Annotated in this window: 53 protein-coding genes (1 of these 53 cut by a window edge); 38 read left to right on the top strand and 15 right to left on the bottom strand. The window is 53.7% G+C overall.

Going from position 1 to position 56857, the window contains the following annotated elements:
* Nucleotides 1-143: 143 nt before the first annotated feature.
* From guaD to xdhA, 4 genes are read right to left on the bottom strand one after another with little or no spacing between them, the layout of a single operon-like run.
* Entirely contained in the window at nt 144-1460 is a 1317-nt protein-coding gene (gene guaD, locus HALA3H3_RS19790) for a guanine deaminase (protein ID WP_022523281.1), read from the bottom strand.
* Nucleotide 1461: 1 nt separating this feature from the next.
* Nucleotides 1462-2346: a xanthine dehydrogenase accessory protein XdhC gene (xdhC, locus tag HALA3H3_RS19795; protein WP_022523282.1), complete on the bottom strand. Its 885-nt coding sequence runs from the start codon at nt 2344-2346 to the stop codon at nt 1462-1464.
* A complete protein-coding gene (gene xdhB / locus HALA3H3_RS19800; protein ID WP_022523283.1) occupies nt 2343-4766 on the bottom strand; it encodes a xanthine dehydrogenase molybdopterin binding subunit in 2424 nt (807 codons plus the stop codon). The genes xdhC and xdhB overlap by 4 nt, the downstream gene beginning before the upstream one ends.
* On the bottom strand, nt 4750-6219 hold the full coding sequence (gene xdhA, locus HALA3H3_RS19805) for a xanthine dehydrogenase small subunit (protein WP_022523284.1): 1470 nt from the start codon (nt 6217-6219) through the stop codon (nt 4750-4752). The genes xdhB and xdhA overlap by 17 nt, the downstream gene beginning before the upstream one ends.
* A 239-nt stretch (nt 6220-6458) precedes the next feature.
* On the opposite strand from xdhA, the gene HALA3H3_RS19810 reads away from it, so the two are divergent.
* On the top strand, nt 6459-7148 hold the full coding sequence (locus HALA3H3_RS19810) for a TetR family transcriptional regulator C-terminal domain-containing protein (protein ID WP_022523285.1): 690 nt from the start codon (nt 6459-6461) through the stop codon (nt 7146-7148).
* A gap of 7 nt (nt 7149-7155) precedes the next feature.
* Nucleotides 7156-9594 carry an ATP-dependent helicase HrpB gene (gene hrpB, locus HALA3H3_RS19815; RefSeq protein ID WP_053857050.1) on the top strand — a complete coding sequence of 813 codons (2439 nt, stop codon included), beginning with the start codon at nt 7156-7158 and terminating at the stop codon, nt 9592-9594.
* Nucleotides 9595-9621: 27 nt separating this feature from the next.
* Here hrpB and HALA3H3_RS19820 read toward each other — a convergent pair whose 3' ends face one another.
* Nucleotides 9622-9834 (bottom strand): hypothetical protein, encoded by a 213-nt coding sequence (locus HALA3H3_RS19820; RefSeq protein WP_022523287.1) that lies wholly within the window; start codon nt 9832-9834, stop codon nt 9622-9624.
* A 169-nt stretch (nt 9835-10003) separates the two neighbouring features.
* On the opposite strand from HALA3H3_RS19820, the gene HALA3H3_RS26335 reads away from it, so the two are divergent.
* From HALA3H3_RS26335 to HALA3H3_RS19840, 5 genes are all read left to right on the top strand, one after another.
* Nucleotides 10004-10177 carry a DUF2970 domain-containing protein gene (locus HALA3H3_RS26335; protein WP_022523288.1) on the top strand — a complete coding sequence of 58 codons (174 nt, stop codon included), beginning with the start codon at nt 10004-10006 and terminating at the stop codon, nt 10175-10177.
* Between the two features lie 127 nt (nt 10178-10304).
* A complete protein-coding gene (coxB, locus tag HALA3H3_RS19825) occupies nt 10305-11417 on the top strand; it encodes a cytochrome c oxidase subunit II (protein ID WP_022523289.1) in 1113 nt (370 codons plus the stop codon).
* A gap of 45 nt (nt 11418-11462) precedes the next feature.
* Entirely contained in the window at nt 11463-13097 is a 1635-nt protein-coding gene (gene ctaD / locus HALA3H3_RS19830; protein ID WP_009287788.1) for a cytochrome c oxidase subunit I, read from the top strand.
* Nucleotides 13098-13138: 41 nt separating this feature from the next.
* Nucleotides 13139-13798 carry a cytochrome c oxidase assembly protein gene (locus tag HALA3H3_RS19835; RefSeq protein ID WP_022523290.1) on the top strand — a complete coding sequence of 220 codons (660 nt, stop codon included), beginning with the start codon at nt 13139-13141 and terminating at the stop codon, nt 13796-13798.
* On the top strand, nt 13795-14655 hold the full coding sequence (locus HALA3H3_RS19840) for a cytochrome c oxidase subunit 3 (protein WP_022523291.1): 861 nt from the start codon (nt 13795-13797) through the stop codon (nt 14653-14655). The genes HALA3H3_RS19835 and HALA3H3_RS19840 overlap by 4 nt, the downstream gene beginning before the upstream one ends.
* Before the next feature lie 5 nt (nt 14656-14660).
* Here the strand turns inward: HALA3H3_RS19840 and HALA3H3_RS19845 are convergent, their stop codons facing one another.
* Entirely contained in the window at nt 14661-14852 is a 192-nt protein-coding gene (locus HALA3H3_RS19845) for a DUF2909 family protein (protein WP_022523292.1), read from the bottom strand.
* Between HALA3H3_RS19845 and HALA3H3_RS19850 the strand changes: the two genes are divergently transcribed.
* The 13 genes from HALA3H3_RS19850 (at nt 14851) to HALA3H3_RS19910 (ending at nt 27304) form a co-directional block, all read left to right on the top strand.
* Nucleotides 14851-15570 carry an SURF1 family protein gene (locus HALA3H3_RS19850; protein ID WP_041159466.1) on the top strand — a complete coding sequence of 240 codons (720 nt, stop codon included), beginning with the start codon at nt 14851-14853 and terminating at the stop codon, nt 15568-15570. The two genes, HALA3H3_RS19845 and HALA3H3_RS19850, sit on opposite strands and share 2 nt — an antisense overlap.
* Nucleotides 15571-15575: 5 nt before the next feature.
* A complete protein-coding gene (locus HALA3H3_RS19855) occupies nt 15576-16085 on the top strand; it encodes a hypothetical protein (protein ID WP_027959588.1) in 510 nt (169 codons plus the stop codon).
* Between the two features lie 32 nt (nt 16086-16117).
* A complete protein-coding gene (locus tag HALA3H3_RS19860; RefSeq protein WP_022523294.1) occupies nt 16118-17170 on the top strand; it encodes a COX15/CtaA family protein in 1053 nt (350 codons plus the stop codon).
* A 14-nt stretch (nt 17171-17184) separates the two neighbouring features.
* Nucleotides 17185-18102 (top strand): heme o synthase, encoded by a 918-nt coding sequence (cyoE, locus tag HALA3H3_RS19865; protein ID WP_022523295.1) that lies wholly within the window; start codon nt 17185-17187, stop codon nt 18100-18102.
* A 124-nt stretch (nt 18103-18226) separates the two neighbouring features.
* Nucleotides 18227-18694 carry a DUF2489 domain-containing protein gene (locus HALA3H3_RS19870; RefSeq protein ID WP_022523296.1) on the top strand — a complete coding sequence of 156 codons (468 nt, stop codon included), beginning with the start codon at nt 18227-18229 and terminating at the stop codon, nt 18692-18694.
* Nucleotides 18695-19028: 334 nt separating this feature from the next.
* Entirely contained in the window at nt 19029-19898 is an 870-nt protein-coding gene (locus tag HALA3H3_RS19875) for an OmpA family protein (protein WP_022523297.1), read from the top strand.
* Between the two features lie 221 nt (nt 19899-20119).
* The gene (gene thrS, locus HALA3H3_RS19880; protein WP_009287796.1) at nt 20120-22042 is read left to right on the top strand and encodes a threonine--tRNA ligase; all 1923 of its coding nucleotides are present in this window, start codon (nt 20120-20122) and stop codon (nt 22040-22042) included.
* 60 nt (nt 22043-22102) lie between these two features.
* A complete protein-coding gene (gene infC, locus HALA3H3_RS19885; RefSeq protein ID WP_009287797.1) occupies nt 22103-22594 on the top strand; it encodes a translation initiation factor IF-3 in 492 nt (163 codons plus the stop codon).
* Between the two features lie 82 nt (nt 22595-22676).
* Nucleotides 22677-22871, top strand: a complete 195-nt coding sequence (gene rpmI / locus HALA3H3_RS19890; RefSeq protein ID WP_027959586.1) for a 50S ribosomal protein L35 — start codon at nt 22677-22679, stop codon at nt 22869-22871.
* A 64-nt stretch (nt 22872-22935) separates the two neighbouring features.
* The gene (gene rplT, locus HALA3H3_RS19895; protein ID WP_007114344.1) at nt 22936-23289 is read left to right on the top strand and encodes a 50S ribosomal protein L20; all 354 of its coding nucleotides are present in this window, start codon (nt 22936-22938) and stop codon (nt 23287-23289) included.
* A gap of 159 nt (nt 23290-23448) precedes the next feature.
* The gene (gene pheS / locus HALA3H3_RS19900) at nt 23449-24468 is read left to right on the top strand and encodes a phenylalanine--tRNA ligase subunit alpha (RefSeq protein ID WP_022523299.1); all 1020 of its coding nucleotides are present in this window, start codon (nt 23449-23451) and stop codon (nt 24466-24468) included.
* 26 nt (nt 24469-24494) lie between these two features.
* Entirely contained in the window at nt 24495-26876 is a 2382-nt protein-coding gene (pheT, locus tag HALA3H3_RS19905; protein WP_022523300.1) for a phenylalanine--tRNA ligase subunit beta, read from the top strand.
* A 128-nt stretch (nt 26877-27004) separates the two neighbouring features.
* Nucleotides 27005-27304 (top strand): integration host factor subunit alpha, encoded by a 300-nt coding sequence (locus HALA3H3_RS19910; protein WP_022523301.1) that lies wholly within the window; start codon nt 27005-27007, stop codon nt 27302-27304.
* Nucleotides 27305-27473: 169 nt separating this feature from the next.
* Here HALA3H3_RS19910 and HALA3H3_RS19915 read toward each other — a convergent pair whose 3' ends face one another.
* Nucleotides 27474-27686: a DUF2788 domain-containing protein gene (locus HALA3H3_RS19915; protein ID WP_022523302.1), complete on the bottom strand. Its 213-nt coding sequence runs from the start codon at nt 27684-27686 to the stop codon at nt 27474-27476.
* Between the two features lie 142 nt (nt 27687-27828).
* Between HALA3H3_RS19915 and HALA3H3_RS19920 the strand changes: the two genes are divergently transcribed.
* The 8 genes from HALA3H3_RS19920 (at nt 27829) to HALA3H3_RS19955 (ending at nt 37444) form a co-directional block, all read left to right on the top strand.
* Nucleotides 27829-28293 carry a flavodoxin gene (locus HALA3H3_RS19920; protein ID WP_022523303.1) on the top strand — a complete coding sequence of 155 codons (465 nt, stop codon included), beginning with the start codon at nt 27829-27831 and terminating at the stop codon, nt 28291-28293.
* A gap of 3 nt (nt 28294-28296) precedes the next feature.
* The gene (locus tag HALA3H3_RS19925; RefSeq protein WP_022523304.1) at nt 28297-28674 is read left to right on the top strand and encodes a hypothetical protein; all 378 of its coding nucleotides are present in this window, start codon (nt 28297-28299) and stop codon (nt 28672-28674) included.
* Nucleotides 28675-28934: 260 nt separating this feature from the next.
* A complete protein-coding gene (gene tig / locus HALA3H3_RS19930; protein WP_022523305.1) occupies nt 28935-30287 on the top strand; it encodes a trigger factor in 1353 nt (450 codons plus the stop codon).
* A 69-nt stretch (nt 30288-30356) separates the two neighbouring features.
* On the top strand, nt 30357-30974 hold the full coding sequence (gene clpP / locus HALA3H3_RS19935; protein ID WP_009287800.1) for an ATP-dependent Clp endopeptidase proteolytic subunit ClpP: 618 nt from the start codon (nt 30357-30359) through the stop codon (nt 30972-30974).
* 74 nt (nt 30975-31048) lie between these two features.
* On the top strand, nt 31049-32329 hold the full coding sequence (gene clpX / locus HALA3H3_RS19940) for an ATP-dependent Clp protease ATP-binding subunit ClpX (RefSeq protein ID WP_022523306.1): 1281 nt from the start codon (nt 31049-31051) through the stop codon (nt 32327-32329).
* Nucleotides 32330-32618: 289 nt separating this feature from the next.
* Nucleotides 32619-35030, top strand: a complete 2412-nt coding sequence (gene lon, locus HALA3H3_RS19945) for an endopeptidase La (protein WP_022523307.1) — start codon at nt 32619-32621, stop codon at nt 35028-35030.
* Nucleotides 35031-35224: 194 nt separating this feature from the next.
* Nucleotides 35225-35497: an HU family DNA-binding protein gene (locus HALA3H3_RS19950; protein ID WP_007114333.1), complete on the top strand. Its 273-nt coding sequence runs from the start codon at nt 35225-35227 to the stop codon at nt 35495-35497.
* A 126-nt stretch (nt 35498-35623) separates the two neighbouring features.
* The gene (locus HALA3H3_RS19955) at nt 35624-37444 is read left to right on the top strand and encodes a SurA N-terminal domain-containing protein (protein WP_022523308.1); all 1821 of its coding nucleotides are present in this window, start codon (nt 35624-35626) and stop codon (nt 37442-37444) included.
* 81 nt (nt 37445-37525) lie between these two features.
* On the opposite strand, the gene HALA3H3_RS19960 is transcribed toward HALA3H3_RS19955, so the two are convergent.
* Nucleotides 37526-38299 (bottom strand): UDP-2,3-diacylglucosamine diphosphatase, encoded by a 774-nt coding sequence (locus HALA3H3_RS19960; protein ID WP_022523309.1) that lies wholly within the window; start codon nt 38297-38299, stop codon nt 37526-37528.
* Between the two features lie 13 nt (nt 38300-38312).
* Entirely contained in the window at nt 38313-38813 is a 501-nt protein-coding gene (locus tag HALA3H3_RS19965) for a peptidylprolyl isomerase (protein ID WP_022523310.1), read from the bottom strand.
* A gap of 155 nt (nt 38814-38968) precedes the next feature.
* Between HALA3H3_RS19965 and HALA3H3_RS19970 the strand changes: the two genes are divergently transcribed.
* The 10 genes from HALA3H3_RS19970 (at nt 38969) to HALA3H3_RS20015 (ending at nt 51596) form a co-directional block, all read left to right on the top strand.
* Entirely contained in the window at nt 38969-40648 is a 1680-nt protein-coding gene (locus HALA3H3_RS19970) for a glutamine--tRNA ligase/YqeY domain fusion protein (RefSeq protein WP_022523311.1), read from the top strand.
* Nucleotides 40649-40667: 19 nt separating this feature from the next.
* The gene (gene cysS / locus HALA3H3_RS19975; protein WP_022523312.1) at nt 40668-42062 is read left to right on the top strand and encodes a cysteine--tRNA ligase; all 1395 of its coding nucleotides are present in this window, start codon (nt 40668-40670) and stop codon (nt 42060-42062) included.
* 115 nt (nt 42063-42177) lie between these two features.
* Entirely contained in the window at nt 42178-43104 is a 927-nt protein-coding gene (gene osmF / locus HALA3H3_RS19980) for a glycine betaine ABC transporter substrate-binding protein OsmF (RefSeq protein WP_022523313.1), read from the top strand.
* Nucleotides 43105-43152: 48 nt separating this feature from the next.
* Nucleotides 43153-44352, top strand: a complete 1200-nt coding sequence (locus tag HALA3H3_RS19985) for an ABC transporter permease (protein ID WP_022523314.1) — start codon at nt 43153-43155, stop codon at nt 44350-44352.
* Nucleotides 44349-45311, top strand: coding sequence for an ABC transporter ATP-binding protein (locus HALA3H3_RS19990; RefSeq protein WP_022523315.1), 963 nt, complete (start codon nt 44349-44351; stop codon nt 45309-45311). Before HALA3H3_RS19985 ends, HALA3H3_RS19990 begins: the two co-directional genes overlap by 4 nt.
* Nucleotides 45292-46077, top strand: a complete 786-nt coding sequence (locus HALA3H3_RS19995) for an ABC transporter permease (RefSeq protein ID WP_022523316.1) — start codon at nt 45292-45294, stop codon at nt 46075-46077. Before HALA3H3_RS19990 ends, HALA3H3_RS19995 begins: the two co-directional genes overlap by 20 nt.
* Nucleotides 46078-46259: 182 nt before the next feature.
* Entirely contained in the window at nt 46260-47462 is a 1203-nt protein-coding gene (locus HALA3H3_RS20000; protein WP_027959577.1) for a thiamine pyrophosphate-dependent dehydrogenase E1 component subunit alpha, read from the top strand.
* Between the two features lies 1 nt (nt 47463).
* Nucleotides 47464-48441 (top strand): alpha-ketoacid dehydrogenase subunit beta, encoded by a 978-nt coding sequence (locus HALA3H3_RS20005; RefSeq protein ID WP_009287805.1) that lies wholly within the window; start codon nt 47464-47466, stop codon nt 48439-48441.
* Nucleotides 48442-48479: 38 nt separating this feature from the next.
* Entirely contained in the window at nt 48480-49733 is a 1254-nt protein-coding gene (locus HALA3H3_RS20010; protein WP_022523318.1) for a 2-oxo acid dehydrogenase subunit E2, read from the top strand.
* A 15-nt stretch (nt 49734-49748) separates the two neighbouring features.
* Complete coding sequence (locus HALA3H3_RS20015; RefSeq protein ID WP_022523319.1) at nt 49749-51596, top strand: protein kinase domain-containing protein; 1848 nt, start codon at nt 49749-49751, stop codon at nt 51594-51596.
* 39 nt (nt 51597-51635) lie between these two features.
* Here the strand turns inward: HALA3H3_RS20015 and HALA3H3_RS20020 are convergent, their stop codons facing one another.
* The 6 genes from HALA3H3_RS20020 to HALA3H3_RS20045 all read right to left on the bottom strand — a co-directional run.
* Nucleotides 51636-52253, bottom strand: a complete 618-nt coding sequence (locus HALA3H3_RS20020) for an ABC-type transport auxiliary lipoprotein family protein (RefSeq protein WP_022523320.1) — start codon at nt 52251-52253, stop codon at nt 51636-51638.
* Entirely contained in the window at nt 52250-53191 is a 942-nt protein-coding gene (locus tag HALA3H3_RS20025; protein ID WP_022523321.1) for an MlaD family protein, read from the bottom strand. The genes HALA3H3_RS20020 and HALA3H3_RS20025 overlap by 4 nt, the downstream gene beginning before the upstream one ends.
* A 6-nt stretch (nt 53192-53197) precedes the next feature.
* A complete protein-coding gene (locus HALA3H3_RS20030) occupies nt 53198-54022 on the bottom strand; it encodes an ABC transporter ATP-binding protein (protein WP_053857240.1) in 825 nt (274 codons plus the stop codon).
* Nucleotides 54022-55152, bottom strand: a complete 1131-nt coding sequence (locus tag HALA3H3_RS20035) for an MlaE family ABC transporter permease (protein WP_022523323.1) — start codon at nt 55150-55152, stop codon at nt 54022-54024. Before HALA3H3_RS20035 ends, HALA3H3_RS20030 begins: the two co-directional genes overlap by 1 nt.
* Nucleotides 55153-55245: 93 nt before the next feature.
* The gene (locus HALA3H3_RS20040) at nt 55246-56067 is read right to left on the bottom strand and encodes an IclR family transcriptional regulator (RefSeq protein ID WP_022523324.1); all 822 of its coding nucleotides are present in this window, start codon (nt 56065-56067) and stop codon (nt 55246-55248) included.
* Between the two features lie 102 nt (nt 56068-56169).
* On the bottom strand, nt 56170-56857 hold the 3' portion of the coding sequence (locus tag HALA3H3_RS20045) for a 3-oxoadipyl-CoA thiolase (protein WP_022523325.1). It continues 521 nt past the right edge of the window; the window shows 688 of its 1209 coding nt (coding positions 522-1209); its start codon lies beyond the right edge, outside the window; the stop codon is at nt 56170-56172.

Genomic DNA, 56857 nt, shown 5'->3' on the forward strand with positions numbered 1-56857 from the left:
CGAGAGTAGGTCATCGTCAGGCACTTATTATGAAAAATCCCCCAGGGCTGATGCCTTGGGGGTTTTTTTTTGCGTGGCAGGGTGAAGGGTAAGTCGTGAATCGTGAGTAGAAAAACCTCACAATCACCCTATCACCAGCAGTTTTATAAATCCCTGCGGTGTTGGCAGATGCCACCGGCCCAGGTCTCATAAATAGCGCGATCATCCGCCAGCATCATGAGTGCAAACAGCCGCTCACCAAGCGTGGTGCAATGATTGATTCGTCGAGAGAGTAGCGATGTTGCCTGGGTGTCAATCACCACAAAGTCAGCCTCAAGGGTAGGCGCCAACTGACCGATGTGGCTATCCAGCGAGAGAGCTTTTGCATTACCCATGGTTAAGCCATAAAAGCCCTGCCATGCGGTAAGGGGCTGTCCGCCTAGTTGACCCACTTGATAGGCCGCTTTAAGCGTTCCAAATCCCGATAAATCAGTGCCTGCGCCGATATCGCTGGCAAACGTATATGCCATGCCCGTCTGTTTGGCTGCTTCCCGGTCGAATAACCCGCTACCCAGAAAAAGATTGGAGCTGGGGCAAAAGGCAATATTGGCGCCTCGATCCGCCAAGCGTTTGCGCATGCCGTTATCGAGATGAATTCCATGAGCGAAGGTGCTACGGGGCCCGACTAAGCCTGCCTCCTCATACACGGCCAGGTAGTCGCGGCTGCCTGGAAACAGTTCGGCTACCCAGTCTAACTCGCCACTGTTTTCAGCCAAGTGGGTCTGTAACCAAAGGCTAGGATCATTACGTAAGAGGGCGCCGGCAGCGTCCATTTGCGTCTTAGTTGAAGTCGGCGCAAAGCGCGGTGTGACGCTATAGCCCAGTCGGCCGTTGCCGTGCCAATCCTCAATAAGTCGCTCGCTGTCAGCAATGCCAGATGCACCGTCCATCAGCGCCTCTGGCGCATTACGATCCATCAATACCTTGCCCACCAGCATGCGCAGCTGACGTTTTTGGCAGGCGGTGAAAAATGCATCTACGGAGCCGGGGTGGCTAGAACCGAATACCTGGGCAGTGGTAGTGCCCGCGCGTAGCATCTCATCCAAAAAAGCATTAGACAGCGCTTCAGCGTGGGCATGATTAGCAAAGCGACACTCTTCAGGAAAGGTGTAGTCGTTTAGCCAGTCAAGCAGTTGGCGGCCATAAGAAGCCATGATATCCAGCTGCACATAGTGCACATGGGTATCGATAAACCCCGGCATAATCAGCTTGTCACGATAATCAAGAACGTCAGCCCCTTTGGGTAGCAAAGGTGAGAGTTCGGCGAAATGGCCGACGGCATGAATATGCTGGCCTTTCAACCAGAGCAGTCCGTCGCCGTAATGCTCTAAGCTGCCCGGTTCAGGTGTATTGCCATCGCCAGGGTCACGGGCAAAACTAATCAATTCGGCACGAATGAACGTATCGGTAGAAGAAGTCATATCAACTCGGGGTCGTCGGAGAATCGGTCATTAGCGTTCGCACTGCCTGGGGGGCAAGGCCACGGTTTTCTTGCGAAGAGGGCGTGTCCGTTAGCCAAAGCAGTTCAGCCACCACCGTTAAAGCAATCGCATAGGGCGTTTTATTACTCAGCTTAGTGGCGTGAATGTGGCCGATGGGGCATCGCACCTGCGCAATTTGATCGGCGGAGTAACCATCGCGCTTAAGGCGTCCTTCAAAGCTTGCCCATTTACTGTCAGAACCAATCAGCCCAATCGAGGCGATGTCATCGCGCGCGATCAGCGCTTTGATCAGCGCATAGTCTTCGTCATGGTTGTGCGTCAATACCAGTGCGTGGCTATCAGCAGGTAAGGCGGCAACACTTTGCTGTGCATCTTGGAGTGAATAACAGCTAAGTCGCGGCTGCTGCTGATGCTGGTGGTACTGCTCGGCAAACGCATCGCTTCGGCTATCGTACCAGTGTAATTGCCAGGGAAGCGGCGCACTTAGCTTTACCAGTTGCTGCCCTACGTGCCCTGCACCAAAGATCGCTATGTGCGTTGTAGTGCCTGGAAAGGCTTCCAATAGGATATTAACGAACCCACCACAGCACTGGCCGCTTCGTCCGCCCAAAGAGAAGGCTTCCAAACTGAGGCCATAGCGTTTTTCTGTCAAACAGGCACGTGCAGCGGTAATGGTTTGCCACTCAAAGGTACCCCCGCCTAGCGTATCGAAGATCGCATCGTCGGTGATCACCATGCGTGCGCCAGGCTCCCGGGGAGTGGAGCCTGCGCTGGTTACCTGAGTGGCTAATACATGCGGTATGCCGTCGCGCTGTAAGCGGTGTAGCGCCGCATGCCAGCTTTCTGGGTTTTGACTAGAACTCACAGCACTTTCTTCCTGATAGCGTTGGCTGCCAGCACGACCCGCTCTGGTGTGGCCGGTGTATCTAAGTGAGGAGAGATGGCGTAACCAGTAAGGCTCGATAGCGCATCGCGTAGCGCTGACCACACACTGATACCGAGCATTAAAGGGGGCTCACCGACTGCTTTTGAACGGTAGAGACTGGCCATGGAGTTGGGATGGCCTTCCATTAGCGCGACATTGAAGACGGGCGGTAGGTCGCCAAAGGTAGGGATTTTATAGGTCGCCGGGCCATCGCTGACAAGCACGCCTTTGTCGTTCCACTTAAGCTCTTCACTGGTCAACCAGCCCATTCCTTGAATAAAACCGCCCTCCACCTGACCAATATCAATGGCTGGGTTTAGTGAGTCTCCCACGTCGTGCAAGATATCGACACGATCGACCTGATACTCCCCACTCAAGGTATCCACGCTTACTTCTGCCACTGCCGCGCCAAATGCGTAGTAGTAGAAGGGCCGACCTTGACCAACTGAACGATCATAGTGAATAAGCGGTGTGGCGTAGAAGCCTTTTTCAGATAGTGATATGCGATTGAGGTAGGCTGTTTGCACCAACTCACCCCAAGGTATGCGGCGCTCGCTTTCGCCGAACCCGGCCACTAGCATGCCATCTTCCAGGCGCATCCCTTCGCGATCCAAGCCCTCTGAATAGTGCTCGGCGGCAAAATCAAACAGGCGTTCTCGCAGTTTACTGGCGGCATCCCGCGCGGCCATACCGTTTAAGTCAGCACCGCTAGAGGCAGCGGTAGGGGAGGTATTGGGGACTTTATCGGTTCGCGTAGCGGTAATGCGTACCTTCTCCAGATCCAGGCCCAGCTCCCGAGCCACTACCTGACAAATTTTAGTATGTAGCCCTTGGCCCATCTCGGTACCGCCGTGATTGATCATCACGCTGCCGTCAGTGTAAACATGCAGAAGAGCACCCGCCTGATTAAGGTGCTGGGCGGTAAACGAAATGCCAAATTTAACCGGGGTAAGTGCCAGTCCTTTTTTAATGATAGGGCTGGTGGCGTTGAAGTCACTGACCGCTTTGCGCCGTGTCCAGTAATCGCTGTCGCTTTCGAGGGTTTCAACGAGCGTATGTAGGAGTTGTCGCTGGTCGACCTGCTGGCCGTAATGGGTCACCTCGCGGCCATCGCGGTAGAAGTTGCGCTTACGTACGGTCAGTGGATCTTCGCCAATCTGGCGGGCAATATCATCCATGGCCGCTTCGATAATCATCATCCCTTGGGGGCCACCGAAGCCCCGGAATGCGGTATTAGAGGCGGTATGGGTTTTTGCTCGATGACCGACTACCTGGGCGTCCCCCAGCGAGTAGGCGTTGTCGGCGTGGAACATAGCGCGATCAACGATAGCGTCGGAAAGATCCGGCGAGTAGCCGCAGTCACCGATCACCGTAATCTCACCACCCTGAATAACGCCCTCAGCATCAATGGCGAGTCGATAGCGGTTATGGAAAGGGTGGCGTTTACCCGTGGCGCGCATATCTTCACTGCGCGGTAAGCGGAGTCGCACCGTCTTGCCTGTGCGGTGGGCAATAATCGCGGCTATACACGCCCAGGGGGAGGCCTGAGTCTCTTTGCCACCAAAGCCACCACCCATACGGCGCACTTCTACGGTCACGGCATGAAAAGGAATATCGAGCACCTCCGCCACCAGCTTCTGGGTTTCGCTGGGGTGCTGGTTGGAGGTATGGACGACAACGCCCTCATCCTCGGTGGGGTGAACCACGCAGGCCTGGCCTTCCAGATAGAAGTGCTCTTGGCCACCGACGAATAGCTCACCCTCAATCAGCTGTTCCGCTTGATCAAGCGCCTGCTGCCAATCACCACGGGTCTGCACATGAGTCGGGCGTACAAACTCCTCACGCTCCGTTGCGGCCACCGGATCTAAACTGGCAGGTTGCTCGTCTATGCTAATGGCGGCTAGCTTGACGGCACGACGTGCGGCCTGCAGCGACGTTGCGGCAACGGCGAAGAGGCATTGGCCTGCGTAGCTGATCGCTTGATCGACAAAAATGGGATCGCCCGGAAAGACCGGCCCGATATCGGTATGCCCTGGCACTTCATGAAAGGTAATCACATCGACTACCCCTGGCGCCTCTTTCACCTTGCTGAGATCAAGCTGCGTTAAGGTGCCGTGGGCGACGGGCGATAGGCCAAGCGCCACATGCAGGGCATCTGCGGGGAGTACCAAGTCGTCAATATAAGCGGCCTTGCCGGTGACGTGCTTTTCAGCACTTTCGTGAAAACTTGCGCTTCCCGCCTGTCGCTGGTCATTACTGTCCCCCGTATGACGTGCCAAGGGCCCTGAGCCTTGGATGTGGTCGTGTAGTTCACGGCGAGCACGGCTGCTATCGCCGTCCAGTTTAGTGAGCGTACGCATGGAGCATCACCTCGTGGTCGGGCGCTAAGAGAGAAAGATAGAGACGTTCAAGCAGGTTCTTGGCAGCTTGCCGGCGATAATGCTGACTGCCCCGCACATCACTCATGGGCTGGAAGTCGTCATCAAGTGCCTGCTGAGCGGCGCGAAAAGCTTCCACGCTGATGGTGCACCCTTCCAGCGCAGCTTCGGCAGCTTGTGCGCGCTTGGGAATAGCGGCCATTCCCCCAAAAGCGATGCGTACATCGTGCAAGGTGCCTTGTTCAATGCGGTAGCTAAAGGCACCGAGTAGCGCAGAGATATCATCTTCGCGACGCTTGGATAACTTCCAAACGCGTAATTGACTGTCCTCAACCGGCTGCGGAATGAAAATCCGCGAAACGACTTCATCAGCCGCTAAAGCGGTCTTTTTGTAATCGAGGAAGAAATCCTCCAGCGCTAAGCAACGCTTGCCGTTTGTGCTGGCAAGTTCCACCTGAGCTCCCAAGGCAAGTAGCACGGGTGGCGTATCACCAATAGGTGAGGCATTGGCGATATTGCCACCCAGCGTTCCCCGATTACGAATTTGCTGGGAGCCAAGCCGGTGCAGCAGGTGAGCAAACGCAGGAAAGTGCTTTTCAAATAGCGGTTCGAGCTGGGTATAGGTAACCCCGGCGCCTATCCACCAGCCGGTTTGATGTCCATGGGTAGCCTCTTCAACCGTCAATAGCTCGGCAACCCGGGAAACGTCAATCAACTGATCAAGCGGCGCCAAGCGCTGAGTGATCTCCAACCAAAGATCAGTACCGCCTGCCACCAAGCGCGCCTGGGGAGTTGCGCGACGCAATTGCGTTAGCTCTTCCAAAGACGCTGGCTGAGCAAAAAATGGCGCAGTTCCTGCCGAATCGGCGGTCTGAGTGTCGCTTTCTGACGCTGGCAACGTCGCGTCGAACCACTGAGGGCGCTCATAGGGCGTATCATTCATACGCAGCGCCGCATCGCGGATAGGACGATAGCCGGTGCAGCGGCACAAATTACCGCCCAGAGCGGCTTCTAGGCGTTCAGGTGATAGTTCTTGTAAAAGGGGAGTAGGGCGTTGAGTAAGATCGCTATGCAAGGTGAAAAGTGACATAACTATACCTGGCGTACAAAAACCACACTGACTGCCATGGCATTCGATCATCGCTTCCTGGGCTGGGTGCAGGCGACCTTTTTCCGATAACCCTTCAACGGTGACCAAGTGCCTGCCCTGTAGCTGGTGAGCGGGCGTAATACAGGCGTTAGCGCTGGTAAACTTTTGGCTACCAGCCGTTGACTCGCCAATCGCCACGGTGCAGGCGCCACAGTCACCGGAAGCGCAGCCCTCTTTGGTGCCCGTTAGGGCCAAATGCTCGCGCAGTAGCGTTAAAATACTGGCGTCGGGTGAAACGTTACACCGCTGAGGGGTACCATTGAGCAGGAACGTCATCGTTGCCATGCCGAACTCCACTGTTATTGTATAGACCGGAATTTTTTTGACCGATCGGTCAATATAGGTTGAGCTTGGGACAAAACGCCCTACCTTGCAAGTATTTGCTCACTGCACAGGAGTGGGGCAAGCTGGTGTGAAATGCTAACTTTTGGGGCAGTCCAGTCTATCTTCTCACCCAGCTAAGCATTCATGTGTAATTAAACATTCAAGCTAACAATCACTCACGCTATTGGGGAATACTGTTAATGACCGCCGTCTCTGCCACTCATGAAAGCCCTAGCCGGGAAAGAATAGAAACAAGTATTCTGGTGGCCGCTGAGGAGGTGTTCTCTCAGCACGGCTACCGCGGGGCGAGCTTGCAAATGATCGCTGATCGAGTCGGTCTCCCCAAAGCCAATATTTTGTACTACATGGGCAGTAAGCAAGCGCTTTATGTGCGACTGCTTAACCGCATGATGCGCCGCTGGAACGAAGTGCTTGAAGACATTACTCCTGATAGTGATCCCGCGACGGTACTCAGTGACTTTATTCGCACTAAAATGGTGCTGGGGCAGCGCTATCCCGAAGGCTCAAAACTTTTTGCGGCGGAAATTTTAGCCGGTGCTCCCTTCTTAAGTGATTATCTGGGCGGCGAGTTACGCGATTGGGTCTCCTCTCGTGCCGCGATCATTCGCCAGTGGTCAGCCCAGGGAAAAATGGATGCTGTCGATCCGCGCTGGCTTATTTTCCTGATTTGGTCTGCCACCCAGCACTACACTGAATATAGTGCCCAGGTCAGCGGTATTCTAGGCCGCGATGCGTTAACCGAGGATGACCTTGAATCCATCTCCAGCTTTCTTGAGCACGTTATTCTAAAAGGCTGCGGCGTTACTTCACCCGCGCCCAATAATTCTGCACCTAAAAGCAGTGCAGATGCTCACAGTGTGGAAAAGTGATCTTCACATGAGCGCTTTACCTATTGATCAGTATCTTGATCCGCTTAAAACTATCTTGACTACCCATAATCGTCTGATGCTGATTGCCCAGCCGGGGGCGGGTAAAACCACCCGTGTGCCGCTCTGTTTACTTGAAGAAGAGTGGGTCAAAGGGCAAAAACTACTGTTACTTGAGCCTCGTCGTGTAGCTGCGCGTTTGGCAGCCAGCTTTATGGCCCGGCAATTGGGTGAAGACGTTGGCCAAACGGTGGGGTATCGCATGCGCGGTGATAGCTGTGTGAGCGCGCAAACCCGCTTGGAAGTAGTCACCCAGGGCGTACTCACTCGCATGCTGCAAGATGACCCGCTGTTAGAAGGCGTTGCCGGGATCATTTTTGATGAGTTCCATGAACGCAGTTTAGAAGCTGATGTGGGATTGGCGCTAACGCTGGATGTGCAGACCAGTATTCGCGATGATTTGCGCCTACTGGTGATGTCGGCAACCTTGGATGTCGAAGCGCTCAAGCGGGTGTTGGGCGAGCAAGTACCTGTTATTGAGTGCCATGGGCGTCAGTATCCTGTGGCGACGGCTTATCGTCCTTCCCTGAGTGGTGAGGAGAGCATTAGCCACGCAATTCGGGTGGTCGAGGAAGCGCTCTCACTGCCTGGTACGCAAGGCATACTGGTAATCTTGCCCGGTGTCGCCGAAATTAATCGCTTGGTTCAGGCGCTGGAAAAAACGCTGCCCCATCTGGCGATTCGGCCGCTGCACGGCAGAATGAGTATTGCTGAACAGCAGGCAGCCTTGGCGGCGAATACATCGAAACAGCGCATTATCGTCTCCACCGCCATCACCGAATCGAGCATTACCGTGGATGGTGTGAATGTGGTGATTGACGGTGGCCTGGAGCGGGTGCCACTTTTTCAGCCGCGTACCGGGCTAACCCGTTTAACGACCCGGCGGATCAATCGCGCCAGTGCCGATCAGCGTCGGGGGCGTGCAGGGCGTCAGCGGGAAGGCCGTTGTTTTCGGCTCTGGGCCCAGGAGCAGCCGTTGGCGCCTTATGGTGAGCCTGAAATTCAGCAAGCGGATCTCTCATCACTAGTGCTCGAACTGGCGTGCTGGGGCGTCGCATCACCCCAAGCGCTAAGCTGGGTAACATCGCCGCCGGAGGGTGCCTGGCGCAGTGGCCAATCGCTGCTCGAGCAATTAGGCGTGTTAGATCACGAGCACAGGCTTACCCCTCTAGGTAGCCGCTGTGCCAAGTGGCCAGTTGAACCGAGAATTGCCGTGATGCTAGAGCGGGCTTCAGAGTTTAATACTGTACCACTAGCCTGTGGAATAGCGGCACTCCTTGAAGAGCGCGACAGCAACGAGCGATCCTTGCATGATGCGTTAGCACTGCGTCTTCGTCAGCCTAAACGCTTCCCCAGTTGGCAGCGTGAAGCGCTTAGGCTGGCTAAGCGAGCAGGAGTGGCACTTAATGACGCCGTGCTAGTACCGCTTGGGCCACTCTTAGCGCTGGCGTACCCTGAGCGCCTTGGCCAGTCAATTGAGCCGGGTAAGTTTCGGCTTGCCAATGGCAAAACCGCTACGCTGCCGTTAAACGATACGTTGGCGCATCAAGACTACGTTGTCGCTGTCGCATTAAATAGTGCGGCTGGCGACCAGGCGCGGATCATCTCAGGCGAACCGCTATCACTTGAGTCGCTGCTTTCGCTATATCCTGGTATTCGCCAATGGCAGCCACGAGTGGCGTGGTCGCAAGAACAGGGCCGTTTAATTGGTGAAGAGGTGCAAGCTCACGGCAGCCTCGTCATTGCCAAACGACCTCTAGCACACTTACCCGAGGAGGCGGTGAAAGAGGCGCTATTGAATGCACTACGCCAGCGGCCCGAGCAGTTATTTGGCGATAATTTACAGCAGTTGCGCGGGCGAATGGCGCTACTTCGCGAGTACCAGGGGGACGAGTGGCCCGACTGGTCCGAGCCAGCGCTATTAGCCTCATTAGAGAACTGGCTAGCCCCTTACCTAATCGGTATTAAACGGTTGAGTCAAATTGAGAAATTGCCGCTAGAGCGCTATTTGCTCAATTCACTGAGCTGGGAAGCACAACGTGAATTCGAGCAGTTAACCCCATTAGCGCTTGAGGTTCCTAGCGGCAAACAGGTTGGCTTAGACTACCTGCCGTGCCTTTCCCAGCGGCCACCTGTGTTAGCGTTGAAACTGCAAGAGGCCTTTGGCTGGCGGGTAACGCCCACCGTTGTCGATGGTGCCGTTGCCGTAATGATTCACCTGCTTTCTCCCGCGCGTCGGCCGTTGCAAGTCACCCAGGACTTGGTTAGCTTTTGGCAGAAGGGTTATCCTGAAGTACGCAAAGAGATGCGCGGTCGCTATCCAAAGCATCCCTGGCCTGAAGACCCACTGACAGCACCCGCCACTGCGCATACCAAGCGAAAGGCGTGACCGGTTTCGCTGCTTCGACTCCGATAATTACTCGCTGCGCTTTTCCGGGATTTCATCGGGAATGCGATAGCGCACGCCATCTACGCGTTCTTCCTCATAGCGTTGATTCTCTTCTTCAGGCACTACGCCGATGACGGTTTCCTTAGACCCATCCGGCCAAGTGTAAGTCGTGCAGCCTGCCAGCAGCAGTGGAATAATCAAAAACAGTGTGATGGGTAAGGCGAGGTGGCGTTTGAGCATAAGGCACTCCATTGGGTGGCGCTGATCCTGAGAATTGGCTGAGTATCTCACATTGAGAAACTATAGGTGGTCATTAACGTGGCTGTAAATGCTTATGTAGGTCTATGATAATAGTGGCTAACCCTTCAGCCTTAGACTGATACGAGAGCCAAAGAAAACCGGAGGTGGTATGTGGTCTGTAGTCAAGTCAGTGTTAGCAGCCCTACTAGGCGTTCAAAGTAATCAAAAGCGGGAAGAGGACTTTAGCAGTGGCAGGCCCGCAGCCTACCTCGTTGCGGGGGTGGTGATCACGCTGCTGTTCGTTTTGATGCTTGTTTTTTTGGCCATGTTTGCGGCCCGCTGAAAAGCGTTGATAGCGTTAAATAAGCAAAGCGTGACGAATCGCACATATTTTCTATACTGCTAATATCTAATTTCATCCTACCCTAATCTAACGATAAGAAATAACAACAATAAAACTGGAGGTCTCTATGCGTTCACGGTGGTGGCTAATGGCCGTATCCCTTGCTGCAAGTGGATCGCAGGCTCAAACGAACGGTTGGAACATGCCTGTCGGCGTTACCGATGTGAGTAGCGATATTTACGGCCTGCACATGACCATATTTTGGATATGTGTCGTGATTGGATTGGTGGTGTTTGGGGCAATGTTCTACTCCCTGTTTCGCTATCGCCATTCCAAAGGTGCAAAGGCCGCCCACTTTCATGAGCACACTAGTGTGGAAGTGTTATGGACAGCTATCCCTATCTTGATCCTGGTAGGTATGGCGGTGCCCGCCACCGCAACTTTAAAAAACATGTATGACTCATCAGACGCCGAGTTGGATGTAATGATTACCGGTCAGCAATGGCGTTGGCGCTATGAATACCTGGGTGAAAATGTGGCATTCACCTCCAGTATGAGTACGCCGAGAACGCAAATCAGCGGAGAAGAAACTCGCGGAGAGCACTACCTATTAGAGGTTGATGAGCCGCTGGTGCTGCCGATAAATCGTAAAGTACGCTTTCTAATGACCTCAGATGACGTTATTCACTCTTGGTGGGTGCCGGATTTAGCGGTTAAGCAGGATACGATTCCCGGCTTTATCAATGAGAATTGGGTGAAGATCAACGAGCCGGGTATTTACCGCGGGCAGTGCGCTGAGCTGTGCGGTATCGACCACGGCTTTATGCCTGTGGTGGTGCACGCTGTGGAGGAGGAGGAGTTTGATGGCTGGCTAGCTGAGCGCAAAGAGGCTGCTGAGCAGGAAGCCATGGGGGTTGACCGTGAATGGGCAATGGATGAGCTAGTTGAGCGCGGCGAATCAGTGTATCAATCGATCTGCTCCTCTTGTCATCAGGCCGAAGGCCAAGGTTCTCCACCCGCCTTTCCCGCGTTGGCAAATAACGAACAGCTCATCAATGATGTGGATTGGCATCTAGATAGGGTCGTCAACGGTGTATCGGGTGCTGCTATGCCTGCTTTCCGTAGCACCTTAAACCCTGTTGAGATAGCGGCTGTGGTCACCTATACGCGTAACGCCTGGGGTAATGATACGGGTGATGTCGTGCAGCCCTCTGCAGTAGCTGAGTTAATTGCCCAGTGATGTTGGTTTGCCACTCAATTAGACAACAATATTTCGGAGACACACATGGCGCCCAAACTACCTCCTCAGCCACCGCTGCAACATAGCACCACGGCCGTCGCCGATGGGCAGTCCCATGGTCATGCTGCGCCGCCGAAAGGCATTTTTCGCTGGCTACTGACCACCAATCATAAAGAGATTGGCTCCCTTTATTTGATTTTTTCGCTGACGATGTTTTTCATCGGGGGGATATTTGCCCTGGTGGTCAGGGCCGAGCTTTTCCAGCCCGGCCTGCAGCTGGTTGAGCCTGAATTTTTCAATCAGATGACCACCATGCATGGCTTGATCATGGTGTTTGGTGCGGTAATGCCTGCTTTTACCGGCTTAGCCAACTGGATGATACCGCTACAGATTGGCGCGCCAGATATGGCGTTACCTCGATTGAATAACTTCAGTTTTTGGCTTCTTCCTGTGTCATTCACACTGCTACTTTCAACGCTACTCATGCCCGGCGGCGGCCCTAATTTTGGTTGGACGTTTTATGCACCGCTGTCGACGAATTTTGCTCCACCTTCGACAACTTTCTTTATTCTTGCGCTACATATTGCCGGTATTAGTTCTATTCTCGGTGCCATCAACATCATCGCGACCATTTTAAATATGCGTGCGCCGGGTATGCGTTTAATGGATATGCCGCTATTCGTATGGACATGGCTGATTACCGCTTTCCTATTAATTGCGGTAATGCCGGTGCTAGCGGGTGTCATCACGATGATGTTGATGGATATCAACTTTGGCACCAGCTTCTTTGATGCGGCAGGTGGTGGGGATCCGGTGTTGTTCCAGCATCTATTCTGGTTCTTTGGGCATCCCGAAGTATACATTATGATTCTGCCAGCTTTTGGTATTGTCTCAGCGATTATCCCCACCTTCGCGCGTAAGCCTTTGTTTGGTTACGCTTCCATGGTGTACGCCACTGCGGCCATTGCACTGCTGTCATTTTTAGTCTGGGCCCACCATATGTTTATAGTGGGTCTACCTTTGGTGGCAGAGTTGTTCTTTATGTATTCCACCATGCTGATCGCCGTGCCAACCGGCGTGAAGGTATTTAACTGGGTAACCACACTGTTTCGCGGCTCGATTAGTTTTGAATCGCCGATGCTGTTTGCTCTGGCTTTCGTGGTGCTGTTTACCATTGGTGGTTTTTCAGGGCTTATGCTGGCGATTGCACCGGCGGATTTTCAGTATCACGATACCTACTTCGTCGTTGCCCACTTTCACTATGTGCTAGTCCCGGGGGCAATCTTTGCGATTATGGCGGGGGTCTATTACTGGCTGCCTAAATGGACCGGGCATTACCCCAATGAGAAGCTGGCCCAGTGGCACTTCTGGTTCTCGATTATTGGTGTCAATCTAACCTTCTTCCCCATGCACTTCGCAGGCTTGGCGGGAATGCCGCGGCGGATCCCTGACTACGCCCTTCAGTTTGCGGACTTTAATTTACTCTCAAGCATCGGTGCCTTCTTCTTTGGCGCATCTCAACTGCTCTTTGTATTGGGCGTCATACTGTGCGTGCGCGGTGGCAAAAAAGCGCCAGCAAAAGCCTGGGAGGGGGCCGAGGATTTAGAATGGACGGTGCCTAGTCCAGCACCACTGCATACGTTTGAAACGCCGCCAGTGTTTCATCGTACGTCCCACTAGCAATGACATAAAGCACATGGGTCACTGGCCTAAGAGGTGTTATGGATAGCCAAGAGCAGGCAAAGGTAGGTGTGCGCCGCACGGTTATTAGAACAATCGCCGTATTGATAGGCATGTTTGGCTTTGCCTTTGCACTAGTGCCGCTTTATGACGTTTTTTGTAGCATTACTGGTATTAACGGCAAGGTGGACGCCACTGCGAAGAGCGTCGTGCACGAAGAAGTCGATGAGTCGCGCTATATAAATGTGCAATTTATCACGCGTGGTAGCCCGGGCCTGCCGTGGCAAATGAGCGTTGAAATGCGCCAGATGAGTGTGCACCCCGGGCAAATGGCGGAAGTCGATTTTACCTTCACCAATAATAGCAGTAGCGAAAGCTGGGGGAGAGCAGTGCCCAGTGTGTCTCCCTCTACTGCCACGACGCATCTACGTAAAATCAGCTGTTTCTGCTTTCAGGAGCAGCAGTTGCAGGGTAATGAGCGGTTAACCATACCGTTGGTATTCCAGCTAGCGCGTGATCTGCCCGACGATATTAATACTATTACACTGGTGTATACCCTCTACCCGATAGAGCATGTGATTCAAAATGCTGCATTGGATAATACGCTTAAGAGCAGCGCTAACAACGAGCTTGTAAACGACCCTATAAACAATCTCAGTAACACGCCTAAAAACAATAAAGCGGCGGGAGAAGCGATATGAGCAGTGGTAGCTATTATGTTCCGGCGAGTAGCCGATGGCCTGTTCTCGGCTCGGTTGCCCTAGGCGCCATGATGGTCGGCACGGGCATTAAACTCGTTTATGACACCGGGTTACCGCTGGTGTTAATCGGTGTGGTAGGCATTCTTGCGGTGATGGGGCTCTGGTTCCGTGACGTCATTAGTGAGTCTCGGGGAGGGCTTTATGATGAGCAGATGGATCGCTCATTTCGTTGGGGGATGGGCTGGTTCATTTTTTCGGAAGTAATGTTTTTTGCCGCCTTTTTTGGCGCGCTGTTTTACGTACGCATGTTTGCTATTCCATGGTTAGGGGGAGAGGGGGCAAAAGGTGTTTCCGCATTACTATGGCCTGACTTTGTCGCCACTTGGCCGTTGTTGAATCCACCGGACTCATCCATTGCCGGCCCTGAACAAGTCTTTAGCCCGTGGCAACTGCCTCTCGTCAACACGCTGATTTTGATAACTTCCAGCATCACGCTCACCGTTGCTCACGAAGCTTTAAAAGTGGGTGACCGGAAGACTTGCCGCAACTGGCTAACGGGAACGGTGCTATTGGGTTGCTGCTTTATCATGATCCAGGGTGTCGAATACTACGAGGCCTACGCCCATTATGGCATTACCTTGGAAGCCGGAATTTTCGGGGCAACATTCTTTATTTTGACCGGCTTTCATGGTGTGCACGTGATTATCGGCACGCTGATTTTAGCCACCATGCTGGTACGCATTATCAAGGGCCACTTTGGCGACGAAAACCATTTTGGTTTTGAAGCCTCTTGCTGGTACTGGCACTTTGTTGATGTGGTGTGGGTTGGGCTGTTTATTTTTGTCTACGTCTTATAACCGCATTAGCCTAACTGGCCCGACCAATAGCCGAAAATAATAAGGGCCATGAGCAGACAGGCTAATCCAATTCTCCATTTGAGAGAGAGTAGTAGGCGGCGAGAAGAGACGTTATCTCTAATCAGGAAAATGGCGCCTACGGCCAAGCTGATAACCATCGCAATAAACACGGCGGCAATGAGTAGTTGTAACCACATGATGAATCCCTCTCGGCAATGGCGTTTTTATAGTTGGTATCTGTTTTGGAGTTTGCTGGTGGCGTTAGGTATTAGTTTAGGACTATGGCAGTGGGAACGGGCAGATGACAAGCGGTTGGCCATCGCCGTTCGCGATGCAGCCCCTACCTTAGTGCAGCCTACCGAGCAGCCAGCGCAAGGCGCCCAGGTAACGTTGCGTGGGCAGTATTTGGCGGAGCAAACGCTCTATTTGGATAATCGCGTTGTAGACGGAAGAGTGGGGGTGGCCGTACTAACCCCGCTGCGTGATAGTTTCGGGCAGCTTTGGCTGGTACAGCGTGGCTTTTTAGCCACCGGGCCGCGTCGCGAAACGCCGCAGACAACCACACCCAGCGGTACGGTCGAAGTGATTGGCGAGTGGCAGGAGGTACAGTCTGGCGGGCCGCTATATGGGGAAAATAGAGAAGGGGCAAGGCTGCAGCAGCTTAGCCTTGAACCCTGGCACGCTTCGCTAGGCGCGTTTAGTTACCCAGGCTGGTTGCACGCCAGCGAAGGCGATGGGGTCTTAATCCCATGGTGGGAAGCCAATGTGATGCCGCCCAGTCGGCATATGGGCTATGCCTTTCAATGGTGGGGGCTGGCACTGGCGGCCTTGATGGTGATGTTTATTGGCGGATATAAACTGCGTCGCGATGGCGCTGATAAAAAAGCTTTAGTTAATAAAAATAAACAGAGGTGAAAAGTATGCAGGACGCCAGACATATTCGCCGTCAGCGGCTCAAGTTAATCCTTATTTTTGTCGTTTTTGCGGCGCCCATGGTCGCTGCTTGGGGAATGGTCGAGTTACGCATCGGTATTCCCGATCGCCATACTGCTCACGGAAATGTGGAGCTGGAATTGCCCATGCTTGACGAGTGGCCTTTAACAATAGCTGCGGTCAATAGCCAAGAGGAGTGGGTCTTGGCCTTTGACTGCTCTCAGCAGTGTGAGCAGCGTAAGGATGAGTTTTGGCGTTTACACCGTGCTTTAGGGCGCGAAGCGCCGAGGTTAACTCGCTTACGGATTGGTGGGGATCCCGAATCGCTGCCAGGAGAAATGACCAGCGAATGGCAGCACTTACCTCCGTGGCGTCAAGCCAACTCGGCTTGGCTGCTTGATCCAATGGGGCGACCAGCACTGGCCTTTGAGGCCAACGTAGCCACTGAGGATGTGCTCGAGGATATCCAGCATCTACTTAAAGTGAATCCTCAATAAAGCGCGCTAGCCTCTGCTGTTAAGGAAACGCCATGCACGATTCATTTCAGCGCCGCTTGCGCTGGTTAGTGCGATTAACGCTGGTAGGTACTCTATTTACTGCCGTAGTGATGCTGGTAGGCGCCTGGACGCGTTTAGTCGATGCTGGTTTAGGCTGCCCTGACTGGCCGGGTTGCTACGGCAAGCTATTAGTTCCTGATAATGATCTTGCCACGCTTCATCATCCCGATGTCCCGTTGGAGCCCTTTAAAGCGTGGGTAGAAATGGTACATCGCTATATCGCGACGCTGCTGGGATTGGTGATCGTTAGCGTTGTAGCCTTGGGCTGGCCGTTGCGTCATCGTCGCGATTACCCATGGCACCTAAGCTTGATGCTGCTGGTGGTTATTTTGCTCCAGGGCGCCTTTGGTGCCTTCACCGTTACGCTCAAGTTATGGCCTCAAGTCGTTACCCTTCACCTCCTGGGCGGGTTGAGTGTGCTGCTGCTGCTCTTTTGGCTGCATCTTCGCTTACGCCTCGCTGTGGCGCCAAAGCCAACAAGTGAGCCTCGGCGAGTGAATGCGTGGTGGGGTATTGCGGCATGTTTGCTGGTAGTGCAATTGGCTCTAGGTGGGTGGGTGTCCAGCAATTATGCCGGTATTGCCTGCCAAGGTTTTCCTACTTGTAATGGCCAGTGGATGCCCGCGATGGATATCAGCGAGGGCTTCCATCTTACCCAGACCGTGGGGCCCAATTACCTACATGGGCATTTACATGCCGATGCACGTACCGCGATTCAAGTGGTACATCGCCTGGGGGCATTGTTGCTTGGTGTCGGGCTAATAGTGCTCTGGTGGCGTTATCGACAGTGGCAGAATGTGGTAAGGCCGCTAGCGATTGTCGTCGGTTTGTATGTGCTGCAGGCTGCATTGGGGGTGGCCAATGTGGTGCTTTGGTTGCCGCTTTGGCTGGCGCTACTGCACACAGCGGGCGCCATTGCGTTGGCCGTTGGGCTCGTTTGGGCCTGGTGGCGTTGGCGCTATCATGAGGCTGGCGTTTACTCAACGACGACTCATTCACCTTATAACAACGTTATCGTTCAATAAAAGGGAAGCATGCCATGCGAAATATAACAATGACGCTACCCACGGCAGTGCCTTCTATGGTGTGGGGCTGGAAAGAGCTCCTTGGTCTGTGCAAGATGAAAGTTGTTGCCGTTATGTTGGTGTGTGCTGCCGTAGGAATGGCGTTAGCAACCCCGGGCCTACCACCATTGACGAACGTAGTCCTTGGGCTAGCCGGTATCGGCTTGGCCTCTTGCGGTGCGGCGGCTTTTAACCATGTCATCGACCGCCACTTGGACGCGGTAATGACACGAACGTCTCGTCGTCCTTTGGCAAGTAAACGTCTACCCGTGGCAATCGCTCTAGGTTGGGCGTGCTTGCTTTCAGTCGCGGGTGTTGCGCTATTGGTGTGGCAGGTTAACCATTTAACGGCTGCGCTAACCTTTGCCTCCCTAATTGGTTATGCGCTGATTTATACCGCTTTTTTAAAGCGGGCGACACCACAAAATATCGTCATTGGAGGCGTTGCTGGCGCTGCGCCGCCACTGCTGGGGTGGGTCGCTATTACTGGGCAAATTACCCCCGAGCCTTTGCTTTTAATGCTGATTATTTTTGCCTGGACGCCGCCCCATTTTTGGGCGCTGGCCATTCACAAGCGCGATGATTATGCCCGGGCTGGTATCCCCATGCTGCCCGTTACCCACGGCATTCCTTTTACGCGGCTGCAAATTTGGCTGTATGGGTGGTTAACGGTGTTAGCCACCTTACTGCCGGTGATGATAGGCATGAGCGGCGCGCTCTACCTAGTGGTCGTGCTGTGCCTGAATGCGCGCTTCATGGTGTGGAATTGGCGAGTGTGGCGTGGTCAGGATCCTGCTGCTCCTATCGGCGCATTCTGGTTCTCAATTCGCTATTTATTAGGTGTTTTTGGGGCGCTATTACTTGATCACTACGCTGCGGCGCTTGCTTGGTGATCCAAACAAAGAGTTGGACAGCTATGCAGTCAGAAGAGAAGCAAGCCTAGATGCTATTGGCAGAATAGTGGTATAAGGGTGTACAATTTTCGTCAAGCAATTTATCCGCTGAATGAGGAGTTTCATGAGCTCAACGGTAGCGCTGGTATTACTCGCCGTGGCGATTGCAGTCATTGTAGGGTTGTGTTTCTACGCATGGTCGTTACGCAAAGAGGTGAGTCGTCGAGAAGCTTATCGTCGCGATGAAGACGCTCGCGCCCAACAAAATAGCTTAGAAAACCTCGATTATGTAGCAAGCGCACTGGTTCAGGAGCAGGTCGATATTACCGAAGGCGCCTGGCGGTGCAAGGTGTTACTGGAAATCATTGATCCTAGTTTAACGGAACGAACTGAATTTAAGGCATTTGCCGAGCACTACAGCCGCACTCAACACCTGAATACCCATACCGCTCGTCAACAGTTGTCCCCCCGAGAGCGTATGCAGGAAGACAAAGAGCGGCTGATGGTAGAAAATGATATGCGCGATGCCGTATTGGAGGCAGCTCGGGCAGTGCTGAAATGGCGTGCCCAAGGCAGAAAAGCGCTGCATTAATGACAGGTTTTGAGCGGTTTAAACCGCTCAAAAGCATAGCAAGCTAATTTTTAGTGCCCATTGCGGCAATTTTGCTATGCTGAAGGATGTCGGTATTGGCAAGAAGTTGATATCTTGGCATTGTTGCCTTCCTGCGCTTAAGCGTGAATGATAGGCACATCGCTCTATATCGACTGGGTGTTGAGTAATTAGTACGTGATTATTGGTACTGGGAGCTTGATACTATCAACAGCGATATGGAGCAGGCGAAAAATGGATGCTCTCGCAATAAGAAGCATTGGATAGATTTGGTCACTTATGGCCATTTCAGCATTGGATCAAGAAGGAGTCTTGCATGAAAAAATCAACGACTGGCTTGCTCATCGGTTCCGCACTGGTAGTAGGTCTATCTGGCTGTGCCAGCTCGGCCTCACAGTCTTCCGGCCAAGCAAGCGCTAGCAGCGACCGCAGCTGGTACCAGCACCCTGCGGTATGTGGTCTGGCAGGCGGCGTTATCGGTGGCAGCATTGGCTACGCCACCAGCAGTAGTTCTGATGAAGAGAGCGGTGCTGCTACTGGTGCCGCAGCTGGTGCTGCTATCGGCGGTCTGCTATGTGCTGATCGTACGCCTGAGCCGGTTGCACCTCAGTGCCCGAGCTATGGCGAAGTGCCTGCTGGTGTTGCAGTTGACGCCGAGGGATGCCCGTTAGATTCTGACGGTGATGGCGTGCCGGACTACCGCGATCAGTGCCCAGGCACTCCCGCTGGCGTTGAAGTTAATGCCAACGGTTGCCCGCTTGACTCCGATAACGACGGTGTGCCCGATTACCGTGATCAGTGCCCGAACACTCCTGCTGGTGTAGAAGTGAACGCCCTGGGTTGCCCGGATAGCGTAGTTCTGGAAGATGTTAACTTCGAGTTTGATTCTGCTCAGTTAACCTCTAACGCTCAGAGCGTGCTTAACGGTGTTGCAGAGCGCTTGGTCAGCAACCCTGATGTTCGCGTAAGCATCGAAGGCCACACTGATTCACGCGGTTCTGACGAGTACAACAAAAACTTGTCACAAGAGCGTGCTCAATCTGTTGCTAACTACTTGGCGAGCCGTGGCGTAGAAGCTAACCGCATGCGTGCGGTAGGTTACGGTGAAGAGCGTCCGGTCGCCTCTAACGAGACTGAAGAAGGTCGCTTCCAGAACCGTCGCGTTGAACTGGATGAGTGGAACTAAGTTCACTTATCATCTGAGGTTTGCGGTTTGGTTATAAAGTGCTAGCGGCAATCCACAGGTAAAGAAACGGGAGGCTTATGCCTCCCGTTTTTATTTTAAGCGGTCGGCAAGTCTGCTAGTCTTGCTGCTGTTTTATGTTGGTACATTTACACCTCTCCCAAGACCATTGATAGCGATATGTGATCCTTGGTATGGATCACCACTGCGCTCAAGGAATCTGAATGCCTATTGTTACTCTGCCTGACGGCAGTCAAAAGACGTTTGAAGCACCGCTAACCATTATGCAGCTCGCAGAATCCATTGGCCCTGGTTTGGCTAAGGCCTGTATCGCTGGAAAGATCGATGGTGTGCTGGTAGATGCCGCTGACCTGATCGAGCAAGACGCAACGGTGGCGATAATTACTGCCCGTGACGCTGAAGGGCTGGAAATTATTCGCCACTCCTGCGCTCACCTCATTGGTCATGCGGTTAAGCAGATGTACCCCGAGGCCAAAATGGCCATCGGGCCAGTTATTGAAGATGGTTTCTACTACGATATTGAGTTTGGTCAATCTGTCACACCGGAAGACCTGGAAGCCATCGAAGCGCGTATGCAGTCACTGATAGAGCGTGAGTACGATGTGGTACGCGAGTATGTTGATCGTGACCAGGCAATGCTGACTTTTTTACACCGCGATGAACCTTATAAGCAGGAAATTGTTCGCGATATTCCCGATGACGCGACCATCCGGCTTTATCATCACGAAGAATACACCGATATGTGCCGCGGGCCTCATGTGCCAAATACCCGCCACTTAAAAGCCTTTAAGTTGACCAAGTTGGCCGGTGCTTATTGGCGCGGTGACGCTGCAAATACTATGTTGACGCGTATCTACGGCACCGCGTGGGGTGATAAAAAACAGCTGAAGGCTTACGTCAAACGTCTCGAAGAGGCGGAGAAACGCGATCACCGTAAGTTGGCGCGTCGGTTGGATCTCTTCCACATGCAGGAAGAGGCGCCGGGGATGATATTCTGGCATCCAAACGGCTGGGCGCTATGGCAGCAGATCGAACAATATATGCGGGGCGTCTATAAAGAGGGTGGTTATCAAGAAATACGCTGTCCTCAGATTATGGACGTATCGCTTTGGAAAAAATCAGGGCACTGGGATAACTACGCGGACGGCATGTTCTTTACTGAATCCGAAAAGCGTGAGTATGCTCTTAAGCCGATGAACTGCCCTGGACATGTTCAGGTGTTTAATTCTGGTTTGCGTAGCTATCGCGAATTGCCCGTTCGTTTTGGTGAGTTTGGTGGATGCCACCGTAACGAGCCTTCAGGTGCTTTACACGGCATTATGCGTGTGCGGGCATTTACGCAAGATGATGGCCATGTTTTCTGTACTGAAGCTCAAGTTGAGCCTGAAGTGACTGATTTTCATCGCCAAGCGCTAAAGGTGTATAGTGATTTCGGCTTTGAAGATATAGCTATTAAAATTGCTCTTCGCCCGGAAAAGCGCATTGGAAGTGATGAGGTTTGGGATCGGGCAGAAGATGCGCTGCGTAGCGCATTGAAAACTTGTGGCGTCGAGTGGCAGGAACTTCCTGGCGAAGGCGCGTTCTACGGCCCCAAGATTGAATATCATATGAAAGACTGTCTGGGGCGTGAATGGCAGGTCGGCACTATGCAGGTCGATTTTATGATGCCAGAGCGGCTTGGGGCTCAGTATGTGACTGAAGAAGGTCAGCGTAAGTCGCCGGTAATGCTGCATCGTGCTATTGTAGGCTCCATGGAGCGCTTCATTGGCATCTTGATTGAACATTATGCGGGCGCTATGCCATTATGGCTTGCGCCTCAGCAGGCGGTTGTCATGACTATCACCGATTCGCAGCGTGAATATGCGCTCGAATTGGAGAAACGTCTGCAAAAAAGTGGCTTGCGTGTTAAAGCGGACTTGAGGAACGAGAAGATCGGCTTTAAAATCCGTGAGCATACATTACAGAAAGTTCCCTATCTCCTTGTGGTGGGAGATAAGGAAGTCGAAGCTGACTCAGTGGCCGTGCGAACACGCAGCGGCGAAAACCTCGGTACAATGACGGTCGATGAATTTATTGAACGCCATACTGCCGAGAGAGCAGCCCTGGCGACATCGTCAATGGCCTAAGGAGACGGAACGATCAAGAGAAGCAACCAGCGCGGGCGTCCAGCAGACAAACGCCCACCAATGAACGAGCGAATTGTCGAAGAAGAAGTACGCCTTATTGGTAGCGACGGTGAGCAGTTGGGCGTTGTGCCCACCACCGAAGCGCTAGAGCGTGCTGAATCTGAAAGCTTAGATCTCGTGCAAATTTCGAATGCCGATCCCATCGTCTGTAAGATTATGGATTACGGCAAATTCGTTTTTGAGACCAAGAAGCAGAAAGCGGCTCAAAAGAAGAAGCAGAAGCAAATCCAGGTTAAGGAAGTCAAATTCCGTCCTGGCACCGATGAAGGCGATTATCAGGTCAAGCTTAAAAACCTGACGCGCTTTTTGGAAGGTGGTGACAAGGGCAAAGTCACACTGCGCTTCCGTGGTCGTGAAATGGCGCACCAGGATATCGGCCGTAAGCTGATGGAAAGGATCGCGGCAGACCTGGAAGAGATCGGAGTGGTAGAGGCCTTTCCTAAAATGGAAGGCCGCCAGATGATCATGATTATTGCCCCGAAAAAGAAGTGATCCAACGGCGATGTCAACGGGCCACCGTTAAACCGGTGGTCGGCCCTGGGTTTTCTAAAAAATATCGAGCGGAGTTTTCCTCATGCCGAAAATCAAAAGCAACAGCGGCGCTGCCAAGCGCTTCAAGAAGACTGCTAATGGCTTTAAGCACAAGCAGTCTCACCGTAGCCACATCTTGACCAAGAAATCGACCAAGCGTAAGCGTCAATTGCGTGGAATGAAGCAGATCCACGCGTCTGATAAAGCGCTCATCCAGCGTATGCTGCCGAATCTATAAGTCGGGTTTTCGTTTTTCTGAGTGCACAATTTTTTTGCCTCAGCCTTAAAGTCAGGAGTGTGTTATGACTCGAGTTAAACGTGGCGTAGTAGCGCGTCGTCGCCATAAAAAAGTATTGAAGCTTGCCAAAGGTTACTACGGTGCCCGTTCACGCGTTTTCCGTGTTGCCAAGCAAGCTGTAATCAAAGCTGGTCAGTACGCTTACCGTGACCGTCGCAATCGTAAGCGCCAGTTCCGCGCGCTATGGATCCAGCGTATTAACGCTGGTGCGCGTGTTAACGGTATGTCTTACAGCCGCTTTGTTGGCGGTCTTAAGAAAGCCGGTATCGAAATCGACCGTAAAGTATTGGCCGATTTGGCAGTACACGAGAAGGCTGCATTTGCTGCCATCGTGGAAAAAGCCAAGGCTGCCCAATAAGGTAATATGCATAGGGCTTGTGCCCGTGTTACGTGCCTGAGGTCATTTCAGAGTGACCCATCCAGGGGAAGAGCAGCCGCTCTTCCCCTGTTTTTTTGTCACCTTCAACGTGCCACGCCATCTTCACGGATGGACACCGCTTAATTCGGAGTGAAACGGATGGATCACCTTCCTACTCTGGTATCTGAGGCTCGCGACGCCATTCAGGCTGCGCAGAGTGTCGCCGCACTAGACGAGTTACGAGTACGCTACTTAGGTAAGAAAGGTGAGGTAACTGCCTTGCTGAAGGGCCTGGGGAAGCTGTCAGCCGAAGAACGCCCGGCAGCAGGCGAGCGTATTAATCAAGCCAAGCAAACGCTGGCCGACGAAATTGATGCTAAGCGCGAACAGCTTGAAAGTGAGGCGCTGAATGCCCGTTTGGCCGCTGAAAGTATCGATGTCACATTGCCAGGGCGTGGTCAGGCCAGCGGTGGGTTGCATCCCGTCACGCGTACGCTTGAGCGCATAGAGGGGCTGTTCACACGTATTGGTTATGACGTGGCGGTAGGGCCTGAAATTGAAGACGATTATCACAACTTCGAAGCCCTCAACATTCCCGCGCACCATCCCGCTCGCGGTATGGCTGATACCTTCTATTTTGACGCCACCCGCCTGCTGCGTACTCACACCTCGCCGGTGCAAGTGCGTACTATGAAAAGTAGTGAGCCACCTATCCGTATCGTTTGCCCGGGGCGGGTCTATCGCAGCGATTCAGATTTGACTCACACCCCCATGTTCCACCAAGTGGAGGGCTTGCTGGTCGATGAGGGGGTTAGCTTTGCCGACCTTAAAGGAACTATCGAAGACTTTCTGCAGGCATTTTTTGAGCGCGACGACCTTTCGGTGCGTTTCCGTCCATCCTACTTTCCATTCACTGAGCCCTCCGCCGAAGTGGATATTCAGTGTGTGATGTGTAGTGGATCAGGTTGTCGTGTCTGTTCCCACAGCGGCTGGCTGGAAGTGATGGGATGCGGCATGGTGCATCCTGAAGTCTTTCGTCACTCGGGTATTGATACCGAGCGCTATACCGGTTTTGCCTTCGGAATGGGGGCTGAGCGTTTGGCAATGCTGCGCTACGGCGTGAATGATTTACGCCTGTTCTTTGAAAACGATCTGCGTTTTTTACGTCAATTCGCTTAAGACCGCCGCCGAATACAGGATCAACGATGAAATTTTCAGAACAGTGGCTGCGTGAGTGGGTTTCGCCGCAGCTTGAAACGCAGGCAATGGCCGACCAAATCACCATGGCGGGCTTGGAAGTCGACGCTATTGAGCCGGTAGCCGCCGCATTCAGCGGTGTAGTGGTGGCTGAGGTGCTGAGTAAAGAGAAGCACCCTGACGCGGATAAGCTCAATGTGTGCACCGTTGATGACGGTAGTGGCGAGCCTGTGCAGGTTGTCTGCGGTGCACCCAATGTTGATGTTGGTCAGAAAATCCCCTTTGCCCAGGTGGGTGGCGTGCTGCCAGGTGATTTTAAAATCAAAAAAGCCAAGCTACGCGGCGTTGAATCGCGCGGGATGATTTGTTCTGCATCGGAGCTGGGGCTTGAAGAAGAGACCTCGCCCGGCATCCTGGTGCTGTCGTCATCTGCGCCGGTGGGGGGCGATTTCAGAGAGTTCATGCATCTTAATGACATGACGATTGAGGTCGATCTGACGCCCAACCGGGGAGACTGCCTGAGTATTAAGGGGATGGCGCGAGAGGTCGGCGTGCTTAACCGTTTGCCGGTTAACGGGCCCGTAATCGCACCGGTGGCCGCGGAGGTTGAGGATAGCTTCGCGGTGAGCGTAGAGGCACCAGAGCAGTGCCCGCGCTATATTGGTCGCGTAATCAAGGGCGTTAATGTTAAGGCTGAAACACCGCTGTGGATGGTAGAACGTCTTCGCCGCAGTGGCGTGCGCTCGATTGACCCAGTGGTGGATATTACCAACTACGTCATGCTGGAATTGGGCCAGCCGATGCACGCCTTTGACCGCCACAACCTGCAAGAGGGCATAGTGGTTCGCATGGCCAAGCCGGGCGAACGGCTAACACTGCTTGATGGTAGTGATATGGCGCTGCGCCCCGAAACGTTGATCATTGCCGACAGCTCAGGCCCGCTAGCCATGGCAGGTGTGATGGGTGGGGAAAGCTCCGGCGTTAATGAAAATACCCAGACTATTTTCCTTGAATCAGCGTTCTTCACTCCGCTTGCCATTGCGGGGCAGGCGCGCTCCTACGGGCTACACACAGATGCATCGCACCGTTTTGAGCGCGGCGTCGATCCGCAATTGACACCAGTTGCCGTTGAGCGCGCCACACAGCTTTTGATTGATATCTGCGGCGGCCAAGCAGGGCCTCTTGTAGAAGCGCAAAGTGCTGAGCGTATGCCTGCTGAGCGCGCTATTTTCTTGCGCAGTGAACGGTTAGAAAAAGCGCTTTCCAAGGCTCTCGATAGTGATGATGTAACTGATATCTTGCAACGCCTAGGGCTTGAAGTCAGCGTGCAGGATGCCGGCTGGGCAGTCACTGCGCCGAGTTGGCGTTTTGATCTGGCCATCGAAGAGGATCTCATCGAAGAAGTAGCGCGTATCCATGGCTACAATAATTTGCCGGTGCGCCGGCCGGCGGCACGCTTGGCGCTCCGTTCAGCAGACGAGGCAACGCTTACCCAGGCACGGCTGCGCCGCCAGATGGTTGCCCGCGGCTTCCAAGAGGCGATTACCTACAGCTTTGTGGCTCCTGAGCTGCAAGCGACCATGCTGCCCGATGCTGTAAGCCCCGCGCTAGCTAACCCTATCTCGGCTGATTTGTCGGTGATGCGTGCTAGTTTGTTTCCCGGCTTGGTGCGCGCCATGGAGTATAACCTTAACCGTCAGCAAACCCGCGTGCGGCTGTTTGAAACCGGGCTGGTTTTCAACGGCGAACTGGATGAGTTGTCACAAGTCCCGATGCTTGGTGCTCTGGTCTGTGGTGCGCGGGAAGCAGAGGGCTGGAGTGATGCGAAAGGGCGGGTGGATTTCTACGATCTAAAGGGCGATTTGGAGAGTGTCCTGGCCTTGGGCGGTGACGCTGACGCATGGCGCTTTGAGCCTGCAGAGCACCCGGCCCTTCATCCGGGGCAGTGTGCGCAGCTGCTGCATCGTGGAGAGCCTGCGGGTTGGATCGGTACCCTGCACCCTCAGGTGCGCGCAACGCTTGGCTTGAAGATGGATGCGGTGCTCTTCGAAGTGCGTCTGGATGCGCTTAGCCAAGGCCGTATTCCTGCCTTTGAACCGTTATCACGCTTTCCTGAGGTGCGCCGTGATTTGGCGTTTATACTCAAAGAGGCGACTCCTGTGCAGGCGCTGTTGGATTGCGCCAAGCAGCAAGCAGGTGAGTATCTGCAAGATATCAAGCTATTTGACGTCTATTCAGGTAAAGGTGTGGCCGAAGAGCACAAGAGTATTGCTTTGGGCTTGACCTGGCAGCATCCATCGCGCACGCTAAACGACGAGGAAATCAATCAGTTGGTTGATTCAATTGTGACACAAGTGCGTGTCAAGTTAGATGCTGAGCTGCGCGGCTAATTAAGTAGCTATGTGAGTGCCTGGGCTACGCCACGATGCTTATCACGTTCTTGGCAATGCGTTTGCTACTGTACGTTTGGTACAGAGCGTTTGTTGCTGTGTTTGCTTCAAGGATAAGGAGAAGCCTTATGGGTGCGTTGACCAAAGCAGAGCTAGCCGAACATTTGCATGCAGAGCTAGCCCTGTCCAAACGAGAAGCGAAGGCTATGGTCGAAGCTTTTTTTGAAGAGATTAGAGCCTGCCTTCGTGAGAACGAACAGGTAAAACTATCGGGTTTTGGTAACTTTGATCTGCGAGATAAGCGCGAGCGACCAGGGCGTAACCCCAAAACCGGTGAAGAAATTCCCATTTCTGCTCGAAGAGTCGTGACGTTTCGCCCAGGGCAAAAGCTTAAGCAGCAGGTTGAACACTATGAAGGCGGTGAATAGTCTTTTGGTTTGAGAAATGCTGGTACTCTCAGTTCAGTAGCTGCTCTCGTGTCATGCAAGACTCCCCTTCATAAAAAAGGAGTGCCTTCGGGCGCTCCTTTTCTCTTTTATGATGGGCGTTGTTGTGATGAGTATAGTGATAAGCGCGCCTGTGGAGTGATGGCTTTTGCTACCCCTGCATGCCGCCCCCTTCGATTAGCCAGGTAATCACCACCTTAATGACGTAACCCAGCATGCCTGCGCCGAGCACCACAAACAGCATGATGGTACCAAATTTGCCTGCGTTCGATTTTTTGGCCAAATCCCAGATAATAAAACACATAAATATGATCAGGCCGCTAATCATTAGCGGGGTGATCCAAGCCTCGAAGGTTTGCTGCATAGCCACTCCTGTGCGCTGCGTGTGGGTCACCCGTTTGGGCGATGTGTCTCATTCTAACCAGCCATGTTAATATTTGAGCAAATTCATCAGGTATTTGTCGACTTGACGGTTGGCACTGTGACACTTTGACAGGGGAGTGACGATGCCGAAGCTAAATATTTTGGTGGGTACCATGTATGGCGGTGCCCTTGATGTGGCAGAGCAGGTGAAGCCCCTATTTGAACAGGCCGGTTACGCTGTGGAGATTATTGAACAGCCATCTGTTGATGATATTGTCAGCGGTGACGCCGATTTGGCGCTTTTTTGTGTATCGACCACTGGTAGTGGTGATTTTCCCGGCAGCTTTGTGCCCTTTGTCCGGCAGTTGCGTGACCAAAGTCCTGCGCTTACCACACTTCGCTACGGACTCATTGCACTCGGTGATAGCTCGTATGGTGATACATTTTGTGGCGCTGGCCGCGCGCTTGATGAGCTGCTGGCGGATCATGGCGCGACGCGTTTAGGGGAGCGCCTAGAGATCGATGCCATGGAGACCTTTATGGCCGACGATGCTGCTGTGCCCTGGGTGGAAGAGTGGATCGTTGCCCAGCAATTAGAGGTGGCTTGAGCGATGCAGCGAGCCCCCACCTCGCCTGAGCGCATCAGCGTTGCGCTGGGCTTATGTGTCGTTATGCTGGCAACTTTGCCGCGCTACATGGCGGGAGGGCATGAAACCCGCCAGACGCTGATTATCTTCGCCTTAGCGCTGGTGGCTTTTGCGGCTATTGTTCAGTGGCGCTTACTGGCCGTGGAGGCGCGTCGTCGTCTGCCACAACTATGTAAACGGTTAGTCGTTATGCTGCTGCTGGGAATGGTGGTGATGGGTGGCTGGCATGCGCTGTTTACGGACTGGATCAGTTGGCAGGTATTCATTTCTCATGGTGCTACGCTTGGGGTGCTTCTTCATGCGCTGAGCTTATGGTGGTCGGGTGAGCGTCATGCAGGTTAGCTTTTTTTGCGGTAGTGATTGAAAAAGTCGCTGCAAGACGCACAAAGCAGTAGAATGGTAAAAATTACGCAACGTGGGGCGAATAATGAAGCTAAACACGCCTTAAAGTGGTTAATTGCTCGCTTATTGCCTTGTTTTTAAAATCACTGCCCCCATGTTGCGAGCATGGCGCTTGCCACTATGCGTTGGGGTTCTTAAAATTGCCCCCTTGAACTTATTATATGCAATCAACACAACGCCCAGCCGTTAGAGGACAATTCATGCAAGTTTCTGTCGAGACGACCTCCCAGATCGAACGCCGCATTACCATTCAAGTGCCGGCGGCCGAAATTGACGGGGCCGTTAGCGCTCGCTTGAAAGACACTGCGAAGAACGTTCGCTTGAATGGTTTTCGCCAGGGCCGGGTGCCAATGGCAGTAGTCCAGCAGCGCTACGGCCAAGACGTACGTAACGAGGTTGTCAGCGAAGTAATGCGTGAGCGTTATGTGCGCGCTATTACCGAAGAAGGGTTGAACCCTGCTGGCTTCCCGCAAATTGAGCCATCGGTCAATGAGTCTGGTAAAGACCTAGAGTTCGTTGCGGTTATGGAGATCTACCCGCAGGTTGAGCTTAACTCTATCGAAGGTACAGAGATTGAGCGCCCGGTGGTTTCGGTGAGTGATGCGGATGTCGATGAGATGATCGATACGCTGCGTAAGCAAAATGCAGCCTGGGAAGAAGTGGACGCTGCTGCAGCTGACGGCGATCAGGTCACTATTGACTTCCAGGGTTATATTGGTGATGAGCCGTTTGAAGGCGGTAGCGCCGAAGGCCACACGCTGGTCATTGGTTCCAATAGCTTTATTCCTGGTTTTGAAGAGCAGTTAATTGGCGCCAAAGCGGGCGAAGAGAAGACCCTTAACGTCACCTTCCCTGAGGATTACCAGGCCGAGCATTTAGCCGGTAAAGAAGCCACTTTCAAGGTAACCGTACATAAGGTCAGCAGCCAGAAGTTGCCCGAAGTAGACGCTGAGTTTATCGAGCGTTTTGGCGTTGAAGGCGGCGATCAGGAAAAATTCCGCGCTGAAATCAAGAAGAACATGACCCGTGAAGCGTCGCAAGCCGTTGATAACCGGGTTAAGCAGCAAGTGCTCGATGCGCTGAAAAAGGTTAACGAAATTCCTGTGCCTAGCGCGCTCGTTCAGCAAGAGACTGACGGCATGAAGCGCCAAGCGGCGCAGCAGTTTGGTCTAGGCGAAGATTTTGATGTCAGCCAGTTGCCCAACGAACTCTTTGAAGAGCAGGCCAAAGGCCGCGTTCAGGTCGGCTTGTTGCTGGCTGAAGTAATCAAAGCTAACGAACTCGATGCTGACGATGATGCTATCAAAGCAAAAGTGACCGAGCTTGCTGAGCAGTACCAAGATCCTGATGAGGTGGTTAGCTACTACATGGGTAACGAGCAGATGAAAACCCAAGTAAAATCTGCCATTCTCGAAGAGAAAGCGGTAGCTAAGCTGCTCGAACAAACGAACATTAAAGACGTTGAAATGTCTTATCAGCAAGCCCTTGCCGCTGCGCAACAGCAGGCAGAGCAAGATGAGGGTGCTGAAGAGGGCGAGCAAGCGAGCGCCTAACACCCTGGAACGCGGCGCACCTAATATGTCGGTGCGCCTTTCCCTTCCCGGACGCAAGGAATCACCTGAATGAGTGAGTTTGATATTCAAAACGCCGGCGGTTTAGTGCCCATGGTGGTTGAGCAGAGCGCCAAAGGGGAAAGAGCCTACGACATTTACTCACGCCTGTTAAAAGAGCGTGTGATCTTTTTGGTAGGCCCTGTAGAAGACTACATGGCTAATTTGGTTGTTGCCCAACTGCTGTTCCTGGAATCGGAAAACCCCGATAAAGATATTCACCTGTATATTAACTCGCCAGGTGGATCGGTCACTGCGGGTATGTCGATTTATGACACTATGCAGTTTGTGAAACCAGATGTCTCTACGGTGTGTATTGGTCAGGCGGCCAGCATGGGTGCGCTGTTATTGACAGCGGGTGCTGCTGGCAAGCGTTATTGCCTTCCCAACTCACGCGTCATGATTCACCAGCCGCTGGGTGGTTACCAAGGCCAAGCGTCTGACATTGAAATTCATACCCGTGAGATTCTGGGTATTCGCGAGAAACTGAACCAAATTCTTGCCCACCACACGGGTCAGGAAATTGAAGCTGTCTCACGTGATACTGATCGGGATAATTTCATGAGCGCCAATCAAGCCAAAGAGTATGGCCTGATTGATGCAGTGCTGGATAAGCGGCCTACATCCTGATAGCGTGATAGGATTCTGCTTTTCTAACGAGCTTTTCCGGCGGCGAAAGCCGCCGCAGTGATAGAGGTATGCGAATGGCCGACGGCAAAGGCAAAGACGAAGGTGGCAAACTGCTCTACTGCTCGTTTTGCGGCAAAAACCAAAACGAAGTACGTAAGCTGATTGCGGGCCCATCCGTCTATATCTGCGATGAGTGTGTCGACTTGTGTAATGACATCATTCGCGAGGAAGTTCTCGAAGCCGATGCCGAGAGCGATGAGGAGCGTTTACCTACGCCACGCGAAATACGTCATACGCTTGATGACTACGTTATCGGACAGGATCGCGCCAAGATGGTGCTTTCCGTAGCGGTATATAACCACTACAAGCGTTTGAAAACAGATGTACGCGACGGCGATGTAGAGCTAGGTAAATCAAACATTCTGCTGATTGGTCCCACCGGTAGCGGTAAAACGCTGCTTGCGGAAACCATGGCACGGTTACTGAATGTACCTTTTACCATTGCGGATGCAACCACGCTGACGGAAGCCGGCTATGTCGGTGAAGATGTCGAAAACATCATCCAGAAGCTGTTGCAGAAGTGCGACTACGACGTCGAGAAAGCCGAGCGTGGCATTGTTTACATCGATGAAATCGACAAGATTTCACGCAAGTCGGATAACCCTTCTATTACCCGTGATGTCTCGGGTGAAGGCGTTCAGCAAGCACTGCTGAAGCTTATTGAAGGTACGACGGCTTCCGTGCCGCCTCAAGGCGGACGCAAACACCCCCAGCAGGAGTTTGTCCAAGTCAATACGGGCAACATTCTGTTTATCGTAGGCGGTGCTTTTGCAGGGCTGGATAAAGTTATCCGTGACCGTGCTGAGAAAGGCGGCATCGGCTTCAATGCGGCGGTGAAAAGCAAAGAGTCTTCCCGTGGGGTGGGTGAACTGCTGGCCGACGTAGAGCCTGATGATCTGGTTAAATTTGGCTTGATTCCAGAGTTTGTGGGTCGTTTGCCCATCATCGCAACACTGATGGAGCTCACTGAAGACGCCCTGGTGCAGATTCTTACAGAACCGAAGAATTCGCTAGTTAAGCAGTACGCCAAGCTGTTTGAAATGGAAGATGTAACGCTAGAGTTCAGAGATGAAGCGTTACGTGCAGTGGCTGAAAAAGCCATGGAGCGTAAGACAGGTGCTCGCGGACTGCGCTCTATTCTAGAGTCGGTACTGTTGGATACCATGTACGAAATTCCTTCGCTTGAAGGTGTTAGCAAGGTCGTCATCGACGGATCTGTGATAGCCGGAGAAAGCGAACCTCTGTTGATCTACTCTCAGCAGGAAGATGCACGTGTCGACGGCACTGATGGTTAGTGGCTAGTCGAGTATCGCGGCCCAGCTTCAACCGCTTGCGCTAAATCAAGGGGTCGCCAAGGCGACCCCTTGTTGTTGTAGATGTTCTAGGGCTCTGCTGTAGAGAGCCCTTATAAAGCGTGTTGTGAAGCCTGGTTATCTAGCGAGAGAGTTATAAAGCCTAATTCGTGAAGTGTTACTGCCTAGCCTATTCAATGCTAACGTCTAAACGCCAGCATTTTGAAAAGTGTGCAGTACTTTTCTAAGTACTCTTTTAAGTACTCATCCGATTTGTCGAGGAACGTCTGCGATGCAGCAGAACGCCGAACAGACACAATGTCTACCCCTTTTGCCATTGCGCGATGTGGTTGTTTATCCGCAAATGGTCATCCCCCTTTTTGTAGGTCGTGAAAAGTCTATCCAGGCGCTCGAAGCGGCGATGGAGGCTGATAAACGTGTGCTACTGGTGGCTCAGCGTGAAGCGTCTCAAGATGAGCCTGACAATGCGGATCTTTACGCTATGGGCACCGTGGCCGATATCATGCAACTGCTTAAGTTGCCTGATGGCACGGTCAAGGTACTCATTGAGGGGAATTTCCGAGCGGATGTTCTCAATGTCGAAGAGAATGCCGCAGGTTACACCCAGGCGCATTTAACGCCCCGAGAGAGTGAACCGCTGACCAGCCGTGAGCAGGAAGCGCTGGTACGCGTGTTGCTCAATCAGTTCGAGCAGTACGTCAAACTCTCCAAAAAAGTCCCCAACGAAGTGCTTAATTCGCTGTCGGGGATTGAAGATCCAAGCCGCTTGGTGGACACCATTTGTGCCCACCTGTCGCTTAAAATTGGCGACAAGCAAGAGCTGCTTGAGATGGATCGGGTGCGTGATCGTATTGAGCACCTGATGGCGCTGATTGAATCTGAAATCGACCTACTGCAAGTAGAAAAGCGCATCCGCTCGCGGGTCAAAGAGCAGATGGAGAAGACCCAGCGCGAGTACTACCTCAATGAGCAGATGAAAGCTATCCAGAAAGAGATGGGTGAGCTGGATAATGTGCCCAATGAGGCTGAGAAGTACGAGCTGGCGATTAAAGAGTCCGGTATGCCGAAAGAGGCATCCGAGAAAGCCACTCAAGAGCTCAATAAGCTCAAAATGATGGCCTCAAACTCCGCTGAAGCGACCGTAGTGCGCTCCTACCTGGATTGGTTAGTCGCTGTTCCATGGAAAAAGCGTACCCGGGTAAAGCATGATCTCGTCAAAGCGCAGCAGGTGCTCGATGAAGATCATTACGGCCTGGAGGAGGTCAAGGCGCGCATCCTGGAATATCTTGCCGTACAGAAGCGCGTGCGCAAGATGAAAGGCCCAGTGCTATGTCTCGTTGGGCCGCCCGGGGTGGGCAAGACTTCGCTTGGCCAGTCCATTGCCCGTGCCACCAATCGCAAATATGTGCGTTTGGCCCTGGGTGGGGTACGCGATGAGTCGGAAATTCGCGGCCATCGGCGCACCTATATTGGTTCATTGCCAGGCAAGTTGATGCAGCGGATGAGCAGAGCAGGGGTTAAAAACCCGTTATTTCTTTTGGATGAGGTCGACAAGCTAGGCATGGATCATCGCGGTGACCCTGCCTCTGCGCTGCTCGAAGTGCTCGATCCTGAGCAGAACAACAGCTTTAGCGATCACTATCTGGAGCTTGACTACGATCTCTCCGAGACGCTGTTCATCTGTACCGCTAACTCGATGAATATCCCCAGCGCCTTGCTTGACCGTATGGAGATTATTCGTCTGCCGGGTTACACCGAAGATGAGAAGCTGGCGATCGCTAAGCGCTACTTATTGCCTAAGCAACTAGCCGCGAACGGTTTAAAAGGCGATGAGTTAACGCTCGAAGACAGCGCGCTTTTAGAGCTTATTCGCTACTATACCCGCGAAGCGGGTGTGCGTGAGCTGGAGCGGCAGATTGCCAAAGTGTCGCGCAAGGTACTGCGTGAGCGGCTTGAGAAAGAGCGTGACCCGCAAGCCGCCCAAACAGGGCAGAGCTTAACGGCTGAGCAAATTGAGCACTACGCGGGCGTACGTCGCTATAGTTACGGTTTGGCAGAGCAAGACGACCAGATCGGCCGAGTGACAGGCCTTGCCTGGACATCGGTGGGCGGCGAGTTACTCAACATCGAGTCTGTCGTGACGCCGGGTAAAGGGCGAATTAACAAGACCGGTTCACTTGGCGATGTAATGAAAGAGTCGGTGAGTGCCGCTCATACGGTAGTGCGCGCCAGGGCAGAAGCGTATGGCATTGACCCCGAACGGTTCGAAAAAGAGGACCTGCATATCCATGTTCCTGAAGGGGCAACACCTAAAGATGGGCCCAGTGCAGGTATTGCCATGGTGACGGCGATTGTTTCCGCATACACCCAGCGTGCGGTACGCTGCGACGTGGCAATGACCGGTGAAGTCAATCTGCGCGGTGAGGTATTACCGATAGGCGGATTGAAGGAGAAATTGCTGGCAGCCCGCCGCGGTGGTATAAAGACAGTGCTAATTCCTGAGGAAAACCGCCGTGATCTCAAGGAAGTACCTGACAATATCAAAGGTGCATTGGATATTCGTCCGGTACGTTGGATAGATGATGTCTTAGCCGTAGCGCTAGCTGATAAGGTAGAAGACGGTGCGCCATTGAAAAGTACCGAAGCATCGTTTAGTAATACCGTTGTTGCTAGTACCCATTAAGCTGTTAAAGTCCTCACTGGTCTTTAATTTTACTTAATATGTGCCCGCTGCTTTGGGTAGCGGGTATCTCGCGGTATGGTTGCTTGACAGATGTTTCAAGGCATTGCTATAAAACGCAGCTATGCTTTGATCGTCGTATCCATCGGTGACCATGCCGTTCAGAGCCATTTTTTGAAACAGTCAAGGGGTGAAGAGTGAATAAGTCCGAGCTGATTGAAGCCATTGCCGCGTCTGCAGATATTCCGAAAGCAGCGGCAACCCGCGCATTGGATGCCATGGTGGAGTCTGTCACCGATAGCCTTAAGAAAGGCGAAAGCGTATCTCTGGTAGGTTTTGGTACCTTCGCGATCAAAGAGCGTGCTGCTCGTACTGGCCGTAACCCACAAACGGGTCAGCCAATCCAGATCAGTGCCGCCAAAGTACCCAGCTTCAAAGCAGGTAAAGCGCTGAAAGACGCCGTCAACTAATTTGACCGCGTTTGCTGTAACCTAATGGGCGCATCGCATTGGCGATGCGCCCATGTTATTTTCTGGCCCACTTTTTATTTGGGTTGAGCGGGCCGATCTGTTTGGCTGTGACTATCTGAGGCTAGCATGCTGCAAAGTATTCGAGATGGCTCCAGGAGCTGGGGTGCCAAAATTATTATCGGTGTCATGGTCGCGGCCATGGCACTTTTCGGGATTGAGTCACTGTTTGGGCTTTTTGGCAGCGATCCGGACGAAGTGGCGAGCGTCAACGGACAGCCGATTATGCGTCAGCAAGTTGAGCTAGAGGTTCAGCGCGCGCTGCGTTCAGGACAAGTGCCGCCAGAGCAAGAGCGTGCCTTGCGCAACGATATACTTGACCAGCTTATCACGCAGCAACTGCTGTCCCAGTATGCAGAAGAGGGTGGTTTTGCCGTTTCTGAACAGCAGTTGGATCAGTTAATTGTCAGCCTGCCGGAATTTCATGATCAGGATGGCCGTTTCTCTGCAGAGGTGTTCCGAAATCGTCTCGCCGGTGCTGGCTATACGCCGATCTCCTTTCGTGAAGAGTTGCGCGTCGATATCCAGCGCCAGCATTTACAGCAAGGCTTAGCCTTCAGTGATTTTAGCCTGCCGAACGAGCAAGAGCGCCTGGCCGAATTACAGCGCCAGCAGCGTAGTTTCCGCTATATAGTTTTGGATGGCGACGATGTGGACGCTGATATCAGCGTTAGCGATGACGATCTCCAAGCATATTACGATGCCCACCAGGAGCGCTATGAACGCCCGGAACAGGTGCGTCTTGAGTATGTGCTGATTGACCGTCAGGCCATGGCAGAGGGTCGTGACGTGGATGAAGAGGCCCTGCGTGACGCCTGGCGCGAGAAAAATCGCAATGCTGACCGCCGTGTGTCGCATATCATGATCACCTTTGGTAATGAGCGCACCCGCGATGAAGCGCAGCAATTAGCCGAGACCGCTCGGGAAGCACTGGACAGCGGTGATTCGTTTACAGATACCGCCTTGCGCTATTCTGACGACACGGCCAGCGCAGAAGAGGGCGGTGATCTTGGTGTGATCAGCCGTGGCTTCTTTGGTGAGGCCTTTGATGAAGCGGCCTTTGGTCTCGAAGAGGGTGATGTATCCCAGCCTGTTGAGTTGGATAACGCTTTCCACATTATCCAGGTGACGGATATTCAGGGCCCTACTTTTGAAGAGCAGCGCGATGAGCTAGCGCGGGAAGTGGCACTACGTGACATTGATGATGAGTTTAACCAGCGGGTTCAACAACTGATCGACGAGAGCTTCGCTGCCGACGACTTACAGAGCGTTGCCGATGAGCTCGGTCTAACGCTGCAGGAGAGCGATTGGCTTGCTCGTGATGATGAGGCTGACGGAGTGCTATCTGAGCCTGGGGTAATGTCGGCGGCCTTTAGCAACGACGTATTTGAAGAGGGCTACAACAGCGAAGTGATTGAGCTGGATCAGGATCGTCGCCTGGTACTGCGGGTTGCTGAGCAGCGTGATGCGACTCTGCTGCCGCTTGATGAAGTGCGCGAGGACGTTGAAATGTCAGTGGCCGCAGAACAGCAGCAAGAGGCGCTGCGTGAAGAGGCACAGGCACTGGTTGCCAGTTTGCAAGACGGTCAGTCAGCAGATGTTGCTTGGCTCGAAGCCAACAGCGTAAGCCGCCAAGCCGATAGCACTGTACCTCAGCTGATTGTTCAGGAAGCCTTCCGCATGGCGCGCCCTGAAGAGGGTGAGAGCGTCTATCGCACGGTTGAACTGCCGCAAGGAGTGGCTGTGGTAGCGCTTGATAGCGTCAGTGTAGGTGAGGTCGATGAGCAGATGGAGACATTTGTTGCACAAATGGCCGAGCAGTTGCGTGCCCAATCGGTATTGCAGGGATTGATTGATGACCTGCGCAGCGATGCCGATATAGAGCGCTAGAGTCGCTTAAGCCCAAGTTAAAAACAGCAAGAGCAAAAAAGCCGATCACATGATCGGCTTTTTTATACTCGTAAATTGCGGTCAGGAATCAGGTAATTCCGTTAAAGAGAACTGACGTAGTCGGGGCGCAGTATGGTCGGCGCGCTCAATGATAATATCCCAGCCGTGCTGGGCATCCCAGTCGCCTAGTACATAGCGCTTGGCAGGCACGTCTTCAACCGTCAAGTCATGTACTCTGGGGCGGTGGGTGTGACCGTGGATCATGGTAGTCAAGCCATGGTGCTCCATCAGCGCAATGACTTCTTGTGGCGTCACATCCATAATCGCTTCAGCTTTATTAGCATTGGCTTCGCCAGATTGAGTACGCAAGCTTTGCGCAAGTGCTACACGTTGTTCCAAAGGTAGCGCAAGCATCTGCGCCTGCCACTCTGGATTGCGCGACTGCTTGCGGAAAGCCATATACGCTTCATCCTGAGTACACAAACTATCGCCATGTAGCAGTAAAACGGGAATGCCTTGGATTTCCACTTCCTCAATATCCGGTAGCAGAAATGCCTGGCACGCATTTATAAAGCGTTCGCCCAGCAGAAAGTCTCGGTTGCCGTGCATTAGGTACACCGCAGTACCGTCGCTGCTAAGTCTGCGCAAATGGCGAATTACTTCATGTGCAACAACGCTAAGCGGATGTGTATTGGCGTCCAGTAGATCATCGCCAATCCAGGCATCGAAAAGATCCCCAAGAATATAAAGCGCGTCGGCTCCTGGAGCAGTGTGCTCTAAGTAGCGGTAAAATCCCTGATTGATCTCGGGGGTATCGCTACTTAGATGAAGGTCGGCAACAAGCAGTGTGCGCATAAGGCTCCCGGCGTTATTCCGCGTCTTTGACGTACGCGCGCTCGATAATGACATCTTCGGAGGGGACGTCGGCGTGCATGCCGCGGCGAGACGTAGCTACGTTTTTAATCTCATTGACCACATCCATCCCGTCAACGACTTCGCCAAATACCGCATAGCCCCAGCCTTGAAGGCTTTTACCGCTGTGATCGAGGAAACTATTATCGCCCACATTGATAAAAAACTGCGCAGTGGCAGAGTGGGGATCCTGGGTGCGTGCCATGGCCAGGGTGCCAACGGTATTTTTCAAGCCGTTGTCGGCTTCGTTGTCGATAGGGTCGCGGGTCGGCTTTTGGTTGAACTCCTTATCGAAACCACCCCCTTGCACCATGAAGCCGTCAATGACGCGATGGAACAGGGTGCCATCATAAAACCCGTCGCGCACATACTGTTCAAAATTCGCCGCACTAATTGGCGCTTTTTCGTGGTTAAGAGCGATGGTGATGTCACCGTGGTTCGTTTGTAATACGATCATAGATAAATTCCTGTTCAATAAAGGCGTTCGCCTTGGCGCTGTGCATCGGCGTCACGTTATAATAGCGGTTTTGCCCTGCACCGCGAAGGGCTATAGGAGTATCCTATGTCCTCACGGCTCAGCACGCCATCCACCACGAGGTTATCAACACCATCATGACCAACGAGACCACCCCAGCGCCGAACTTCATTCGCAACCAAGTACGCGACGAAATCGAGGGCGGCCAGGTCACTAAAATCGTGACGCGCTTCCCCCCGGAGCCCAATGGCTTCCTGCATATCGGCCATGCGAAGTCGATCTGTCTAAATTTCGGGTTGGCGGAGCAACTGGGTGGCGAGTGTCATCTACGTTTTGACGACACCAACCCTGCCAAAGAAGAGCAGGCTTACATCGATGCGATCAAAGAGGACGTCAGCTGGCTAGGCTTTGAATGGGCAGGCCCGGTGCGTTTTGCGTCTGACTACTTCGACCAGCTCTATGCCTGGGCGCAGCACTTAATGCGTGAAGGCAAAGCCTACGTTGACGACCTGTCGCCGGATGAAATCCGCGAGTATCGCGGCACCCTGACGGCGCCGGGTAAACCCAGCCCTTATCGCGAACGCAGCGCCGAGGAGAACCTGGATTTGCTCGCGCGTATGCGTGAAGGTGAGTTTGGCGAAAGTGAAAAGGTCGTGCGCGCCAAGATTGACATGGCCTCACCCAATATCAATCTACGCGACCCGATTATTTACCGTATTCGTCATGCCAGCCATCACCAGACTGGCGACAAGTGGAAAATCTATCCCTCTTACGACTTCACCCATGGTCAGTCGGATGCTATTGAAGGTATTACCCACTCGATCTGCACCCTGGAATTCGAAGATCACCGACCACTGTACGAGTGGTTTTTAAATAATCTGCCGGTTCCCGCGAAACCGCGCCAGATCGAGTTTGCACGGCTGAATCTCGACTACACCCTGACCTCCAAGCGCAAACTGAAACTGCTGGTTGACGAAAAAATTGTCGATGGCTGGGACGATCCACGTATGCCGACGATCTCCGGCATGCGTCGCCGTGGCTATACGCCCGCGTCAATTCGTAAATTCTGCGAGATGATTGGCGTTACTCGTGCCGACGGTGGCTTGGTGGATATCGCCATGTTGACCCACGCCATTCGCTCGGATCTTGAAGACAATGCCCCGCGCGCCATGTGTGTGTTAAAGCCGCTGAAAGTCGTGCTCACCAACGTGCCGGAAGATCACCAGGAGGTGTACGAAGTCCCTGGTCACCCCGCCCGTGAAGATATGACGGTGCGTCAGGTGCCGTTCAGCCGCGAGCTGTATATCGACCAAGACGACTTTATGGAAGACGCGCCTAAAAAGTTCTTCCGCTTGGCACCAGGTAAAGAAGTACGCCTGCGCAATAGCTACGTGATTCGTTGTGACGAAGTGATCAAAGACGCCGCCGGTGAGATCAGCGAACTGCACTGTTCGGTGGATTTCGATACGCTGGGTAAAAATCCCGAAGGACGTAAGGTCAAAGGTGTTATTCACTGGGTTAGCGCTGCACACGGCGTGCCGATGGAAGTGCGTCTTTACGACAATCTGTTCACCGTTGAACAGCCGGATCGCGATAAAGATGTCGATTTTCTAGAGCATCTTAATCCGGAGTCGCTGGTCGTTTGCCAAGCCATCGGAGAGCCAAGCTTAGCCTTCGCAACGCCCGAGTCACGCTTCCAGTTCGAGCGCGTCGGCTACTTCTGCGCTGACCGTCACGACTCTACACCAGAGCATTTGGTGTTTAACCGTACCGTGGGGTTGAAAGATAGTTGGGCTAAAATCAAGCAGAAGGGCTAAAACAAACATGGATAGCCATATGCATATTTACAATACGCTGACGCGCCGCAAAGAACCTTTCACCCCACTAGAAGCGGGTAAAGTGAGCATGTATGTCTGCGGCATGACGGTGTATGACTACTGCCACCTAGGGCACGCTCGCGTAATGGTCGCCTTTGATGTCATCACCCGCTATCTTCGAGAACGCGGCTATGACGTTAACTACGTGCGCAACATTACCGATATCGACGACAAGATACTCAAGCGCGCCGACGAAAATGGCGAAAGTATCACTGCGCTGACAGAGCGCATGATTGATGCCATGCACGAAGATGAGGCGCGCCTATTTGTATTGCCGCCCAGCCATGAACCGCGCGCCACCGGCCATATCGACGATATCGTGGCAATGATTGAAACGCTGATTGAAAAAGGCTTTGCCTACGCGGCCGATAACGGTGATGTCTACTATCGGGTGCGCAAATTCGCTGATTACGGCAAGCTCAATAACCGCCAGTTAGACGATATGCGTGCAGGCAGCCGGGTTGATGTGGATGTTCATAAAGAAGACCCGCTCGATTTCGTGCTCTGGAAGGCAGCCAAACCGGGGGAGGCGCACTGGGCGTCGCCCTGGGGTAACGGCCGGCCTGGCTGGCACATCGAGTGCTCGGCGATGTCGACCTGCTGCCTGGGTGACACTTTCGACATTCATGGCGGCGGGCCGGATTTAACCTTTCCGCACCATGAAAATGAGATCGCTCAATCCGAGGCGGCCACTGGCAAAACCTACGTCAATACCTGGATGCACGCAGGCGCTGTGCGGGTGAATCAGGAAAAGATGTCCAAATCCCTGGGCAACTTCTTCACCATTCGCGACGTGCTGGCCGAGCACGACCCAGAAGTGGTGCGTTTTCTGCTGGTGGCGAGTCACTACCGTAGCCCGATCAACTACTCGGTTGATTCACTGACCGAGGCGCGTAAATCGCTAACGCGCTTGTACACCGCGCTGGAAGGTCTTGAGCTAGGCGCGGCAAATAGTGATGACGCTTCAGCTTACCGTGAGCGCTTTACTCAGGTAATGGACGATGACTTCAATACCCCCGAAGCTTTGGCGGTGATGTTTGAGCTGGCTCGCGAGGTCAATCGCGCCAAGCAAGAACAGCCTAATGAAGCTGCCAAGCTGGCGGGCGAGTTAAAGCAGCTTGGGTCAGTTTTGGGGCTTCTTCAGCAAGAGCCACAAACGTTCTTAAAAGGCACGCAGCAGCAGGGTATGCCGCTCAGCGAGAGCGAGATCGAAGCGAAAATTGCTCAGCGCATTGAGGCTAAGGCGAATAAAGACTTCGCCCAAGCGGATGCGATCCGCGATGAGCTTGCCGCTTTAGGGATTATTCTCAAGGACTCCCGAGAAGGCACGTCTTGGGTATTAGAAGCACCTTAACCCAAAAACCTTCATCTCTCGTTGGTGGCTTATGCGCTAACTTAAACGCTGATGGCTCTTATAATGACTATAAGAGCCTCGGTCGTTTAAAGCCCACTTCAAAAGGAATTCAAAGATGCGCTTTTCAGCCAATTCTTTCATTGCTAAGCCCTTAATCGCTGCTTGTGCCGTATCCCTCGCGGCATTCTCCCAAGTCAGCGCTAACGAGCCTGTGGTGGTGTCATCCAAAATCGATACAGAAGGCTCTGTTCTGGGCGAGCTGATTATTCAGACCCTGGAGCGCAATGACATTGCGACCGAAAACCGCTTACAGCTGGGCGGCACTAGCGTTGTCCGCACTGCGCTTGAAGCGGGCGAGATTGACCTTTATCCAGAATACACGGGTAATGGCGCGTTCTTTTTCGATATGACCGACAGTTCAGTATGGAATAATGCAGATCAGGCTTATGAAACAGTGCGCGAGCGTGATGCGCAGCAAGGCTTGATATGGCTGCAGCCTGCCAGCGCTAATAACACTTGGGCAATGAGCGTCCGCGAGGATGTTGCCGAGGAAAATGAGCTGGTGAGTCTAGAAGATCTAGCCGCCTATTTGGCCGACGGTGGCGAGTTCAAATTTGCTGCAAGCGCTGAGTTTGTCGAGTCTTCACAAGCACTGCCTGCATTTCAGGAAGCCTACGGTTTTGAGTTAAGTGACGATCAACTGTTGGTGCTCTCTGGTGGTAATACCGCCGCTACCATGCGTGCGGCCGCCCAACAGACCAGCGGTGTTAATGGCGCGATGACCTATGGCACGGACGGTGGCTTAAGTGCGCTGGGGCTGGTCGTGCTGGAAGATACCAAGGGCGTGCAACCGGTGTATCAGCCTGCCCCCGTGGTTCGTGAAAGCGTACTTGAAACCTATCCAGAAATAGAAGCGCTGCTCAATGAGGTTTTCACTAGCCTTGATCTGGTCACTCTGCAAACGCTCAATGCCGATGTCGCCGTTAACGGGCTGTCTCCATCCCAAGTGGCCAGCGACTACCTCGATTCGCTTAATAATTAATGCCTGGTAATCTTATAATTTAATGCTAACGCTCGGGATAACTAATTAATGTCGTTGATGGATGCACTGCCCACCCCGCGGCTTCGTTGGGAAGGGTGGCACCCTAACGTTGTGCTCGTTAGCCTGAGCCTTATTATGCTGGCTGCATTCTGGTTACTTGATGTGGTCAGCATGGCCCCCAACCGGATTGTGTTAGGGACGGGGCATGGCGCACTGGAGGCTTTTGGCTGGCCAGGTGCGCTATTGGCAACGCTATTGCTCTCCTTTATCGGTATTCTCGCGTGCCAGCCAACCCATCGTCACTACCGAGCGCTGTTAGCGGCGGTGATAGTGATCATGGCGCTAATGCCAGTGGGGTTGATGGCGAGCAGCTATTTACTGATTGACCCTGAGATGCCTCAAGCGCGTTTAGGCATGGGAGCGGCGTATTGGGTTGTTCTGTTTGTACTGCTGCTGTGTTTAGTAGAACTACGCTTGCGCTTAAACCTCACGCGGGTATGGCCCACGCTATTGCTATGTGGTGTCGCGCTGATGTGGTGGCTCTGTGCAGCTTTTGGGCTGGAGACGCTTGCCCTCGTTCAAGAATTTAAAGCCCGTGATCAACAGTTTCTAAGCGCCGTCGCGCAGCACATTAAGCTGGTCAGTATCGCCGTCAGTGTCAGCATTGTGCTTGGGCTGGCACTTGCCATGCTGATGCGCCGCTATGCCCGGCTGCAGAAGGGCGCGTTTGCTGTGCTCAATTTTCTTCAAACCATTCCCAGTTTGGCGCTATTCGGTCTACTGCTGGCGCCGCTAGCCTGGCTTGCCACCAACGTGCCTTTTTTAGCCCAGCTTGGCGTTAGCGGTATTGGCACTACGCCCGCCTTAATTGCACTGATTGGCTACAGCCTGCTGCCCATTGTGCGCAACACCTATACCGCGCTTGAACAAGTCAGTCCCGATACATTAGAAGCCGCCAAAGGCATGGGCATGCGTGCCGGGCAGCGTTTTTGGCAGGTGCGGTTACCGCTGGCGCTGCCGGTGCTGTTGGAAGGGGTGGGAATTACCACTGTTCAGGCCATTGGGCTTACCGCCGTTGCCGCTCTGATTGGTGCGGGCGGGTTAGGTACTTTTATTTTTCAAGGCTTAGGTCAGGCCGCCATGGATATGGTGCTGCTTGGCGCACTGCCTATTTTAATGCTGGCTCTGGTGGTGGATGCGGGCTTAGGTGCCTTGGCAGAAGCGCTGCGCCCCGGAGGAACAAGATGATCGAACTATCCCACGTATCCAAGCGGTTTGGGGATGAAACCGCGGTGGACGATATTTCTCTACGGGTGGCGAAGGGTAAATTCTGTGCGTTAGTGGGTACCTCGGGCTGTGGTAAATCGACCACCTTGCGCATGATCAATCGCTTAATTGAGCACAGCGAAGGCGACATCATCCTCGATGGGCAGGCGATAGACGCGTATGACCCTGTAAAACTACGTCGCCGGATTGGCTATGTGATACAGCACACCGGGCTGTTTCCCCACTGGAACGTTGCGCGCAACATCGGTCTGGTGCCACGGTTATTGAAGTGGTCAGCAACGGACGTCCAGTCACGGGTGGCCGAGCTAATGCATTTGCTCGGTTTGCCAGTGGATGAGTTTGGGCATAAATACCCGCATCAGCTTTCAGGGGGGCAGGCGCAGCGAGTGGGTGTTGCGCGTGCCCTGGCGGCAGACCCGGATATTTTGTTGATGGATGAACCCTTCGGCGCGCTTGATCCTATTACCCGTGAAAAGCTACAGGATGAGCTGGCCAAGCTACAAGCACGGCTGCATAAAACCGTAGTGTTTGTGACCCATGATATGGATGAAGCGCTTAAGCTGGCGGATCACTTAGTGGTGATGCGCGAAGGTCGAATCGTGCAACAAGGTTCACCGCTGGCGCTATTACAAAGCCCTGCCGACCCTTTTGTCGAGTCGCTTTTAGGTGGGCTGGAAAGAGGCCTTAAACAAGCCGCGTTAACCCGTGTGAAAGATCATATGACCTCTATGGGGCCTACCTTGCCCGCGCAGTCGCGCATCCCTGGGACTTTCTCGCTACGTCAGGCGCTTTCCATGATGCTGCGCGATCATAGCGACCGGTTGACCGTTGTTGACCAACATGATGTGCCGGTCGGTGAGCTATCGTTGCGGAGAATTATCAAGGAGGCTCAACTGGACAATGGAAACCCGCGTGAGTAACTCGCTAAGCGTCGCCCAGCCCCACAAAAAAGCCCCACAATGGCTATGGCCACTGTTTTGGGGGGCGCTGCTAATGATGAGCGTCTTTGCCATGTCGGCTGCCGAGCCCCTATTTCGCTGGATTGAGCCCGATGCCCGGCAAGTCATCTACGATCGCGCCGGTTTTGTCACTTTGCTAGGCCGCCACCTCTTTGTCGTCGGCATTGCAGCGGTGGTGACCATTATCGTGGGAGTCGCGGCGGGTATCGCCGTTACCCGCAGGTGGGGGAGTGATTTTCTACCACTGGTGGCCCAGTTGGCATCACTAGGGCAAACGTTTCCTCCAGTGGCGGTTCTGGCGCTGGCGGTACCCGTTCTGGGGTTTGGCACCTTGCCCATTATTGTCGCTTTAATGCTCTACGGGCTATTGCCTATCGTGCGCAATACTCTTGCTGGTTTGCAGGGCGTCGAAGGCGATATTAAAACGGCTGCTCACGCTATGGGCATGAAGCCAACGCAAATCCTGTGTCAAGTTGAGCTCCCTCTGGCAGCACCGGTCATTCTGGCGGGCATCCGAACCTCGGTGACCATCAATATTGCCACTGCCGCGTTAGGGGCTACCGTGGGAGCAAGTAACCTTGGTGACCCGATTATCTCCGGCATCGTGAACGGCAATATGGCCTATGTGGTTCAAGGGGCGCTGACCATTGCATTGTTGGCCCTGACGATTGATAGCTTGTTCGAAGTGTTGCAGCGTCAACTACGTGCGCGTATCTCTGATGACTGATTTTTCTGCGTTTTAACCTCTCTGCATCTTAAGTAGCATCCCTAAAGTCCTTGCGCTGCGTTATTGTCCTAAATGTTGTGGTAGATAGATGTTGCGTTGACCTATGACAGATAAATCCACTGGCATAAACGGTCAATACCAACAACACTGCCCTCAAAAGGGGCAAAACAAGGACAATAATGATGACACAGTACGTACACCAGCCGGACTTCATGACCGGCGACGAATTTTCAATTCCTACTTTCAGCCTGCTTAACCCAGAAGGTGAGCTGCATAGCGACGCTGATGAGCCCGCGCTTGAGCGTGATCACGCCCGGCGTATCTATCAGGCGATGCTGGCCACGCGTATTCTCGATGAACGTATGATGGCTGCTCAGCGCCAGGGGCGGTTGAGCTTTTATATGCAGTGTACCGGGGAAGAGGCCGCTGTAGTGGGCGCCACTGCTGCGCTAAATGACGCCGATATGATTATGGCGCAGTACCGCGAGCAGGGCGCTTTAATGTATCGCGGCTTCTCGATCGACGAATTCATGAATCAGCTGTTCGGCAACGAGCTGGACTACGGCAAAGGCCGCCAAATGCCGATTCACTATGGGTCGCGCAAGCTGCACTACATGACCATCTCGTCCCCCTTAGCGACTCAGATTCCTCAGGCCACGGGCTACGCCTACGGCCAAAAATTGGCTGGTAACGGTCACTGCACGTTAACGTTTTTTGGTGAAGGCGCTGCCTCCGAGGGTGATTTCCACGCCGCGCTGAATATGGCCTCAGTGCATCAGGTGCCGGTGATTTTCTTCTGCCGTAATAATGGCTATGCCATTTCCACGCCTGCCGTCGAGCAGTTTGCCGCCGACGGTATCGCCCCCCGAGCCTTTGGCTACCACATGCACGTGATCCGGGTAGATGGTAACGATGTGCTGGCGGTCTACGAAGCGACGCGGCAGGCACGCAAGATCGCCGTTGAGAAAAATCAGCCGGTATTGATCGAGGCCATGAGCTATCGCCTTGCCGCGCACTCCTCTTCCGACGACCCCTCTGGCTATCGCTCGAAAGATGAGGAGGAGGTGTGGCGCGCCAAAGACCCACTGCTGCGGCTGCAAAAATGGCTCTTGAAGAAACAGTGGTGGAGCGAAGAGGAGGAGGCTACCCAGCAGGAAACCCTGCGCCGTGAAGTACTGGAAACCATGAAGCGGGCTGAGAAGCGCTCATCGCCGCCGCTAGAGAGCCTGATCAGCGATGTGTATGCCGATATAACCCCATCGCTGCAGCGCCAATTCGATCAGTTAAAACGCCATATCCGTCGCTACCCAGAGGCTTATCCCCGCGGGGCGCAGTCGTTGGATTTAGACGTGGGCACCGAGACTGATACTCAGGGAGAGGCGTAACATGGCTACCATGAACATGCTCCAGGCAATTAATAATGCACTGGATATCGCCATGGCAGAGGATGAAAAAGTCATCTGCTTTGGTGAAGATGTGGGTATTTTTGGCGGCGTATTTCGGGCCACCAGTCACCTGCAGGAGAAGTACGGCAAAGCGCGCTGTTTCAATACGCCACTTGTCGAACAGGGCATTATCGGCTTTGCCAATGGCTTGGCGGCCCAGGGCTCGGTGCCTGTGGCAGAAATACAGTTTGCCGACTATATCTTTCCGGCGTTTGACCAGATCGTTAACGAAACCGCCAAGTTCCGGTACCGCTCAGGCGATCTGTTTAACGTTGGTGGTTTGACGATTCGCACTCCTTACGGTGGCGGTATCGCTGGTGGCCTTTATCACTCTCAATCACCGGAAGCTTATTTCACCCATACACCTGGATTAAAGGTGGTGGTGCCGCGCAACCCATACCAGGCTAAAGGGCTACTGCTTGCCGCTATTCGCGACCCGGATCCGGTGCTTTTTCTGGAGCCTAAGCGTCTTTATCGTGCTTCAGTCGGTGAAGTGCCCGAAGAGGATTACCAGCTTCCCATTGGCGAAGCCGAAATCACCAAGGAGGGCACGGATATTACCGTGGTAGGCTGGGGCGCGCAGATGGAGGTGATCGGCAAAGCGGTCGAGCTAGCCGAAGAGCAGGGCATCGCCTGTGAAGTGATCGACCTGCGCTCACTGCTGCCCTGGGATGCGGATACGGTGGCTGAATCGGTGTTAAAAACCGGCCGACTGGTGGTGAGCCATGAAGCCCCGTTAACCGGTGGCTTTGCCGGTGAAATCGCTGCCACTATTCAAGAGCGTTGTTTTCTCTACCTGGAATCGCCCATTGCCCGGGTGACGGGTCTGGATACGCCTTTTCCACTGGTGCTGGAAAAAGAGTATCTGCCTGATCACCTGAAGATTTTTGAAGCGATTCGCGAAAGCGTCAACTTTTAGTGGCTATTAATGCCTAAGTACGCATGGGGAGAAAAACAATGAGCGATTTTTTATTGCCTGATATTGGCGAAGGCATCGTCGAGTGTGAAGTCGTCGAATGGCGCGTCGCTGAAGGCGATCAAATTGAAGAAGATCAGCCTATCGTTGAAGTCATGACCGACAAGGCGCTGGTGGAGATTACCGCCCCCGAAGCCGGTGTGGTGACCAAACTGTATGTGGCCCAGGGCCAAATTGCCAAAGTGCATGCGCCGCTGTATGCCTATCAAGTGGATGGGGCTAGTAACAATAATAGTGAGGCCGAACCAGACGGTGCGCAATCGGCCGCCAGTGAAAAGCCAATGGCACAGACGACAGAATCGTCCAACCCTACAGGTATTCCGGCTGCTGGCCGCTTATATGACAAGGTGCCAGCCAGCCCCGCCGTTAGACGCCTAGTGCGTGAACACTCTCTACAGCTCACGGAGATCGCTGGCAGCGGCAAAGACGGTCGGGTGCTAAAAGAGGACGTGTTGGCGCATCTGGATCAAGCACTCCAAGCTTCAGCTTCATCTAGCCAAACCGTTGTTAACAACCAAGCTGAAACTCAGGCACCCAGAGTGGAGCCCCTCCGCGGTGTGCGGGCGGTCATGGCCAAGCGCATGGTCGAGGCAGCCAGCACCATTCCCCATTTTCACTACGGTGAAGAGATCGACGTTACTGCACTGTTGGCGCTGCGGGAGCGCTTAAAGCCGCTAGCCGAGGCTCAGGGCGAACGGCTGACGCTAATGCCGTTTTTTATGAAAGCCATGGCGCTAGCCGTCGCCGAAGAGCCTATCGTTAATGCCCAGTTAAATGCGGCTGGGGATGAGCTGCACTACTACCCCCATTGTAATATCGGTATGGCGGTGGATAGCAAAGCGGGTTTGATGGTGCCCAATGTCAAAAACGTTGAGCGCTTAACCCTGTTGGAAATTGCCCGGGAAGTCGGCCGGCTAACCACCTCGGCGCGGGAGGGGCGGGTTGATCAGGCGGATCTAAAAGGCGGCACCATTAGTATTTCCAATATTGGGGCGTTGGGAGGTACCTACGCCGCGCCTATCATTAACGCCCCCGAGGCCGCTATTGTGGCGATTGGTAAAACCCAGTGGCTACCACGCTTTGATGAGCAGGGTGCGGTACAGCGCCGGGCGATCATGACCATCACCTGGGCGGGCGATCACCGTTTTATCGACGGCGGTACCATTGCGCGTTTCTGTAATGCCTGGAAGGGCTTTCTCGAAGCCCCAGAGACCATGCTGCTTCACTTAGGCTAGCAAGCAAGGTGACTTATGTCCCAGGCACCGCTTCAGCAGTTTTATATACCTGAAGAGCAGTCGGTCTATCTGCTGAGCCATCACGATGCCCGTAAGCTTAAAGACTGGGTAGCGCTATGCCAGGCGCAGCTCTCCCAGTTGGGCTATCAGGGCATCGAGCTCATTGGCAAGGGTGCCTACGGTTTTGTATTTGCCGGCAGCACCGTCCACCAAGGCGCTAAAGCGCATTATGTCTTTAAATTCTCCCGCATTACCCTACCTGTGCACTTGCAGGAGCGCCTCGAAGAAGAGGCGTTTATGCTGGAACAGGTGTCCCATCCACGCATTCCAGGTCTTATTGCTTACCAGCGCTCCCGGGGGCAGTCCATTCTGGTAATGGAGCGTGCCCCCGGCTGGAATTTAGAGCAGGTATCGCTTAAGCAGGGGCGCCTCTCTCCACGCTTGATTGTGCGCATTGCGGCGCAGTTGGCCGACATCCTGCTTGCCCTGCGGCAGGAGTCAGGGTCCCAGGCACGTCCGGTGGTGCATGGCGATATTAAGCCTTCTAACTTGGTGTATGACGCCGAGCAGGAGTCTATTGCGTTAATCGACTGGGGCTCATCGGTATTTGCCCAACTAGACGCGCAACTGCAGTTTGTGGGCGCCAACGTGATGGAGCTGATGTCGGACAATTTGCAGCAAACCAATGCCCGCCTGGGCGATGTTTACTTTATCGGCGAAGAGCAGTTGAACGGCGCACTGTCATCGCCGCGATTCGACGAGCAGGGCGCGGCGGGTACCCTGTATGCGCTGGCGTCGGCGCAGTCGTGTCGATTTGGCCATCGGGCGATTCCCGCCAGTTCGCTGGGGTTGCCGATGGAGTTTGCCCGCACCCTGGATGGCATGCTCGACCCCGACCCTCAGGTACGGCGCAAAGCGGGCGACTACTTTTTAAAAAACATGCCGCGAATGGCCAGGGTAGTAATGATCGATCTGCCCACATCGCTCAGTGTCCCGCTGGTACCGGTATGGGCGCGTCCTGCGCATCAGGAGATCGATACCGTGGTATATAGCTCGCGCAAAGCCTTTCTACGCGAAGCGAATGCACAGGAAACCCTGAATGATGTCAATGATGTGCAGTTAGACCGCTACTACAAGCAGTTTATGCAGGGTATGGGGGAAACCGAAAAAGCCTTTTTGGCGTCGGTGAGCCGCCTGGGCAAATATCCGGTGGTAGGGGGATTGGCGGTTCGCTGGGAGCGTGAGGGTGTGTATATCGATTCGTCGTTAAATTTACACGACCCTACGCTGAAGCCCGCCTTTATTGAAGCGGTCAATAATATGGTGCACTTGGCGCGGGCGATTCATCGTCAGGGCGTGTTTAAAAGCTGCTTGTTTAATGCCCGGCAAACACTGCACTTAGAACGTACTTCCGTGGATGAAGCCTTCGTTAGCGAACCCAGCATGGCGATAGGCTATGAGTTGAGCGCAGTACCGGAGCTTGAAGATCGCACCCGTCAGCACAGCTACTTCGAAGATGGCCCCGACCCAGAAGAGCTATTGGTGCTGCCCGAGGCGATTATGCATGTGCTGCAGCAGCTCAATGACATTCACCATACCGGCATGATCATTTTTGAAGCGCTGCCACAACACCTCAAAATACATAGCTACTATCGTCTGCTGGATCCGGCTCGAGAGGACGAGTTCCGCACGCTGCTGGCGCGCATTCTCGCCTCGGTAGACCAAATCGAGGGCCTAGGCGTCTCGGGCTACATGAAAATGCCCTACAAGGACACTCGCTACTTTGCGCATCTGGAAAGCCAGCCAGAGCGCTACTACCCCCGCGACCCGCGGGAGTATGTCCGAAGGGCAACAACGTCCTAATTACACGGCTTAGTTAGGTCTGGTTTAGTCCGTTCTAGCTTAGTCAATGGTGGCTTCCTGCTGATTGGCCAGCCAGTTGACCAGCTGCTCAGTAAGTTCGTCGCTAGCAGCACCAAATGCATCAACCACATCAGGAATATCGGTGCTTATAGATTGCGCGCTGGTGGTAAAGCTCTGAGTAGCGATTGAAGCGCGGTTTTGAGTGCTGACGAGCTGAACATCGAGCTGAACCTTCACCGTGGGCGGACGGGTAGCGTAGTCGCTCTGAAAGTGACGTAGTTCACTCAGTAGCAATAGCTCGGAAGGCAGGCTATCGCTACCCACGCTGGCAAATAGGCGGCTCTGCTGTAACCCAGTGATCAAGCGCGATTGGAGTAAAGCAGGGGCATTCTCTTGCCAGCGGGCAGCTTCGTACACATTAACCACATTACCCTCTGGGTAAACCACAATGCGGTTGCTACTCAGTAAATGCCCCGCCTGTGGGGCCGCCACTGCCAGGCGTTGGCGGGTGGTCATAGAATCTGATGTGACGGGCTGTATATCGCTACTGGGCAGACGATACAGGGTCGCTGGCTCACTTTCGGGCAATATTGAGCAGCCACTGCTGAGTAGCAGCGCAGCGCTAACTAAAGCGATGGCGGTGGGGCGTAATGTCATGGGCGGAACTCCTCTACCTGATCACGGCCCAGGAAAAAGTCTGTTGGGCTCTCCTCTAGCTGGCGGGTGATACGATCCAGTGTATCGAGTGTTGAGCGTAGCGAAGAGAGCGCCGGGGCAATATCTTGCGCGCCCTGCAGGCTGCCTTCGATGGCACCAGCGTTAGTCTCCACTAATTGCTCAATGCGTTGAGCCGCCCGGGCCACATCGTGGCTCGCATCAGCGGCACTCTCCATTACCAGCCGGCCATCTTGACGCAGTAGCTGTGTCGCTTCCTGGCTAAGTTCGTCGATGCTGCTAAGCGTGTTAGTTGCCTGGCGAGTGGCTTCGCCGAAAAGCGCCATATTCTGGTCTAGGGCGTTCTGCTGGGCGGCAATCATTTCGGTGATCTGAGCAATGTTGGTTAAAATACTGCCTGCCTGGTCACGGTTATTATCGTCAAACAGTTCGTTGACGTTTTGCAGGATTGAATTGATGTTTTCGATCATATCTTCGCCCTCATCAAACAGCGTAGCGATGGGCGAAGGGTCTGCGTTTATAAACGGTGCTTCGATATCGGTTTGGTCAATTAGCAGTGGGGCTTTAGGGGTGCCGCCGTGAAGTTGCACGGACATGCTGCCGGTGATGCTGGCAAAGGCAAGTTTTGCCCGGGTGTCTGTCTTAATCGGTGCGTCATCGTAGACGCGGATATGGGCAATCACTTGCCGAGGGTCATCAGGATTAAGGTTAAGCTCGGTGACGTCCCCCACCTCAATACCGTTATATTGCACTCGGCTGCCGACTGATAAGCCGCTCACGCTGCGCTCAAATAGAATGCGGTAAGGCTGGTAGCTACGTTCGCCTGCTGCATAGCTCATCCATAGTGCAAACAGCAGCGCGCCAGCGGCAGTGGCCAGCGTGAAGAGACCGATTAAAACGTGATGCGCCCGTGTTTCCATGTGCAGTCACTCCTGGACGTTAGCGTTATTTGAAGAGCCGGTATGAGCACGCTGAGCGGCTCGACCTCGCGGGCCGTGAAAGTAGTCTTGAACCCATTCATCGTCGGTATCCGCCACTTTATCGATGGTATCCACCACCAGCACACGTTTCTGTGAAAGTACCGCGACCTGATCGCAGGCAGCGTAGAGCGTATCCAGGTCATGGGTGACCAGGAAAACGCTGAAACCCAGCGCATCGCGAAGGGTGACCAGCAACTGATCGAAGGCCGCCGCGCCAATAGGGTCAAGCCCCGCCGTGGGCTCATCAAGAAACAGAATGTCAGGATCAAGCGCTAAGGCACGGGCAAGGGCGGCGCGCTTGACCATGCCGCCAGACAGCGACTCAGGAAACTGCAGCGCGGCCTGTGGCGGCAGCCCGACCAACGCTAGCTTTACCCTGGCAAGATGCTCGGCGTCTTCACGGGGTAGCCTGGCGTGTTCAATTAGCGGTAGGGCAATATTTTCTTGCAGGTTCAACGAGCTGAACAGCGCACCGCGTTGAAACAGTACACCAAAGCGCCGCTCTATTTGACTGCGCTGTGCCTCGTTAAGCTCGTTAAGGGTTGTGCCTAGGACTTCAACCGTGCCGTCATTGGGGCGCTTCAAACCAACGATGCTGCGTAACAGCACTGATTTACCGGTACCAGAACCGCCTACAATGCCGAGGATTTCTCCACGTTCAAGGGTTAGGTCTAAGTTTTCGTGAACCACATGAGCGCCAAAGTGGTTCACCAAGCCTCGAACCTTAATGACCGGTAGGTCGTTTTGCTCTGTCGGTTTATCTGAATTGATCACCAGCCCATCTCCATAAAGAATAGCGCGGCGACGGCATCAATCAGAATCACCATAAAAATCGACTGAACGACGCTTGACGTAGTGTGTTCTCCCACCGACTGCGCACTGCCGCTGACCTTAAAGCCTTCAAGGCAGCCGATAACGGCGATCACAAAGGCAAACACCGGTGCTTTGCTAAGCCCTACCAAAAAGTGTGTCACCGATACGTCTTTTTGCAGCGTGGCCATGAACTGGGTAAGTGAAATATCCAGTGACAAAGAGGTGACCATGGCACCACCCGCTAAGCCGCTGAGCATGCCCACAAACGCTAGCATGGGCAGGCTAATTAACATCGCCATTACCCGTGGCAGCACCAAAAGTTCGATAGGATCTAGCCCTTGGGCCTGCAGGGCATCAATCTCTTCATTGGATTTCATGGCGCCGATCTGGGCAGTAAAGGCGCTGGCGGTTCGTCCCGCTAATAAAATTGCAGCAAGCAGAACGCCGAACTCTCGCAAGAATGAGAACGCAACAAGATCGATGGTATAAATCGTGGCGCCAAAATCCTGCAAAACGGTAGCGCCAAGGAAAGCCACAACGGCACCCACCATAAAGGTGAGTAGCGCGACGATGGGTACGGCATTAAGACCGCTCTGCTGAATATGGGCAACGGTGGCCGTTAGGCGCCAGTGGCGTGGCCGCAATGCCAGATGGAATAGGGTAGCCACGACGAGACCAATAAAGGCCAGCAGCTGGCGCTGCTGAGACCAAAGCCCCGCCATGTGTTGGCCCACGCTGGCAAGCGCTTGGCTAATACGCGAATAGGAGGGGGGATCAACGTCAAGCGGCGCTTCCATGGCTTCGGCAATACGCACCAGCAGCGCCTGCTGCTCTTTCGGCAGTTCTGCTGCCCAATCCGCTACCGCCTGTGCTTTCTCAACGCCAATCAGCTCTACAATGAGTATGGCACCGGCGGTATCAAGGCGAGTTATTGCGTCTAACGAAACCGTCGCACCCGTTGGCTTGCCAAGTTCGGTTCGAGTTTCACTGTGATTAAGCGCCGCTTTGATATAGCGGTAATTGGCAAGTGTCCACTCGCCTTTAAGGGTGACTGTTTGATCATGACGCGCTATCCACTCGCTTGGCATCCCCACTCCTCGGCGCTCTTGGTATCGCTGCGCTTGTTTAGAAGTCTATGATGCATTCAAACGGGCGTTAGTTAAAGTCTCCCTAGCTTGAATTTACCTTGCCGAGCGGTTTCTTGGCGCTAGTTCCTGCTTAATCTGATTAGCGACTTCTTTGAGACGTGGGCCTAAGTTATTAACCAAGCGGTCGTGATCCAAGCGCAGGCTGGAGCCGCCGCAGTTAATCGCCATGACCTCGGCGCCATCTTCTAAAATTAGCGGCATCGCCACCGCGCTAATATCGCGCTGCCAATCCTGCTCAGAGAGACAAAAACCGTACTGTGCATAGTCTTTGAAACTCTGTTGTATACCCGCTTCATAACGCGGCCAGTCGCTACCATACTCGCTGGCCAACTCTTGGAGCACCTGCTGGCGCCGTTCGTCAGACAAACCGCATAGCCAGGCACGACCAATGGCGGAAGTGGCAATGGGCAGGCGGGAGCCCGTGTCCAGGCGAATGATTAGCGGGCCATGGCCGTGGCAGGTTTCCAAATAAACCATGTCACTGCGGTCGGCCCCGCCCAGGCTAACGTTACAGTCGGTGGCATCAGCAAATTTCTGCAGATGCGGGCGAGCAATTTCGCGAATGCCCATATTGGCGAGAAAGCGATATCCCAAGGCTAAGACACCTGGCCCAAGGCGGTACTTTTCCAGGTGGGTATTGTGTTGGAGATAGCCCAACTGCGTCAGGGTATAGGTTAAACGTGACACCGTCGGGCGAGGGATACTTGTACGGTTGGAGAGCTCAGCATTGCCTAAATACTCTTCACCTGCGCCAAAGGCGCGCAGCAACTCTAGACCGCGCGCAAGCGCTGTCACAAAGTTACGATCTTTTCCTGGCAACTGCGAGTCGTCAGCATCAGTGTCGGTGGGGTGCATTCAATATCCCAACAATAGGTGGCTTATGGCGCCCAGTATCGCATATCTACTTAGACGCAGCGTTCATGCCTATCAACGAAATAGCGGCTGTTTGACGCTAAATCAGCCGTCCAGACGCTCGATAATCGTGGCAATGCCCTGACCGACGCCGATGCACATGGTGACCAACGCATAGCGCCCACCGGTCGCTTCAAGCTGTCGGAGAGCCGTAAGCGCCAAGCGTGCTCCTGATGCCCCCAGAGGATGACCAATGGCGATAGCGCCGCCGTTGGCGTTCAAGCGTGGATCATCAACGGAGAGACCCAACTGCTGCACGCAGCCAAGCACCTGAACGGCAAACGCTTCGTTGATTTCAATCACATCCATCTGCTCAAGGGTAAGCCCTGCACGCGCCAACGCCTTTTGTGAAGCGGGTACTGGCCCTAACCCCATAACCCGCGGAGCCACACCGGCAACGGCGCTGGCGACAATGCGCGCGCGCGGCGCTAGGCCCACACGTTCACCGGCGGCCTTGGTGCCGACAATCATGGCAGCGGCGCCGTCATTCAGGCCCGAGGCATTGCCGGCGGTGACCACGCCACCCTCGAATAGCGAGCCCAGTCGGGCCAGTTTGTCTTCGCTGCTTTGTGGGCGGGGGTGTTCGTCTTTTTCCACCAACAGTGGCGGCTGTTTACGCCCTTGGGGCACCTCTACGCCAAACATCTCGCCGTCGTAGAAACCTGAGGCCAGCGCTTGGGCGTAGCGGGCCTGAGAGCGGGCGGCAAAGGTGTCGCTTTCATCGCGGCTAATA

The organism is Halomonas sp. A3H3 (assembly GCF_000982975.1).
In the GTDB taxonomy this organism is placed as follows: domain Bacteria; phylum Pseudomonadota; class Gammaproteobacteria; order Pseudomonadales; family Halomonadaceae; genus Vreelandella; species Vreelandella titanicae.

What these genes read in the sequence shown, in the direction of transcription:
- guaD (WP_022523281.1), bottom strand. Translation starts at nt 1,460, where the DNA reads ATGACTTCTTCTACCGATACGTTCATTCGTGCCGAATTGATTAGTTTT.
- xdhB (WP_022523283.1), bottom strand. Translation starts at nt 4,766, where the DNA reads ATGCGTACGCTCACTAAACTGGACGGCGATAGCAGCCGTGCTCGCCGT.
- xdhA (WP_022523284.1), bottom strand. Translation starts at nt 6,219, where the DNA reads ATGGCAACGATGACGTTCCTGCTCAATGGTACCCCTCAGCGGTGTAAC.
- HALA3H3_RS19810 (WP_022523285.1), top strand. Translation starts at nt 6,459, where the DNA reads ATGACCGCCGTCTCTGCCACTCATGAAAGCCCTAGCCGGGAAAGAATA.
- hrpB (WP_053857050.1), top strand. Translation starts at nt 7,156, where the DNA reads ATGAGCGCTTTACCTATTGATCAGTATCTTGATCCGCTTAAAACTATC.
- HALA3H3_RS19820 (WP_022523287.1), bottom strand. Translation starts at nt 9,834, where the DNA reads ATGCTCAAACGCCACCTCGCCTTACCCATCACACTGTTTTTGATTATT.
- HALA3H3_RS26335 (WP_022523288.1), top strand. Translation starts at nt 10,004, where the DNA reads ATGTGGTCTGTAGTCAAGTCAGTGTTAGCAGCCCTACTAGGCGTTCAA.
- coxB (WP_022523289.1), top strand. Translation starts at nt 10,305, where the DNA reads ATGCGTTCACGGTGGTGGCTAATGGCCGTATCCCTTGCTGCAAGTGGA.
- ctaD (WP_009287788.1), top strand. Translation starts at nt 11,463, where the DNA reads ATGGCGCCCAAACTACCTCCTCAGCCACCGCTGCAACATAGCACCACG.
- HALA3H3_RS19835 (WP_022523290.1), top strand. Translation starts at nt 13,139, where the DNA reads ATGGATAGCCAAGAGCAGGCAAAGGTAGGTGTGCGCCGCACGGTTATT.
- HALA3H3_RS19840 (WP_022523291.1), top strand. Translation starts at nt 13,795, where the DNA reads ATGAGCAGTGGTAGCTATTATGTTCCGGCGAGTAGCCGATGGCCTGTT.
- HALA3H3_RS19850 (WP_041159466.1), top strand. Translation starts at nt 14,851, where the DNA reads ATGATGAATCCCTCTCGGCAATGGCGTTTTTATAGTTGGTATCTGTTT.
- HALA3H3_RS19845 (WP_022523292.1), bottom strand. Translation starts at nt 14,852, where the DNA reads ATGTGGTTACAACTACTCATTGCCGCCGTGTTTATTGCGATGGTTATC.
- HALA3H3_RS19855 (WP_027959588.1), top strand. Translation starts at nt 15,576, where the DNA reads ATGCAGGACGCCAGACATATTCGCCGTCAGCGGCTCAAGTTAATCCTT.
- HALA3H3_RS19860 (WP_022523294.1), top strand. Translation starts at nt 16,118, where the DNA reads ATGCACGATTCATTTCAGCGCCGCTTGCGCTGGTTAGTGCGATTAACG.
- cyoE (WP_022523295.1), top strand. Translation starts at nt 17,185, where the DNA reads ATGCGAAATATAACAATGACGCTACCCACGGCAGTGCCTTCTATGGTG.
- HALA3H3_RS19870 (WP_022523296.1), top strand. Translation starts at nt 18,227, where the DNA reads ATGAGCTCAACGGTAGCGCTGGTATTACTCGCCGTGGCGATTGCAGTC.
- HALA3H3_RS19875 (WP_022523297.1), top strand. Translation starts at nt 19,029, where the DNA reads ATGAAAAAATCAACGACTGGCTTGCTCATCGGTTCCGCACTGGTAGTA.
- thrS (WP_009287796.1), top strand. Translation starts at nt 20,120, where the DNA reads ATGCCTATTGTTACTCTGCCTGACGGCAGTCAAAAGACGTTTGAAGCA.
- infC (WP_009287797.1), top strand. Translation starts at nt 22,103, where the DNA reads ATGAACGAGCGAATTGTCGAAGAAGAAGTACGCCTTATTGGTAGCGAC.
- rpmI (WP_027959586.1), top strand. Translation starts at nt 22,677, where the DNA reads ATGCCGAAAATCAAAAGCAACAGCGGCGCTGCCAAGCGCTTCAAGAAG.
- rplT (WP_007114344.1), top strand. Translation starts at nt 22,936, where the DNA reads ATGACTCGAGTTAAACGTGGCGTAGTAGCGCGTCGTCGCCATAAAAAA.
- pheS (WP_022523299.1), top strand. Translation starts at nt 23,449, where the DNA reads ATGGATCACCTTCCTACTCTGGTATCTGAGGCTCGCGACGCCATTCAG.
- pheT (WP_022523300.1), top strand. Translation starts at nt 24,495, where the DNA reads ATGAAATTTTCAGAACAGTGGCTGCGTGAGTGGGTTTCGCCGCAGCTT.
- HALA3H3_RS19910 (WP_022523301.1), top strand. Translation starts at nt 27,005, where the DNA reads ATGGGTGCGTTGACCAAAGCAGAGCTAGCCGAACATTTGCATGCAGAG.
- HALA3H3_RS19915 (WP_022523302.1), bottom strand. Translation starts at nt 27,686, where the DNA reads ATGCAGCAAACCTTCGAGGCTTGGATCACCCCGCTAATGATTAGCGGC.
- HALA3H3_RS19920 (WP_022523303.1), top strand. Translation starts at nt 27,829, where the DNA reads ATGCCGAAGCTAAATATTTTGGTGGGTACCATGTATGGCGGTGCCCTT.
- HALA3H3_RS19925 (WP_022523304.1), top strand. Translation starts at nt 28,297, where the DNA reads ATGCAGCGAGCCCCCACCTCGCCTGAGCGCATCAGCGTTGCGCTGGGC.
- tig (WP_022523305.1), top strand. Translation starts at nt 28,935, where the DNA reads ATGCAAGTTTCTGTCGAGACGACCTCCCAGATCGAACGCCGCATTACC.
- clpP (WP_009287800.1), top strand. Translation starts at nt 30,357, where the DNA reads ATGAGTGAGTTTGATATTCAAAACGCCGGCGGTTTAGTGCCCATGGTG.
- clpX (WP_022523306.1), top strand. Translation starts at nt 31,049, where the DNA reads ATGGCCGACGGCAAAGGCAAAGACGAAGGTGGCAAACTGCTCTACTGC.
- lon (WP_022523307.1), top strand. Translation starts at nt 32,619, where the DNA reads ATGCAGCAGAACGCCGAACAGACACAATGTCTACCCCTTTTGCCATTG.
- HALA3H3_RS19955 (WP_022523308.1), top strand. Translation starts at nt 35,624, where the DNA reads ATGCTGCAAAGTATTCGAGATGGCTCCAGGAGCTGGGGTGCCAAAATT.
- HALA3H3_RS19960 (WP_022523309.1), bottom strand. Translation starts at nt 38,299, where the DNA reads ATGCGCACACTGCTTGTTGCCGACCTTCATCTAAGTAGCGATACCCCC.
- HALA3H3_RS19965 (WP_022523310.1), bottom strand. Translation starts at nt 38,813, where the DNA reads ATGATCGTATTACAAACGAACCACGGTGACATCACCATCGCTCTTAAC.
- HALA3H3_RS19970 (WP_022523311.1), top strand. Translation starts at nt 38,969, where the DNA reads ATGACCAACGAGACCACCCCAGCGCCGAACTTCATTCGCAACCAAGTA.
- cysS (WP_022523312.1), top strand. Translation starts at nt 40,668, where the DNA reads ATGCATATTTACAATACGCTGACGCGCCGCAAAGAACCTTTCACCCCA.
- osmF (WP_022523313.1), top strand. Translation starts at nt 42,178, where the DNA reads ATGCGCTTTTCAGCCAATTCTTTCATTGCTAAGCCCTTAATCGCTGCT.
- HALA3H3_RS19985 (WP_022523314.1), top strand. Translation starts at nt 43,153, where the DNA reads ATGTCGTTGATGGATGCACTGCCCACCCCGCGGCTTCGTTGGGAAGGG.
- HALA3H3_RS19990 (WP_022523315.1), top strand. Translation starts at nt 44,349, where the DNA reads ATGATCGAACTATCCCACGTATCCAAGCGGTTTGGGGATGAAACCGCG.
- HALA3H3_RS19995 (WP_022523316.1), top strand. Translation starts at nt 45,292, where the DNA reads ATGGAAACCCGCGTGAGTAACTCGCTAAGCGTCGCCCAGCCCCACAAA.
- HALA3H3_RS20000 (WP_027959577.1), top strand. Translation starts at nt 46,260, where the DNA reads ATGACACAGTACGTACACCAGCCGGACTTCATGACCGGCGACGAATTT.
- HALA3H3_RS20005 (WP_009287805.1), top strand. Translation starts at nt 47,464, where the DNA reads ATGGCTACCATGAACATGCTCCAGGCAATTAATAATGCACTGGATATC.
- HALA3H3_RS20010 (WP_022523318.1), top strand. Translation starts at nt 48,480, where the DNA reads ATGAGCGATTTTTTATTGCCTGATATTGGCGAAGGCATCGTCGAGTGT.
- HALA3H3_RS20015 (WP_022523319.1), top strand. Translation starts at nt 49,749, where the DNA reads ATGTCCCAGGCACCGCTTCAGCAGTTTTATATACCTGAAGAGCAGTCG.
- HALA3H3_RS20020 (WP_022523320.1), bottom strand. Translation starts at nt 52,253, where the DNA reads ATGACATTACGCCCCACCGCCATCGCTTTAGTTAGCGCTGCGCTGCTA.
- HALA3H3_RS20025 (WP_022523321.1), bottom strand. Translation starts at nt 53,191, where the DNA reads ATGGAAACACGGGCGCATCACGTTTTAATCGGTCTCTTCACGCTGGCC.
- HALA3H3_RS20035 (WP_022523323.1), bottom strand. Translation starts at nt 55,152, where the DNA reads ATGCCAAGCGAGTGGATAGCGCGTCATGATCAAACAGTCACCCTTAAA.
- HALA3H3_RS20040 (WP_022523324.1), bottom strand. Translation starts at nt 56,067, where the DNA reads ATGCACCCCACCGACACTGATGCTGACGACTCGCAGTTGCCAGGAAAA.